Annotated in this window: 56 protein-coding genes, 6 tRNA genes and 1 pseudogene (1 of these 63 running past the window's edge); 32 read left to right on the top strand and 31 right to left on the bottom strand. The window is 68.3% G+C overall.

Going from position 1 to position 56,947, the window contains the following annotated elements:
* Positions 1-169 precede the first annotated feature (169 nt).
* The 3 genes from AB0M48_RS29910 to AB0M48_RS29900 all read left to right on the top strand — a co-directional run bounded on the left by AB0M48_RS29910 (position 170) and on the right by AB0M48_RS29900 (position 2,617).
* Positions 170-469, top strand: coding sequence for a hypothetical protein (locus AB0M48_RS29910; protein ID WP_363848388.1), 300 nt, complete (start codon positions 170-172; stop codon positions 467-469).
* Positions 470-873: 404 nt separating this feature from the next.
* Positions 874-1,662 carry a GAF and ANTAR domain-containing protein gene (locus tag AB0M48_RS29905; RefSeq protein ID WP_363848385.1) on the top strand — a complete coding sequence of 263 codons (789 nt, stop codon included), beginning with the start codon at positions 874-876 and terminating at the stop codon, positions 1,660-1,662.
* Between the two features lie 115 nt (positions 1,663-1,777).
* Positions 1,778-2,617: a hypothetical protein gene (locus tag AB0M48_RS29900; RefSeq protein WP_363848382.1), complete on the top strand. Its 840-nt coding sequence runs from the start codon at positions 1,778-1,780 to the stop codon at positions 2,615-2,617.
* 286 nt (positions 2,618-2,903) lie between these two features.
* Here AB0M48_RS29900 and AB0M48_RS29895 read toward each other — a convergent pair whose 3' ends face one another.
* Positions 2,904-3,149: a hypothetical protein gene (locus tag AB0M48_RS29895; protein ID WP_363848379.1), complete on the bottom strand. Its 246-nt coding sequence runs from the start codon at positions 3,147-3,149 to the stop codon at positions 2,904-2,906.
* 173 nt (positions 3,150-3,322) lie between these two features.
* On the opposite strand from AB0M48_RS29895, the gene AB0M48_RS29890 reads away from it, so the two are divergent.
* The gene (locus AB0M48_RS29890) at positions 3,323-4,678 is read left to right on the top strand and encodes a DUF4365 domain-containing protein (RefSeq protein ID WP_363848376.1); all 1,356 of its coding nucleotides are present in this window, start codon (positions 3,323-3,325) and stop codon (positions 4,676-4,678) included.
* Positions 4,675-6,105 carry a hypothetical protein gene (locus AB0M48_RS29885; protein ID WP_363848373.1) on the top strand — a complete coding sequence of 477 codons (1,431 nt, stop codon included), beginning with the start codon at positions 4,675-4,677 and terminating at the stop codon, positions 6,103-6,105. Before AB0M48_RS29890 ends, AB0M48_RS29885 begins: the two co-directional genes overlap by 4 nt.
* Positions 6,106-6,148: 43 nt before the next feature.
* Here the strand turns inward: AB0M48_RS29885 and AB0M48_RS29880 are convergent, their stop codons facing one another.
* The 4 genes from AB0M48_RS29880 to AB0M48_RS29865 all read right to left on the bottom strand — a co-directional run bounded on the left by AB0M48_RS29880 (position 6,149) and on the right by AB0M48_RS29865 (position 10,130).
* A complete protein-coding gene (locus tag AB0M48_RS29880; RefSeq protein WP_363848371.1) occupies positions 6,149-6,505 on the bottom strand; it encodes a hypothetical protein in 357 nt (118 codons plus the stop codon).
* Positions 6,506-6,764: 259 nt separating this feature from the next.
* Entirely contained in the window at positions 6,765-8,342 is a 1,578-nt protein-coding gene (locus AB0M48_RS29875) for a hypothetical protein (protein WP_363848368.1), read from the bottom strand.
* 211 nt (positions 8,343-8,553) lie between these two features.
* A complete protein-coding gene (locus AB0M48_RS29870; protein ID WP_109638795.1) occupies positions 8,554-8,871 on the bottom strand; it encodes a pilin in 318 nt (105 codons plus the stop codon).
* A gap of 200 nt (positions 8,872-9,071) precedes the next feature.
* Entirely contained in the window at positions 9,072-10,130 is a 1,059-nt protein-coding gene (locus tag AB0M48_RS29865) for a hypothetical protein (protein WP_363848366.1), read from the bottom strand.
* Between the two features lie 534 nt (positions 10,131-10,664).
* Between AB0M48_RS29865 and AB0M48_RS29860 the strand changes: the two genes are divergently transcribed.
* The 4 genes from AB0M48_RS29860 (at position 10,665) to AB0M48_RS29845 (ending at position 14,968) form a co-directional block, all read left to right on the top strand.
* Entirely contained in the window at positions 10,665-11,801 is a 1,137-nt protein-coding gene (locus AB0M48_RS29860; protein WP_363848363.1) for a hypothetical protein, read from the top strand.
* Positions 11,798-13,033, top strand: coding sequence for a DNA methyltransferase (locus AB0M48_RS29855; protein WP_363848361.1), 1,236 nt, complete (start codon positions 11,798-11,800; stop codon positions 13,031-13,033). Before AB0M48_RS29860 ends, AB0M48_RS29855 begins: the two co-directional genes overlap by 4 nt.
* A complete protein-coding gene (locus tag AB0M48_RS29850; RefSeq protein ID WP_363848358.1) occupies positions 13,030-14,412 on the top strand; it encodes a DNA cytosine methyltransferase in 1,383 nt (460 codons plus the stop codon). The genes AB0M48_RS29855 and AB0M48_RS29850 overlap by 4 nt, the downstream gene beginning before the upstream one ends.
* A 424-nt stretch (positions 14,413-14,836) precedes the next feature.
* Positions 14,837-14,968, top strand: a complete 132-nt coding sequence (locus tag AB0M48_RS29845; RefSeq protein ID WP_363848355.1) for a hypothetical protein — start codon at positions 14,837-14,839, stop codon at positions 14,966-14,968.
* Positions 14,969-15,176: 208 nt separating this feature from the next.
* On the opposite strand, the gene AB0M48_RS29840 is transcribed toward AB0M48_RS29845, so the two are convergent.
* Both AB0M48_RS29840 and AB0M48_RS29835 read right to left on the bottom strand, forming a co-directional pair.
* Positions 15,177-15,872 (bottom strand): methyltransferase domain-containing protein, encoded by a 696-nt coding sequence (locus tag AB0M48_RS29840; protein WP_363848353.1) that lies wholly within the window; start codon positions 15,870-15,872, stop codon positions 15,177-15,179.
* A 183-nt stretch (positions 15,873-16,055) separates the two neighbouring features.
* Positions 16,056-17,003: a cation diffusion facilitator family transporter gene (locus AB0M48_RS29835; protein WP_363848351.1), complete on the bottom strand. Its 948-nt coding sequence runs from the start codon at positions 17,001-17,003 to the stop codon at positions 16,056-16,058.
* A gap of 103 nt (positions 17,004-17,106) precedes the next feature.
* Between AB0M48_RS29835 and AB0M48_RS29830 the strand changes: the two genes are divergently transcribed.
* Complete coding sequence (locus tag AB0M48_RS29830) at positions 17,107-18,375, top strand: hemolysin family protein (protein ID WP_363848349.1); 1,269 nt, start codon at positions 17,107-17,109, stop codon at positions 18,373-18,375.
* A 3-nt stretch (positions 18,376-18,378) separates the two neighbouring features.
* Here the strand turns inward: AB0M48_RS29830 and AB0M48_RS29825 are convergent, their stop codons facing one another.
* Positions 18,379-18,777, bottom strand: a complete 399-nt coding sequence (locus AB0M48_RS29825) for a MerR family transcriptional regulator (protein WP_363848346.1) — start codon at positions 18,775-18,777, stop codon at positions 18,379-18,381.
* Between the two features lie 132 nt (positions 18,778-18,909).
* Here AB0M48_RS29825 and AB0M48_RS29820 point away from each other — a divergent pair, with 132 nt between their 5' ends.
* The 5 genes from AB0M48_RS29820 (at position 18,910) to AB0M48_RS29800 (ending at position 22,937) form a co-directional block, all read left to right on the top strand.
* Complete coding sequence (locus tag AB0M48_RS29820; RefSeq protein WP_363848343.1) at positions 18,910-20,208, top strand: hemolysin family protein; 1,299 nt, start codon at positions 18,910-18,912, stop codon at positions 20,206-20,208.
* Positions 20,205-21,257, top strand: a complete 1,053-nt coding sequence (locus AB0M48_RS29815) for a hemolysin family protein (RefSeq protein ID WP_363848341.1) — start codon at positions 20,205-20,207, stop codon at positions 21,255-21,257. The genes AB0M48_RS29820 and AB0M48_RS29815 overlap by 4 nt, the downstream gene beginning before the upstream one ends.
* A 29-nt stretch (positions 21,258-21,286) precedes the next feature.
* On the top strand, positions 21,287-22,342 hold the full coding sequence (locus AB0M48_RS29810; protein WP_363848339.1) for a sporulation protein: 1,056 nt from the start codon (positions 21,287-21,289) through the stop codon (positions 22,340-22,342).
* Positions 22,339-22,623: a hypothetical protein gene (locus tag AB0M48_RS29805; RefSeq protein ID WP_363848336.1), complete on the top strand. Its 285-nt coding sequence runs from the start codon at positions 22,339-22,341 to the stop codon at positions 22,621-22,623. The genes AB0M48_RS29810 and AB0M48_RS29805 overlap by 4 nt, the downstream gene beginning before the upstream one ends.
* Positions 22,624-22,778: 155 nt before the next feature.
* Entirely contained in the window at positions 22,779-22,937 is a 159-nt protein-coding gene (locus AB0M48_RS29800) for a hypothetical protein (protein ID WP_363848333.1), read from the top strand.
* Positions 22,938-22,959: 22 nt separating this feature from the next.
* On the opposite strand, the gene AB0M48_RS29795 is transcribed toward AB0M48_RS29800, so the two are convergent.
* Positions 22,960-23,781, bottom strand: a complete 822-nt coding sequence (locus AB0M48_RS29795; RefSeq protein WP_363848331.1) for an SAM-dependent methyltransferase — start codon at positions 23,779-23,781, stop codon at positions 22,960-22,962.
* 490 nt (positions 23,782-24,271) lie between these two features.
* On the opposite strand from AB0M48_RS29795, the gene AB0M48_RS29790 reads away from it, so the two are divergent.
* The 5 genes from AB0M48_RS29790 to AB0M48_RS29770 all read left to right on the top strand — a co-directional run bounded on the left by AB0M48_RS29790 (position 24,272) and on the right by AB0M48_RS29770 (position 27,857).
* On the top strand, positions 24,272-24,646 hold the full coding sequence (locus AB0M48_RS29790; RefSeq protein WP_363848328.1) for a hypothetical protein: 375 nt from the start codon (positions 24,272-24,274) through the stop codon (positions 24,644-24,646).
* 487 nt (positions 24,647-25,133) lie between these two features.
* Complete coding sequence (locus AB0M48_RS29785) at positions 25,134-25,430, top strand: hypothetical protein (RefSeq protein WP_363848326.1); 297 nt, start codon at positions 25,134-25,136, stop codon at positions 25,428-25,430.
* A 391-nt stretch (positions 25,431-25,821) separates the two neighbouring features.
* The gene (locus tag AB0M48_RS29780; protein WP_363848323.1) at positions 25,822-26,040 is read left to right on the top strand and encodes a hypothetical protein; all 219 of its coding nucleotides are present in this window, start codon (positions 25,822-25,824) and stop codon (positions 26,038-26,040) included.
* Positions 26,041-26,230: 190 nt separating this feature from the next.
* Positions 26,231-27,325: a GTP-binding protein gene (locus tag AB0M48_RS29775; protein WP_363848320.1), complete on the top strand. Its 1,095-nt coding sequence runs from the start codon at positions 26,231-26,233 to the stop codon at positions 27,323-27,325.
* Positions 27,326-27,353: 28 nt separating this feature from the next.
* A complete protein-coding gene (locus AB0M48_RS29770) occupies positions 27,354-27,857 on the top strand; it encodes a transcriptional repressor (RefSeq protein ID WP_363848317.1) in 504 nt (167 codons plus the stop codon).
* 416 nt (positions 27,858-28,273) lie between these two features.
* Here the strand turns inward: AB0M48_RS29770 and AB0M48_RS29765 are convergent, their stop codons facing one another.
* The 15 genes and pseudogenes from AB0M48_RS29765 to AB0M48_RS29695 form a co-directional block, all read right to left on the bottom strand.
* On the bottom strand, positions 28,274-29,263 hold the full coding sequence (locus AB0M48_RS29765; RefSeq protein ID WP_363848314.1) for a DUF916 domain-containing protein: 990 nt from the start codon (positions 29,261-29,263) through the stop codon (positions 28,274-28,276).
* Positions 29,264-29,322: 59 nt separating this feature from the next.
* Positions 29,323-30,738 (bottom strand): choice-of-anchor M domain-containing protein, encoded by a 1,416-nt coding sequence (locus AB0M48_RS29760; protein ID WP_363848311.1) that lies wholly within the window; start codon positions 30,736-30,738, stop codon positions 29,323-29,325.
* 81 nt (positions 30,739-30,819) lie between these two features.
* Positions 30,820-33,012 carry a TIGR03773 family transporter-associated surface protein gene (locus AB0M48_RS29755; protein WP_363848308.1) on the bottom strand — a complete coding sequence of 731 codons (2,193 nt, stop codon included), beginning with the start codon at positions 33,010-33,012 and terminating at the stop codon, positions 30,820-30,822.
* Between the two features lie 84 nt (positions 33,013-33,096).
* Positions 33,097-33,969, bottom strand: coding sequence for an anchored repeat-type ABC transporter permease subunit (locus AB0M48_RS29750; RefSeq protein ID WP_363848305.1), 873 nt, complete (start codon positions 33,967-33,969; stop codon positions 33,097-33,099).
* On the bottom strand, positions 33,970-34,713 hold the full coding sequence (locus AB0M48_RS29745; RefSeq protein ID WP_363848302.1) for an anchored repeat-type ABC transporter ATP-binding subunit: 744 nt from the start codon (positions 34,711-34,713) through the stop codon (positions 33,970-33,972).
* A complete protein-coding gene (locus AB0M48_RS29740) occupies positions 34,710-35,618 on the bottom strand; it encodes a choice-of-anchor M domain-containing protein (protein WP_363848299.1) in 909 nt (302 codons plus the stop codon). The genes AB0M48_RS29745 and AB0M48_RS29740 overlap by 4 nt, the downstream gene beginning before the upstream one ends.
* Positions 35,619-35,632: 14 nt before the next feature.
* Complete coding sequence (locus AB0M48_RS29735; RefSeq protein WP_363848297.1) at positions 35,633-37,165, bottom strand: anchored repeat ABC transporter, substrate-binding protein; 1,533 nt, start codon at positions 37,163-37,165, stop codon at positions 35,633-35,635.
* Between the two features lie 181 nt (positions 37,166-37,346).
* A pseudogene (locus tag AB0M48_RS29730) lies at positions 37,347-37,709 on the bottom strand (choice-of-anchor M domain-containing protein); the annotation flags it as partial.
* 200 nt (positions 37,710-37,909) lie between these two features.
* Complete coding sequence (locus AB0M48_RS29725) at positions 37,910-38,671, bottom strand: class I SAM-dependent methyltransferase (RefSeq protein ID WP_363848295.1); 762 nt, start codon at positions 38,669-38,671, stop codon at positions 37,910-37,912.
* A 200-nt stretch (positions 38,672-38,871) separates the two neighbouring features.
* Positions 38,872-39,906 carry a pyridoxal-phosphate dependent enzyme gene (locus tag AB0M48_RS29720; protein ID WP_363848293.1) on the bottom strand — a complete coding sequence of 345 codons (1,035 nt, stop codon included), beginning with the start codon at positions 39,904-39,906 and terminating at the stop codon, positions 38,872-38,874.
* A gap of 13 nt (positions 39,907-39,919) precedes the next feature.
* Positions 39,920-40,720, bottom strand: coding sequence for a DUF364 domain-containing protein (locus AB0M48_RS29715; protein WP_363848290.1), 801 nt, complete (start codon positions 40,718-40,720; stop codon positions 39,920-39,922).
* Positions 40,717-41,433, bottom strand: coding sequence for a methyltransferase (locus AB0M48_RS29710; RefSeq protein WP_363848288.1), 717 nt, complete (start codon positions 41,431-41,433; stop codon positions 40,717-40,719). The genes AB0M48_RS29715 and AB0M48_RS29710 overlap by 4 nt, the downstream gene beginning before the upstream one ends.
* A gap of 13 nt (positions 41,434-41,446) precedes the next feature.
* Entirely contained in the window at positions 41,447-42,214 is a 768-nt protein-coding gene (locus tag AB0M48_RS29705; protein WP_363848285.1) for an ABC transporter ATP-binding protein, read from the bottom strand.
* Positions 42,211-43,296, bottom strand: a complete 1,086-nt coding sequence (locus AB0M48_RS29700) for an iron chelate uptake ABC transporter family permease subunit (RefSeq protein ID WP_363848283.1) — start codon at positions 43,294-43,296, stop codon at positions 42,211-42,213. Before AB0M48_RS29700 ends, AB0M48_RS29705 begins: the two co-directional genes overlap by 4 nt.
* Complete coding sequence (locus AB0M48_RS29695; RefSeq protein ID WP_363848280.1) at positions 43,289-44,284, bottom strand: ABC transporter substrate-binding protein; 996 nt, start codon at positions 44,282-44,284, stop codon at positions 43,289-43,291. The genes AB0M48_RS29700 and AB0M48_RS29695 overlap by 8 nt, the downstream gene beginning before the upstream one ends.
* 76 nt (positions 44,285-44,360) lie before the next feature.
* On the opposite strand from AB0M48_RS29695, the gene AB0M48_RS29690 reads away from it, so the two are divergent.
* On the top strand, positions 44,361-45,578 hold the full coding sequence (locus tag AB0M48_RS29690; RefSeq protein ID WP_363848277.1) for an MFS transporter: 1,218 nt from the start codon (positions 44,361-44,363) through the stop codon (positions 45,576-45,578).
* Positions 45,575-46,315 carry a TauD/TfdA family dioxygenase gene (locus AB0M48_RS29685; protein ID WP_363848275.1) on the top strand — a complete coding sequence of 247 codons (741 nt, stop codon included), beginning with the start codon at positions 45,575-45,577 and terminating at the stop codon, positions 46,313-46,315. Before AB0M48_RS29690 ends, AB0M48_RS29685 begins: the two co-directional genes overlap by 4 nt.
* A gap of 445 nt (positions 46,316-46,760) precedes the next feature.
* Here the strand turns inward: AB0M48_RS29685 and AB0M48_RS29680 are convergent, their stop codons facing one another.
* On the bottom strand, positions 46,761-47,660 hold the full coding sequence (locus AB0M48_RS29680) for a methyltransferase domain-containing protein (RefSeq protein WP_363848272.1): 900 nt from the start codon (positions 47,658-47,660) through the stop codon (positions 46,761-46,763).
* Positions 47,661-47,985: 325 nt separating this feature from the next.
* Here AB0M48_RS29680 and AB0M48_RS29675 point away from each other — a divergent pair, with 325 nt between their 5' ends.
* Positions 47,986-48,309, top strand: coding sequence for a hypothetical protein (locus tag AB0M48_RS29675; protein WP_363848559.1), 324 nt, complete (start codon positions 47,986-47,988; stop codon positions 48,307-48,309).
* Positions 48,310-48,343: 34 nt separating this feature from the next.
* On the opposite strand, the gene AB0M48_RS29670 is transcribed toward AB0M48_RS29675, so the two are convergent.
* On the bottom strand, positions 48,344-49,693 hold the full coding sequence (locus AB0M48_RS29670) for an amidohydrolase family protein (protein ID WP_363848269.1): 1,350 nt from the start codon (positions 49,691-49,693) through the stop codon (positions 48,344-48,346).
* Between the two features lie 976 nt (positions 49,694-50,669).
* Here AB0M48_RS29670 and AB0M48_RS29665 point away from each other — a divergent pair.
* Positions 50,670-50,945, top strand: a complete 276-nt coding sequence (locus AB0M48_RS29665; RefSeq protein ID WP_363848266.1) for a helix-turn-helix domain-containing protein — start codon at positions 50,670-50,672, stop codon at positions 50,943-50,945.
* Positions 50,946-51,026: 81 nt separating this feature from the next.
* Entirely contained in the window at positions 51,027-52,178 is a 1,152-nt protein-coding gene (locus AB0M48_RS29660; RefSeq protein ID WP_363848263.1) for a tyrosine-type recombinase/integrase, read from the top strand.
* A gap of 117 nt (positions 52,179-52,295) precedes the next feature.
* Here the strand turns inward: AB0M48_RS29660 and AB0M48_RS29655 are convergent.
* The 4 genes from AB0M48_RS29655 to AB0M48_RS29640 form a co-directional block, all read right to left on the bottom strand.
* Positions 52,296-52,367, bottom strand: a tRNA-Val gene (locus AB0M48_RS29655).
* Between the two features lie 56 nt (positions 52,368-52,423).
* The gene (locus AB0M48_RS29650) at positions 52,424-52,846 is read right to left on the bottom strand and encodes a TIGR02611 family protein (RefSeq protein ID WP_363848261.1); all 423 of its coding nucleotides are present in this window, start codon (positions 52,844-52,846) and stop codon (positions 52,424-52,426) included.
* 22 nt (positions 52,847-52,868) lie between these two features.
* A complete protein-coding gene (locus tag AB0M48_RS29645) occupies positions 52,869-53,651 on the bottom strand; it encodes an anti-sigma factor (RefSeq protein ID WP_363848258.1) in 783 nt (260 codons plus the stop codon).
* Positions 53,648-54,268 carry a sigma-70 family RNA polymerase sigma factor gene (locus AB0M48_RS29640; RefSeq protein ID WP_363848255.1) on the bottom strand — a complete coding sequence of 207 codons (621 nt, stop codon included), beginning with the start codon at positions 54,266-54,268 and terminating at the stop codon, positions 53,648-53,650. Before AB0M48_RS29640 ends, AB0M48_RS29645 begins: the two co-directional genes overlap by 4 nt.
* A gap of 255 nt (positions 54,269-54,523) precedes the next feature.
* Here AB0M48_RS29640 and AB0M48_RS29635 point away from each other — a divergent pair, with 255 nt between their 5' ends.
* The 7 genes from AB0M48_RS29635 to AB0M48_RS29605 all read left to right on the top strand — a co-directional run bounded on the left by AB0M48_RS29635 (position 54,524) and on the right by AB0M48_RS29605 (position 56,187).
* Positions 54,524-54,949 (top strand): SsgA family sporulation/cell division regulator, encoded by a 426-nt coding sequence (locus AB0M48_RS29635; protein WP_030477975.1) that lies wholly within the window; start codon positions 54,524-54,526, stop codon positions 54,947-54,949.
* A gap of 107 nt (positions 54,950-55,056) precedes the next feature.
* Positions 55,057-55,129, top strand: a tRNA-Gly gene (locus tag AB0M48_RS29630).
* 40 nt (positions 55,130-55,169) lie between these two features.
* Positions 55,170-55,241, top strand: a tRNA-Cys gene (locus AB0M48_RS29625).
* 1 nt (position 55,242) lies between these two features.
* Positions 55,243-55,314 (top strand) — tRNA-Val (locus AB0M48_RS29620).
* Positions 55,315-55,472: 158 nt separating this feature from the next.
* Positions 55,473-55,545: transfer RNA gene (locus AB0M48_RS29615), tRNA-Gly, on the top strand.
* Between the two features lies 1 nt (position 55,546).
* Positions 55,547-55,618: transfer RNA gene (locus AB0M48_RS29610), tRNA-Val, on the top strand.
* 392 nt (positions 55,619-56,010) lie between these two features.
* A complete protein-coding gene (locus AB0M48_RS29605) occupies positions 56,011-56,187 on the top strand; it encodes a hypothetical protein (RefSeq protein ID WP_363848253.1) in 177 nt (58 codons plus the stop codon).
* 54 nt (positions 56,188-56,241) lie between these two features.
* Here AB0M48_RS29605 and AB0M48_RS29600 read toward each other — a convergent pair whose 3' ends face one another.
* On the bottom strand, positions 56,242-56,947 hold the 3' end of the coding sequence (locus AB0M48_RS29600) for a tetratricopeptide repeat protein (protein ID WP_363848251.1). The gene runs 2,225 nt beyond the window's last position; only the last 706 of its 2,931 coding nucleotides appear in the window; the start codon falls outside the window, past its right edge — the gene reads right to left on this strand; it ends in the stop codon at positions 56,242-56,244.

Below are 56,947 nucleotides of genomic sequence, written 5' to 3'. Positions count from 1 at the left end.
GCACTCTCACTGCCGGCGGTAGCAACACGTGGGACTGCGCGATACTCGGGGCAGGTCCGGCTCGCACCCCCAGGCGCGCCGGACCTCCTTATGTGCCGGGCACGGCATGGTCCAGCGGCCCCTTCGTCCGTCCAGGTGACGCGATTCGGAAAACGCGGGCCGCTGATGGATGCTCGTCGATGTGCAGCCCGAACACGACTGTGACCTGTGTGCCGACACAGGCTCGATCACCTGGCAGCAACCGGTGCCCGGTGAGAACGGCGCGCTCGTGCTGACCGAGATGAGCCATCCGTGCGTCAACGGCTGCTCAGGTTGGTATCGGCTTCCCGCCGCCGAAAGCGGCAACGTCATCGACCCGGCCAGCGAAAGGCCAGCAGCGGGAAACGTCGCCGACGCCAATCAGACCCACCGCACCGAATGGTTCCGCCCCGCCCCGCCTCCCGACGAGAACCCCGCGACGCCGCACTGACTTCGGCAGCCAAGCCCCGGACGGTGACGGGCTGGCCGCCGGAGACGTCGCCGACGCCCACCAGCACCACCGCGCCTATTGGTCTCGTCTCGGCCCGCTTCGAAAGCCGCTCAGGCTGCGGACGACCTGTTCTGCGTCGAACTGATCACGCAGGATTTAGATCAGCGCCGCACGGGTATCGCATGGGCGCCGGACACGTGCGCGTGAACTCGGTAGGCCGCTTTCGGGCGGACCGGCCGGCTCCGGCGCGGGGAAAGTTGAAACTGAGCAGCTCCCCGCGCTGGTGCCGGTTCGCTTGCCAGGCTAGACGGTCGCGGTCATGTCTTGATCATTGCGTACCATGCCCTGACGACGTCAAGCAGCGGCGCCGTGGACAGTTCCTCTGAACCACGAGGTGTCGCGGCATGGCCGATGAAACGCACGCGTCCGAGGCGTCTCCGGCTGAGACGGGCGACGGCGACCGTCCCGACGCCCTGAGCAGACTCGACGAGACCGCCGAGGCGCTGACAGTGCTGCGGGACTCCTTCACCGACGACGAGCCCCTGGACACCGCGTTGCAGAGGCTGGCGGACACCGCGGGCAGAGCGATCCCGGACGCCGACGCGATCACGGTGACACTGATGGATCTGGCACAGCCGCGCACTGCGGCCTGTACGAACCCCGAGCTGATCGAGGTCGACGAGAAGCAGTACAGCGCTGACCGGGGGCCCTGCCTCGAATCCGCGCGCACCTTGCGGGCAGTGCGGGCGGTCGTCGGTGAGCACCTCGACGACTGGCCGGAGTTCGAAGCAGTGGCCTCGGAGCACGCGATCCGTGCCTACCTGTCCGTGCCGGTGCTGCTGCCTTCCCCGAAGACCGCCGAGCAGGAGCACCTCGGCTCGCTCAACATTTACAGCTACACGGCCGCGGCGTTCGACCCGTTCGACGAAGGGCTCATGCAGCTGTTCACGACAACAGCGTCGGCCACGATCGCCAGCGCCCAGCGCTGGCAGCGCTCACGAGATCACATCAGCAGCCTCGAACGGGCTCTCGTCTCCCGAGCCGTTATCGACCAAGCCAAGGGCGTCCTGATGGCCGTGCACTCCTGCACCGCCGGCGAAGCCTTCACGATGCTCGTACAGCGCTCACAGCACGAGAACATCAAACTCCGCGACATCGCCCAGAACCTCCTCGACTCGGTGACCGGTTCCTGAGCACACATCCCTCAGCGGCACGTCTCGACCGCGCGAGACCAGCGCGATCGCCAGTGGACTAGGGGACTCATTGGTGCACATGGCAGCGTTCTAGGACGTAGGGAATGCTGGTGTGGTGGAGATCGAAGTTGCGCCGGAGCACGTGCATCGCACCTTGTCGTACCTGAAGTTGCTCGCCGAGCAGGAACAGGCACCGGACAAGTCGAGTCTGGACCGGTTTGCGGTTAAGCGTCCGCCCCGGCTTGCCTGGCGCCGATCGCTGTTCGATACGTTCACGCTGGCGCATAACGCGTTCAGCACACCTCAGCCGCCGGACTCCGTCGTCGCCTACCTTGCCGCGGTGGGCTGGGTAACCCTCACTGATGGACCGGATGAGAAAGTGGCTCTCACGGCGTTGGGAGAGGCCGTGCTGCGTGGGCTCGATGCTCGACGTGTCGAAGAGCCCGATGAATCCGACGTCGCTGACGTCGCCCTGGACCCTGACGAACCTCTGACTTGGGTACATCTCACTCGTACGTTTAGTGCGGCCGGGGCGGGCATGCTCGTTGACGCCTACTTCAAGGCCGAGTTCGTCCCGTGGTTGCTGGACTCCACCGCCCTGACCCGTGTCCTGGTGTCAGGAAGACACCACAAGGCCAGGCACGATCTGGCGGCACTGGCCGTCGTGCTGGGCACCTTGCCGGGAGCCGCTGCCAAGCTGGAGGTCCGCTCCACCACCAGCCCCGAGCTGCATGACCGTTGTCTGATCCACGAGAACGGAACCGTGCAGCTCCTGGGGGCCTCCCTGACCGGCGTGGGCAGGAACCTCACCGCGGTGATCAGCCCGCAGGCGACAATCCAAAAGACATACAAGGAGCTGTACGAACGGCTGTGGGCCGAGGCTGTGCCTCTCACCCCTGTCAGTCCCCGGCCCGATACGTCGTCGGAACCGGTGCTGCCCGCGCGCGAGGCTTGAGGTCGAGGCATTGTTCGCAGGCCAGTGGCGGCGGCATTTCCCGCTGTCCGTCAGTGATCTCGGTATGTGCCGCCGCACAGGGCCGGACTTTGGGCGGGGCATCAACCTGCGCGAGATCGTCTGCACAGGGCCGAACCTCGGGCGGGAGCACCAAAGGATGGGAACAGGGCTGACCAGCGGTTTCGTACCGGCATCCTAGTAGTTGAGTCACGTTTCGAGTTGTCTTCGCACCTGTGACGGCCACCTGGGGCGGGACAACTGGCCCCGCCCCAGGTCGGATCGACTGTCAGAAGCCGCGAGACACTTCCATGCCGCTCGTGTCCAGCGGTCGCTGTGCCTGGTCACCAACGATTTCCTCACGCTGCTGGACGCCCGCAACCGGCAGATCGTCGTGCTGCTCAGCAGCGGCGTGACCAGCAAGACCGAGAATCGCCGACATCCTCGGGTACGCCAACCACAGCGTCGTCTCGAAACGACTCACGCAGATCCGCAGCATCGCCGAGCCGTACTTCGACGAGACCTGATCTGCCACGTCAAGACGCCTAATCGGACGTCTCGCAGCGGCTGGTTGCCGCGTTTTGTCGGACCCTCGGCGTAGCGTGCGTGGTCATCACGAAGGGAGTCGCAGATGGTCGGTCACACTGTCGCAGGACGCTCTGCCCGGAGGCATTGGACGTGCAGTCAGCGCTCGGTGGTGGGGCCCGCATGAAGAAGATCGGAGTGGGGGCGCACATCGGCGACAGCGGCGTTGCGCTCATCCACCAGATGGTCAACAAGATGGGCTTTGTCTGGCACGAGCGCACCGGAACCCTCGATGCCGGCATCGACGGGGAGATCGAGCTGCGCGACCCGTCGACCGGGGAAGTCGCCAACAGGGTGATCTTCGTGCAGAGCAAGGCCAGCGGCCGGCCCTTTCCCGGCGAGAACGAGCGAGGCTTCCACTACCTGTGCAAGCAGGCGGACGTGGACTACTGGATGAGCGCCGACAACCCCGTGCTACTGGTCTGTTCCCACCCTCAGACCGGCGAGGCATGGTGGATGCACATCCAGAGTTGGTTCGCCGACCCCGGCCACCGCGCCTCCGGCCGAATCGACTTCGACAAAAGCACCCAGCGCTTCGATCAGGACGCCGCGCACCGGCTGCTCAACCTTGCCGACCCGCACGGCCGGGCCCACGTCGCAGTGGCCGAGCACCGCGAAGAGGTCCTGACCACCAGCCTCCTGCAGGTCGCCGTCCCCGTCCTTCTCTACGGAGCGCCTACCAGGTGTACGGACCCTCGGGAAGCGATCACCCGGCAACGCGAGAGCGATGCCTCCGATGTGCGGCGCGACTTCATCCTGCGCGGTGGGCGGGTCTACAGCTGGCTACCTCTCGAGAAGACCGCGTTGCGCCACGTCGCGAACGGTCCTACGGATGCGGTGGAGACTGCGGAGTGGAACTCCGATCCGCTGCGACAGCGCTGGCTGGTGCAGTTGCTCAACTACGCACTACAGCGCGACGTGAGCGTCGACTGCGCCTGGCACGGCGGACGCAAGATCGTCTACTTCCGCGCGACCCCCGACCTGAAGCCGCGCCACATCCGTGGGGCAAGTGGGCGACAACGGCTGGTGTTCCACCCGAAATTCAAGAAGAACAAACCTGACCAGGTCGGCTACTACAAGCACGTCGCGCTGGAATGGCAATTCCTGCCGCTCGATGACCAGTGGTACTGCGCCCTGACCCCGACCTACCACTACACCCGCGACGGGTACCGCGACTCGCTGTTCATGTCCGAGCACCTCGCCGGGATCAAGCGGCTCGACAAAAACCCCGCCGTCCACGGCCAGACCCGCATGTGGGCCACCTACCTGCACGGCGAGGACGGAGTGCTCGACCCCCGCGAGACAATCCTGACCTACGGCGAGCTGGTGACCTTCACCGCCGACCGGGCCATCGACGACGCCGACTGGCTGGCCGACCCCCGCAAGAACGACACCGACACCGCAGACGCCGCCGACGGTGTGCACGAAGCCGACGAGCCGACCAGCGATGAGCTCGCCCTGTTTGAGGTGGAACCGTGAAGCTGACCGTTCTGGAAGAACCCCCGCTGGAGTTCAGCGGCGGCGCCCGCCACATCGACCCGCGCCACGGCATCACCGACTATGGGCCCGCCGACGCCACCAACACCGCCGTGCGCACCATCCGCGTCGGCATCGTCGGCACGCCCGCCTCCATCCAGGGTCTGCGGCGCTGGCTAGACGGCTGCCGCCAGCCCATCGCCGCCAAGGACAGCCGGCTCGGGCGCCTGTTCGTGCCGTTTCCCGGCTTCGACACCAGCGCCGGATTCCGCTCCACCTTGGTATGGGACTCACGCCTCGAGCGGCCGATCCGTGAGCGCGATCTTCAGCGGTTGACCGACCTGTCACCGCAGGCAGCGGTGAAGGCCGCCGTGGAGATGTACGCCGCCGAACTTGACGTCCTCGACGAAGAGCCCGGCTGCGATGTCGTGCTCATCGCTCGCCCCGAACAGCTCGCCGAACGCCCCGCACCCGAGATCGACCCGGACGCTCCCTGGAAAAAGGCTCGGCCCGCCGAAACGGTCGACGACTTCCGCGCCGTGCTCAAAGCCGTGGCCATGCGCTACAGCCGCCCCATCCAGATCATCCGTCGCAGCACCTGGGATCCGACCTTCGCCCCGCCCGGCGGGGACAAACCCCGTCTTCAAGACCTGGCCACACGGGCTTGGAATCTGCACACCGCCCTCTACTACAAGGCCGGCGGGGTGCCCTGGCGCCTACCGCGCGAGTCCACCGACCTCGACAGCTGCTACGTCGGAGTCACCTTCTACCGCAGCGGCGACAACACCACCCTGGAGACCAGCGTCGCCCAGGTGTTCAACCAGCGTGGCGACGGCGTCATCGTCCGAGGAGCCCCCGCCAAGGTCTCCCACCACGACAAACAACCCCACCTCACCGAGAACGACGCCCACGCCCTTCTCACCGACGCCCTCAGCCGCTACCGCAAGGAACACCGCCACCTCCCCGCACGCGTCGTACTGCACAAGACTTCCTCCTACACGCCGGAGGAGACTGCCGGATTCCGCGCCGCCGTCGACGACGCCGACATCCACACCGTCGAGCTGCTCTGGTTCCCCGCCCACGATCCCGTTCGGCTGTTCCGCCCCGCTGCACACCCGCCCCTGCGAGGCACCCTGTTCAGCCTCGACGCCCGCCAGCACGTCCTCTACACCCGCGGCAGCGTTCCCTTCTATGGCACATACCCCGGCATGTACATCCCCACGCCGCTGCCGTTTCGCATGATCGAAACCGAGTCCAGCCCCGAACACCTAGCCGAAGAATTGCTCGCACTAACCAAGATGAACTGGAACCAGACCCAACTCGACGGACGGCAACCCATCACCCTGCGCACCGCTGATCGCGTCGGGCAGATACTTAGACACCTGAGCCCCCATGACCGACCGCAGGGGCGGTACGCCTTTTACATGTGAGCCTTCACCTGGCCTACGAGAAGGTCCGAGCAACTACTTGTCGTTACGTTGATAGAAATGGCGGCCACGTCGTCTGCCGTGACAAGCCCCCGGTCACGCGAGATGTGAGCAGCTCGCTCTGCCAACCGTCTTGTTGAGGCAGGAGCGCCTCGATTCGCCTGCGAGCCTCACCACGTGCTGCGGCGTTGTTGTCGCCGCAGCACGCGTCGTACTGGCGAAGGCGGTCGGCCAGCATGTCGTAGAGCCGCACGGCCGTGTCGTGGCCGATCAACACGATCTTGTCGTGCGCCGCCTCGGCGGCGTCGTCCCTGGTGGTGGCCGCAGTCAGCAGACAGCCGAACAAGTGGGTCTTCGCCGTCCGCCTGGTCTCGACCTCGATCTGGCCGAGCGATTGGTTCACGTCGTCGCGGATCAGCGGCCTAGATTCGGCCTTCGGAACAGTCCTTATCTCCCGGACGCGGCGCGGTGCTTGGTCTTGAGTAAGCGTTCTCCGCCTCGATGAGGCGAGCGCGAGTGTCGCGATCGCTGCCTCGCTATGGCCGCCGGGGACTCATTCGACCGGCCAGTCGAGTCCGGAGGCAAGACTCTTTGGTCTGGGGCCTTACATGCTTGGGGGGAGCATGTAAGGCCACCTTCGCACGACGTTGGCTGGACGCTCGCTACTGGAATGTTTGCGCGGCGGTTCTGATTACGTTCCAGTTGGATGCGGCGTCAATGACTGACTCGCTGGCGAGAATATACCCCCACCGGTCGTGGACATTCATGTCGGCGTTGACGGTGGAAATCCATGCTCGGGCTGCGTCGCGCTTGGCAAGTGTGACGGTGTTCGTCATCTCGGAGTCGGCTTTGCCTTCGACGAGCCAGTAGCTGTCCTGGTCGTCGATGACAATGAAGTCCGGTTCGTACTGTCGTTGCACTGCTCCGATCATGTAGGTGATCCTGATCGGTACCGTCTCGTTGATCCGCACCCATGTCTTGATGTTCGAGCTGGTGTCGAACAAGGCCGCCAATCGGAATTCAGTCGAGTAGGCGTCGAAGCTATTGATCTCGTAGACGGACTTGGTCCAGCCGTAGTAGGGATGGCGCCTGGTGAAGTCCGCGCTGCTAGTGATGAGGTGCCTGTCCGCCGGTGGCCGGAACTCGACACGCTCGGCTGGCTCGGGCCAGCGAACTTGGACCACTTCCCTGATCTCCCTTGCGGGACGGGAGGTCTGCTGGGCCGCGATCCATTCAGTGAGGCGTGCGGTGGCGAGGCGTCCGTGTTCTGGGCGCCACGAAGTTTGCTCTGTGATGCCTGCTCCCGCAAGAAACGATCTCGCGATGGCGTGGGCGGCGTTGCCTTCGCTGACAGTGGACATGACAGCGTTGGCGCGCATGATGCGCATGACAAGGTCGGACTCGATGGTGTCGACGGGCATCACGGCCTGCGTCGCGATGACTTCCTCGTCTTGGTCGGCGATGACGACCTCGACTTGACCGCGGGCATCGCGTTGGGCATTGAGCGCCTTGCGGGTCAGTGTCGGTGCGTTGTCGTTGCGGAACTGTCGTCCGAGTATCTCAACGTCGGTGTGATTGACCTGGGTCAGCGAGAAAACGTCGCGCTCCCAGCGGCTGACCACCCGCGGCAGGAAGAGGGGCATGCTCACCCCGCCCGGCGAGCGGGGAGTCAAAGTACGGCTGAGCGTGACTCCGGCGATGAGCACGAGCAGGCCGTAGGAGATGAGCAAGATCTGCCAGGAGTTGTTCCACAGCTCGCCCACGCGCGGCAGCGAGTCCGGCATCGGCGTGGTCAGCAGCGTCTTGGACAGCAGGTCCAGCAGCGGGTTGAGCGCCTCGGTGACGATGCCCCGGAAGAAGGCGTTGATGGCCTCGGTGATGCAGGCACCGATGTCGGTGATCCCGCAGTCGTCCGCGGTCTGCTCGCCCTGACCGGGTCGACCATTGCCGGGGTTGGTCGGCGGCGTGGTCGTCGTACCGGGCTGCGGAATGCAGCCCTCACCAGAGCACGGCGTCGGCGAGGTCGTGCTCTGCGTCGGCAGAGTGCAGATCGGCAGCGGCGGCGAGCCCGAACCACAGGGGTCCGGGTCGACCGTCGGGATCGGAAGCGGCGGCTGGTTGGTCGGCGGCGCGGGCTGCGCCGCGGCAGCCGGAGCCACCGGCGTACCCGAGTCCGGACCGAACGCCGCCGAGGCGAAGGTGCCGCCCAACAGGACGACCAGGCTCACCGCCAACGCCACCAGCGCTCGGCTCCGCGTGCAGCGAAGGACTCGCCCGATCCGGCGGGTCCGCCGAGGGTTCGCGACCGGAGGCGCGAGCATCTTCCGGCGGTCCGCCGACACCGACCCGCTTCGCGCGGGGGGCGTTGTGTCGTGCAGTGAGCCGACGGTGGGGCCGACCGATGTGCGGCGTGGGGCAGACCTGACCGGCCTGTTCGGCGGGCGCATCGCCTCAGGCCCCCACGATGCCCTTGAGCACGGTGACGACCAGGGGAGCGAGAGCCGCCAAGGCGTAGCCGATGCCGGCCGCCTTGAAGCACTCCTTGGCCTTCTCCTGCTCGCCGGGGTCACCGCCGCCGAACACGCGACGGACGCCGCCGATGGTGAGGAACACCGTCGCCAGCCCGGCGAGGATGCCCATCAGCCAGTTGCGGATGTTGGTCAGGACCTCGTCGACGCTGCCCGCGATCGCGAGGACCACCGTGTCGGCGTGCGCCGTCGCGCCGGAGGCCAACAGCGCCACCACGACCAGTTCGGCGACCAGCAGCACGCGACGCCGGATGCTGCGGCGACGGCCGCTACGCCCATCAGAGATCGGAGATGTGTCGCCGTCGTTGGCTGGCCGCGTCGGGCCCGCGCACGTCGGTGTATGGGCACGTGAGGTCCCCTCGCGAGGACCGACAACAGGTCCGCAGTGAGGTCGGTTGTCACCGGGCCGGCAGTGATTGTGAGGACGAACAGGGGTACGAGTCAGGCGCATCGCGACACTCCCGGAGTCGTGCCCGACGGCCGCTGTGCCGAGTGCTGTGTGGACTCGTGCGGCGGCGTGGGCGAAGAGGTGGTGTGCGCGGGGGTGGCTGGTTTCCTCCCGCACCCCTGAACTCCGGAAAATCGGCCCTGCGGGGACACGCGGTCGCCGACTTTCTTCGCCGTACGCGGCCTCAGATCAGTGACAGTGCGTGGCAGCGAGACGGTGGTGGTCGAGTGCTGGGCGGCGGCGGTGATGGTCACCGCGTCGGCCACCTGGGCCGCCACGTCACCCTCATGCGGACCGGCGTGCGAGGCGTGGGTGGTGTCGTCGAGCAGGTAGGCGACCAGGCGGTGCTCGGCGCGCTGGCGGGCCTTCTTTGCCGCTTGGTAAGAGAGGTTGCGCTCGACCGCGGCGTCGGCCAGCGGCACACCTTCCAGCCGGGTGGAGCCGATGAGTTCGGCCTCGGTGGAGGTGATCGCGCCCTCGGCGACCGCGCGGGCGAGGACGAAGTCCGGGTGGCCCCACTGGGCTGGCGGCATCGTCGAGCGGAACCCGTGTCCCGAGGGCACCGGCGCGTCCAGCGCCTCGCGCACGCACGCATGGCCGGCGCGGTAGGCGGCCCACCGCAGACGCAACATGACGCGCGGACGGCGCAGGTCGATCTCGCCGAGTTCGGCGACGAAACCGGCGAGCACCGCGGCGTGGATGTCGCTCGGGTCACCGGCGAACTTCGCCGACAAGGTGGCGGCAATGGAGGTCAGCGCGGGCAGCGCGACACCGACCGCGCCGACGGTCCAGGTGCCACCCTCGGTGCGAGCGAGCAGCACCAGGTGTGCCCACGCCGCGTCCCGCAGCGCCTGTGGGCAGCGGCGGCGCAGGAGTCGGTCACGCAGCTCGTTCAACGGCACCCGCCGCGCCGGAAGACCGGGGAACAATCGGCCGTCCACCGACACCGGATGCGGCCCGGCGACCAGCCACTCGAACGCCGACCGCGCAGCGTCCAGCGGCATGGAGTCGCGCTCGAAGCCCGAGTGCGGAATAGCCTCACGTGAACTCATGGAATGGCTCCCGAAAGCAAGTCGGAATCAACGACTCGCCCAGGACGCCACGGCGGGTAGTACCAACCAATAACCAAACTGGTACCGAACTAGTACCGCAGAGGTACCGGCGATCATCAAACCCGCGCGACAGGTGTCACAAGATCGACTAAGCCCATCCTTGGGGATCACCGAACAGGTCTTTTCAAGATCAAATCGGCTCGTCCGGTACCACCCTTCTAGCTGGGAACACGTGTTCCCGGTACTGGCTCGGTACCAGTTTGGTCATAGCCGTGAGTGAGCCGTCACGCGCTGCGACTCACCGGGAGCGCGCGATCTCCGACGGGATCGGAAAAGCGCTTGGCTCTTTCTCTTGGACCCGCCGCCTCCCTCTGTGCGGGCACGCGCGCGCGGCCTTTCTCGCTATTCGCGGTCGTGAAATCCGGTTGAGAAAAGTGACGGGGGCGTGTCCCCAAAGGGGCCGTATTTCGGAGTTCAGGGGTGTCATCAGCGCCTCGCACCGACAGGCGCACCCAGCCTGGCGAAGGGACACCCGTGACCCAGCCCGATAACTCCGCCCGCCGCTCGCCCCGACGGCGCGCCGACTCCACCCACCCGGCTCCCGCCCGCCCCGGCGGGCACCGGGGCGGCGACCGCCGACCCTGGCCGACCGCTCCGACCACCACGCGCGTCAGCCCCGGCAAGCCCGCGAAGTCCACAACCGGCACCGGCCGCTCGCGGTCACGCGGGTCGACCACGACCCCGACTCCGGCAACCGTCTGGACCGCCGGCGCAACCCCGATCGACCTCGACGCTGCGTGGCCCGCGGCCCTCGTCGAGCGGATCGTCACCTCGTTCAGGAAGCCCACTGAACAGGTCGTGCTACTCGACTGGCCGACCCCCGGCAACGCCCGCCCGACGCTCGGCGTCGTGGGTCCCGACGGCGTCATCGACCACGCCCCCGACACCGAGTCGGACCCCGAACTTGCCGACACCATCGCCGCCGTCGAACGCCTCGACCGCACCGCGCGTATCGAGCGAGTCCCGGTCGACCCGACGTCCACCGGCCCGGCTTCCCGCCCGTTCTGGGCCGACCTCGTCGGCGGGGCGGGCCCGGCGCCCGCAACGATCCCCACGGCACCAGAAGCCGCCGTCGAGGTGCCCTTCCCGGACACGGCGACCGAACCCGTGGACAGCGCCGATCTGATCGTCACCAGCCTGCCGCCGCACCGCTCGGGCGACCACGGTCACGGCAACACCGCCGACCTCATCGCGCTCTACGCGGCACGACGACTACGGGTCGGCGGCATCCTCGTCATACTCACGCACTGTGACTGGACATCGGGCGAGCTGACCGACCCGACGAGCGCGGTGGTGACCGCCGGACAGAACGCCGACCTGCTCTACCTGCAACACATCGTCGCCCTGCACACGCCCGTCCGCGACGGCCGTTTCCACCTCGCCGACACCCACCCCGACGCGCACTCCAACGGTGTCCACCGTGACCGCGACACCGACGACGCCGAGGCGCGTACGCGTCACCGCGCCTCGGTACGCGGGCTGCCCGCGCCGCACCGGCGCATCCACTCCGACGTCCTCGTCTTCGCCCAGCCGCACGACCACCAGCCGGCACCCGCGGCGTCGCCGAGTGCGCCCACGGACGCGGTCTCACAGCCCGGAGACCTCCGATGAACACGGCGCCCAACCCAGGGCCGAACGACGACTTCGCCCACGCCGGACCGCACCGCCAGGAAGGCACGCCCGTGACGCACGACGCCACCCACCGGCCCACCGCCGGGTCCTTCGCTGCATCGTCCGCACCGACCGCCGCAGCGGTCGACGACGAGCGGACCCAGCGCATCCCGCGCGCGCTCATCGCCGCGCTCGACACTTCGCCTACCGCTGTGGACAACTCTGTGGACAGCGGTGGGCGGAAGAACGGGTTCGAGCTGCCCGCGGTGTCGGTGTGGACGACCGCGCAGTCCTCGCCGGCCGCACAGCGCAAGAACAAGTACACGCCCGAGTCGACCGCGCACCCGGCCAAGATGCTGCCCGAGGTCGTCCGCCACGCCGTCACCCACTACACGAAGCCCGGAGAACTGGTGCTCGACCCGATGTGCGGCATCGGCACCACCCTCGTCGAAGCCGTCCGGCTTGGCCGCCGCGCCGTCGGAGTGGAGTACGAACCCCACTGGGTCGAGGTTGTGAACGCAAATCTCGACCTTGCGCGAGAGCAGGGCGTCGGCGGTGACGACGGGATCGACGCACGGGTGTTCCACGGCGACGCCCGCCAGCTCGTGACGTTGCTGCCGACCGAGTACGTAGGGCAGGTGGCGCTGGTGGTGACCTCCCCGCCCTACGGTCCCTCGACCCATGGGCAGGTGTCGGTCGTGCCCGGAGCGGGGGTGCAGAAGTACCACCACCTCTACGGCAACACCCTTGACCGCGGCAACCTCGCCAACATCGGCCACCACCGGCTGCTGGCCGGATTCACGCGCATCCTCGCCGCGCTGCGCACGTTCCTGAAGCCGGGCGGGCACATCGCCATCACCATCCGCCCGTGGCGCGAGCACGCCGAGCTGATCGACCTGCCCTCGCAGATCCTCGCCTGCGGGCGCGCGGCCGGCCTGATCCCGGTCGAACGCAATGTCGCGCTGCTCGCCCGCGCCGCCGAGAGCGACCTCGTGGCTCGCGGCAGCTTCTTTCAGCGCGACTTCATCCGCAAGCAGCGCGAGGCCGGGCTCCCGCTGCACCTGATCGCCCACGAGGACGTTCTCGTCTTCCGCACCGCCCTGCACAAGTCGGCCGCCAGCAGCGCAGCCGGTACTTCGGCGGGGGACGTGGTCGACCTCGGGCAGTACCGCTCGGCGCGATCCGCAGGCGCCGCGCGTGACGGTGCGGGTGAGCGAGGCCGGGCGGCATGACACGCCGTTCGCCGCGCTCGCTCCGTGAGCGAGCGGCGCGTCCGCTCACGCTCGTCCCGGCCCCGGCGGTGACGCCCGGGCCGGGACGGCGGACTCGGCCTGTCGCCGAGTCCGGCCCGGTCGTGGGCTCGTTGTGCACCGGCTACGGCGGCCTGGACCTCGGGGTGCTGGCCGCCCTGGGCGGTGGCCGGATCGCCTGGGTCGCCGACCCCGACCCGCACATCGCGCAGATCATCGACGCCCGCACACCGGGCATCCCGAACCTCGGCGACCTGCGGCACATCGACTGGGCCTCCATCGAGCCGGTCGACGTGCTCGTCGCGGGGTTCCCCTGCCAAGACATTTCCGCCGCCGGGAAGCGCGCGGGCATCGAGAAGGGAGTCCGCAGTGGGCTGTGGGCCGACATCGTGGCGGGCCTTCGCGTACTACGACCCGCGCTCATCGTGGTGGAGAACGTCGCCGCGCTTCGCTGGGCAGGCGGAGGACTCCACCGTGTACTCGGCGACCTGGCCGAAGCAGGGTATGACGCGCTCTGGCGTAGCGTCCGCGCCGCCGACGTCGGAGCCGCGCACCGCCGCGAGCGGGTGTTCCTGCTCGCCTGGCTGCGCGAGCCCGGCCCCGGTCGACGAGGCGGAGATGCTGCCGACGCCGACCGCGCACGACGGCTCCTCCAATGGCATCAGCGCCGCCAGCAGACAGGGCGGTCCGTCACTGCTGGACCGGCTTCGGTTGTTGCCGACTCCGCGAGCCTCGGACACCGGCACGGCGGGCCGCAGCGCCGGAGCGGGGTTCCGGCCACCGCTGTCGCAGCAGGTGCTCCCGCTGGTAGACCCCGAGGCGTTCCTGCCGACGCCGCGAGCGACGGACGGGACAAAGGGCTGTCCGGCGCAGCGGGGGTCCAAGGGCGACCTGATGCTGCCCTCGGCGGTCATCCGCCTGCTCACCCCGCTGGCGCACCACCGAGCCGAGGACAGCGAGACCGACGACATCTCGTAGCGGTTGCCGACCCCGACACCGAGACGAGTTCGGCATCCGGCGTCGAGTCGGCGCCGGTGACCTGGGGTGTCTACGAGGCGGCGATCCGCCGCTGGGAAGCGGTGCTCGGCCGCCCGACTCCGCACCCGACCCAGCCCGGCAACCACGGCCGCCCGGTCCTCGCTCCCGCCTTCGTCGAGCACCTGATGGGCCTGGCCGAAGGCTGGGTCACCGACCTCCCCCTGCCCCGCACCGCGCAGCTCCGCGCGCTGGGCAACGGCGTGGTTCCCCAGCAAGCCGCCCACGCGGTGGCCCTGCTGCTCGACGACCTCGCCGAACTCCTCGACATCACCACCGACACCGACCACCGGTCACCGACCGGACAGGAGGTGACCGCGGCATGACCACGACCACCCCCGCGGTGCCCGACCCTGGGCCCGCGTTGCGACTGCTGTCCCTGGGCGCCGGAGTGCAGAGCACGACCGTGCTGCTGCTGGCGTGCGAGGGCGAGATACCGCGCTTCCACGTCGCCCTTTTCGCCGACACCGGCTGGGAGCCGCACGCCGTCTACGCGAACCTCGACCGCCTGGCGGCGCACGCCAAAAGACACGGCATCCCGTACCTGCGCCGCTCCAACTTCTCCCGCCGAGCCATGCGCCCCGCCGCCGACGGCAACCTCAAGCGCACCGCACCGCCCGCGCGCATCGAACCGGTCCAACCCGGACTGACCTTCCACGGCTTCCGGCACAGTCACAAGACATGGATGATCGCCGACGGTGTCCCCGAGATCGCTCAAGCCGCGCGCTTGGGACACACCCTCGAAGACAAATGCAGAAGGTCTACTCCCACATCGCCGCCGAAGTCGAACACTGGCTCATCACCGGCCTGCAAGATCGCTGGGACAAAGCTGTCGCCGACTCGCTCACACCGGAACCACACACCCGCTGGCGCCGCCCTTGATCACCGGCACCGATGGGCGCTTCCTTTGGCGCAGAAGCCAACGGCGTCCTGGCCACTATCGAAGCTGCATCACGTTGGTGTGGCGCGCCCGCCCAAAGCCGGCCACGTCCAACCCGGCCACATCCAGCTCGGCTGCAGCTATCACGGCTACGACGAGCGGCGCGGTCGTGGCGTGGACGGACGCCTGTGTCCGCGTGCACGTCCCGTCTCAACGAAGCCGGCGGACCCGCAGCACGGCATCGTTCGAGGTTCCGGCCTCGCCCGCAGGTCCGGTCACCTCCCGGGCGCGCACCTCGTCGGTTTCCACCGCCCACTTCCCAGGTCCTGCCCGCAGCACGTCGAGGATCGTGGAATTGGGGACGAGTTGGTCGGCCAGGAAGTCCGGCGCTGGTCCGGCCGACCACGAAGGGAAGCCAGCGTGACTGATGACCAATAACGTCCCGCCAGGCGCGACGGCAGCGGCGGCCGAGACGAAGACCCCCTCCCGCTCACGCGGACCGGCCACCGGCGAATGCAGGAACTGAGCTGACACCAGGTCGAAGACACCGGCAGGGAATGAGCGCGTGAGGTCGCGCTCCTGCCAGTCGATCTGGTCAGCCACACCGGCTCTGGCAGCGGCGGCAGCGGCCTGGGCCAGCACCGTCGCGGACACGTCGACTGCGGTGACCCGCCACCCGCGCTCTGCGAGCCAGATGGCATCGCTTCCGGCCCCGCAACCGAGGTCCAGAGCTGTTCCAGGCGGAAGATCGCTCACCTCACCGACGAGGAGGGGGTTCGGCCGAGCCACCCAGTCGACAGGCGGTTGCCAACCCGCGTAGAACCCGTCCCAGTAGGTCTGCGCGGTATCGGTCGGCACGGGCGCGGGCATCGTCCCGCGTGGCGTCCTCGGCGCGGCGTCAGTCATGCGACCACCCTCGCCAAGCAGGTGCGTTGGACACAACGCTTCTTGCCGGAACGGCAAGAGCATCTACACGTTCACCGGTCCTCAACGCACAGCTGCCTGTAGCGCAAGCGGACCAGCCCGATCATCCTGAGCGCCGTTCGCAATCCAGGTCGAGTTCCTGGAGGTTCGAGGGCGGTGGGCAGGTCAAAGGGTTGGTCGAGATTCCCGCTGCGCGTCCCTCCCCGCGCGGAACACGTCCGGTTCGAGATAGATGACCCGCGCGATCGGGACTTCAGCTCGTACCCGTTGTTCAGCGGCGTCGATGGCCGTCACGATGTGGGCACCGGTGGCTGATTCGCTGACGGCGACCTTGGCGGCGACCAGCAGCTCATCGGGGCCCAGATGCAGGGTTCGCAGGTGGATGACCGACTCCACGCCCTGGCCTGGCAGCGCCTTGGCGATCGCGGCCTGGTGCTCGGGGGTGGCGCTTTCACCGATGAGCAGCGACTTCATCTCTACCGCGAGAACGACGGCGATGACGATCAGGAGCAGGCCGATCATCGCGGTGCCAGCGGCGTCCCACCGTCCCTCGCCGGTGATCAGAGTCATGGTCACGCCGATCAGCGCGAACACCAGGCCGCACAGCGCGCCCAGGTCTTCCAGCAGGATGACTGGCAGCTCGGGTGCCTTGGCGGTGCGGATGAACCGCGCCCAGGACCGGCTGCCGCGCACGCGGTTGGACTCGAGTACCGCGGTGCGCAGTGCGTAGCCCTCCAGGACCATGGCCACCAGCAGGACCACGATCGGGACCCACTGCCACGAGTCGATCGGGCGCGGGTCGGCCCACTTGTGCCACGCCTCGTAGAGCGCGAACAGGCCGCCGAGGCTGAACAGCACGATGGACACGATGAAGCCGTAGACGTAGCGCTCGCGTCCGTAACCGAAGGGGTGTTCCGGCGTGGCCGCCCGCTTGGCGCGCTTACCACCGAGCAGCAGCAGTGCCTGGTTGCTGGTGTCGGCCACCGAGTGGACCGACTCGGCGAGCATCGATGAGGACGCGGTCAGCAGGAACGCGACGAATTTGGTCACGGCGATGCCCAGGTTGGCGAACATGGCCGTGACGACGGCTTTGGTGCTTCCTTCGGTTGCCACGAGCGCACCTTAGGACGGGATCACCCGCGTCGTGCGGTGACCTGCGGAATCAGCCGCTAGCGTGTGCGGTTCGAACTGCACAGCGGGGAGTGACACGGTCCGAATGGACGGCTACGGGTTCAACATCGCCCTTGTCGGGGTGTTGGTGCTGGTCAACGCATTGTTCGCAGGCAGTGAGATGGCGTTGATCTCGCTGCGCGAGGGACAGCTGCGCACCTTGGAGCGCGCCAACGGCAGAGGTGCGCGGACGCTGGTGAGGCTCGCTCGCGACCCGAACCGGTTCCTCGCCACCATCCAGATCGGCATCACCCTGGCCGGCTTCCTGGCCTCGGCGACTGCGGCCGTGTCACTGTCCGAGCCGCTCGTGCCGCTGCTCGGGTTCCTCGGCGGCGCTGCCTCGGGCGTGGCGGTGGCGCTGGTGACGATCGTGCTGACCTTCTTTACTCTCGTGTTCGGTGAGCTCGCGCCCAAGCGGCTGGCCATGCAGTACGCGCTGCGCTGGGCGTTGCTCGTGGCACGACCGCTGGACGTGCTGTCGACGATCTCGCGGCCCGCGGTGTGGGTGTTGAGCGCCTCGACGAACCTGGTCGTGCGCGTCTTCGGAGGCAATCCCAACGCCGAGTCCGAGCAGCTTTCATCGGAGGAGTTGCGAGAGCTGGTGAAGAGCCAGCGAGGACTCAACCCGGAACAACGCGAGATCATCTTCGGTGCGCTGGAGATCCACGAACGCCGCCTGCGTGAAGTGCTGGTGCCCCGGCGGTCGGTCTTCATCCTGTCCGACGACCTCGACACCGCGAGCGCGCGCACGGCCCTCGCCGCGACGGGTCACTCCCGCGCGCCGGTCGTGCGCGATGGGCACCTGGACGACGTGGTCGGTCTGGTCAACCTCCGCGATTTGCTCGACGACGACGTGAAGCTGGCGGAGGTCGTGCGCGAGCCGCTCGTGTTCCCGGACTCGGTGAGGGTGTCGGAAGCGTTGCGGCGGTTCAAGGCCGAGCGCGAGCAGTTCGGTCTGGTCATGGACGAGCACGGCGCTGTCGCCGGCATCGTCACGCTTGAGGACCTGCTCGAGGAGATCGTCGGTGAGATCTACGACGAGGCCGATCGCGACGTCATGGCGGTGACACGAGCCGAGGACGGCTCGCTCGTGCTGCCCGGCACGTTCCCGATCCACGACCTCGTCGACGTCGGTATCGAGCTGCCGGAAGCGCCCGAGGGCAACTATTCCACGATCGCAGGCCTGGTGCTCATGTTGCTCGGCAGGATCCCCGAGGAGCCGGGTGACACGGTGACCGTGTCGGGGTGGAACGTCGAGGTCCTGTCCGTTGCGCACCACGCCATCACCTCGGTGCGGATGCGCAGGCTGCCGTAGCCGTTACGGCAGCATCGTGTCCGGCGGGATTTGCAGCGCGATGGTGATCAACGAGTGCACCCGCGTCGCGATGACCGCCAGCAGGCCCTGCATCTCGGGTGCGGCGCCGTCCGCGGCCGTCTGCAACGTCTGGAGGTCGACGTCGATGCGGTCCAGGATCGCTGTGACGTCGGATGCTCGGGTGCTCAACGCCGTGGAGATCTCCTCCAGGGGAACACCGTGGACTTCCAGACGTTGAACCAGGTGGATCCGATCCACGTCGGCTTGGGAGTAGAGACGATAGTTCGACGCGGTGCGCTGGGCGGGGCTGATCAGGCCCAACGTCGTGTAGTAGTCGACGGTGCGGATGCTGACGCCCGCTCGCGCGGCCAGTTCGCCGATCTTGAGCAACGCTTCGCTCACGTTCACCTCCTTCCAGCAACCATACAGTGCCGCGTGCTACTGTTGGTTCATGTCTGAAGAAGCCGACATCGACGGCTGTAGTAGTACGCCGGGGCGAACCCGGCTGAACGTTCTCAACGCCGCGAGTGCGGCATGTTGATCCTCTCCGGCCTGCTGGCGATCGTGGCGCTCACCGCCGCCACCGGCTATTTCGTGGCCCAGGAGTTCGCGTACATGGCGGTCGACCGCGGTCGGCTGCAGCAGATGGCCGAGGCCGGCGACAAAGCCGCCGAGCGTGCCTATCGCGTGACGCAGAAGCTCTCGTTCATGCTGTCCGGTGCACAGTTCGGCATCACGGTGACGGCGCTGCTCGTCGGTTACGTGGCCGAGCCGCTGCTCGGCACCGGCCTGGCGAACCTGCTCGGGCTGCCCGAGTCGTTCGGTGTTCCCCTGGCCATGGCCGTGGCACTGATCTTCGCCACCGTCGTGCAGATGGTCCTGGGTGAGCTGCTGCCGAAGAACCTCGCGATCGCGAAGCCCGAAGCGCTTGCCAAGTGGCTGAGCTCGTCCACGCTGGTCTACCTCAAGATCGCCGGTCCGATGGTTCGGTTGTTCGACACGGTGGCCAACAAGCTGTTGCGCTCCATCGGGATCGAACCGGTGGAGGAACTGCCGCAGGGCGCTACCCCGGAGGACCTCAAGCAGATCGTCGGCGACGCGGGGGAGCAGGGTCACCTCGACCCGGAGCTCGCCCAGCTGCTCGACCGCGGTCTCGACTTCCGCGAGCTGGCGGCCGAGCAGGCGATGACGCCGCGGGTGAACGTGCACTGGGTGCGGTTCGACGAGCCCGCCTCGCGCGTGGTGGAGCTGCTCGACACCGGCCACTCCCGTTTTCCCGTGGTGGGCGACGACCTGGACGACATCCGGGGCGTCGTGGGCCTGGCCGAGGTCTTGGCCCTCACCCCCGAACAGCGGCCCGCCACGCCGATCGGTGAGATCGCCGCGCCCGCGCTCGTGGTGCCTGCGACGTTGCCGCTGCCGGCCGTGCTGGAGCGGCTGCGAAGCGAACGCCGTCAGCTCGCCTGCGTGCTCGACGAGTTCGGCGGCTTCGCCGGGATCGTCTCGCTGGAGGACCTCGCCGAGGAACTCGTCGGTGAGATCCACGACGAGGACGACCTGATCGAGGACACGATCGAACGTCTCGACGACGCCAGGTGGCAGGTGCCCGGACGCATGCGGCTGGACGAGGTCGAGGACACGACCGGTGTCGCGCTGCCGCTGGACGACGCCTACGACACCGTCTCCGGCCTTCTGCTGCACCAGCTGGGTCGCACCGCCGAGGTGGGCGACGAGATCGAGCTGGACGGCGTGACCGTGCTCGTCACCGCTGTGGCACGCAACGTGCCCGAAAGCGTGGTCCTGACGTCACGAGTCCGGGAGGAGGCCCGATGAGTACCGGAATGTCTCTCGCTATCTCCTTCGTCCTGCTGGCGCTCAACGCCTTCTTCGTCGCCGCCGAGTTCGCGTTGATCGCGTCCAAGCGGCACCGGCTGGAGCAGGAGGCCCAGACGTCGCGCGCGGCACGCGCCGCCGTCGCCGGCGTGCGCGAGCTCTCGCTGATGCTCGCGGGTGCCCAGCTGGGCATCACGCTGTGCACCCTCGGACTCGGCGCGCTGGCCAAGCCGGCCGTCGCCGATCTGCTCGACCCGCTGCTCACGGCGGTGGGCCTGCCGGACGGTGTCGCGTACGGCGTCGCGTTCGCGATCAGCCTGGTGCTGGTGGTGTTCCTGCACATGGTCGTGGGCGAGATGGCGCCGAAGTCCTGGGCGATCTCGCACCCCGAGAAGTCGGCGCTGATGCTGGCGCTGCCGTTCCGGGCGTTCGCGCACTCCGTCCGCTGGATCCTCAGTGGACTCAACAACACCACGAACAGCCTGCTGCGCCTGATGAAGGTCGAGCCGCAGGACGAGCTGGCGCAGGCGCACCGGCCTGAGGACCTTCGGCTGCTGGTGCGGCAGTCCGCCGAGCACGGCCTCATCGGTGAGCACCAGCAACGACTGCTGACCCGCATGCTGCAGGTGCAGAAGACGACGCTGCGCGAGGTCATGGTGCCGATGGAGGAGACCTCCACCGTCACCGAGCAGACCACGGCCCGCGCGATCGAGCGCCGCAGCCTCCAGTGTGGACGGTCACGCTTCCCCGTGACAGATGTGCGCGGTCACTACGTCGGCCTGGTGCACATCCGCGAGGCCATGCGTGCCACTGCCCGTGGCGAGGACCCGGACGCCCGCTCGTTGATGGGCCCCGTGCTCACGCTGCAAGCCGGAATGCCGGTGGCCGCGGCCGTCACCGCGATGAAGGCGGACCGCGCGCAACTCGCGCTCGTATCCGACGACGACCGAGTGGTCGGTATCGCGGCGCTCGAAGACCTGCTCGAAGAGCTCATCGGCGACTTCGACGACGAGACCGACGCACCGCGCGTTGCGGTGCGCCAGAACTAACTCACACCCCAGTCCCCTCAGGAGGAGACTTGTTCAAGCGGATGCTCAGCGCGTTCGGCGTCGGTGGCCCGTCCGTCGACACCGTGCTGGACTCGCCACACGCCGCGCCCGGCCAGGTGGTCACCGGGCAGGTGCGCATCCAGGGTGGCAGCGCGGACGCCGAGATCGGCCAGGTCGTGCTGTCGCTCGTCACCCGCGTCGAGGTCGAGCACGGTGACCACGAGTTCGGCGGTGTGTCGGAGTTCTTCCGCATGGTCGTGCAGCAGGGCGTGCGCGTCCCTGCCGGTCAGCTGATCTCGATTCCGTTCCAGCTGCCGATGCCGTGGGAGACGCCGATCACCGCGGTCGGTGGTGGCCCGCTGCCCGGCATGACCGTCGGCGTGCGCACCGAGCTCGTGATCGCGGGCGCCCCCGACAAGGGCGACCTCGACCCCGTGCTGGTGCACCCGCTACCGTCGCAGGACGCGGTGCTCAACGCGTTCGGGCAGCTCGGTTTCTCGTTCCGCAGCGCGGACGTCGAGGCCGGCCGCCTGCACGGCGTGCCCCAGGAGCTCGGTTTCTACCAGGAGATCGAGTTCTTCCCGCCCGGCCAATTCGCCGGTCAGGTCTCACAGGTCGAGCTGACGTTCGTGGCGAACCCGCACGAGCTGTACGTGATCCTGGAAGCCGACAAGCGCGGCGGCATGTTCTCCTCCGGTGGTGACGCGTTCGGTCACTTCCACGCATCGCACCAGGAGGCGCAGGGCACCGACTGGGCGTCGGCGATCAACGGCTGGCTCGCCCAGGTCGCCCAGCGCGGCCACGCGAACCCGGCGTTCGGCGGCGGGCACGCGGGTCACAACCCGGCGTTCGGCGGCCAGCCTGGTTACGGCCATCAGCCTGGCTATGGGCACCAGCCCGGCTACGGTGGCCACCACGGTTACGACCAGCACGGTCACCACGGCGGTCACCACCGCAGCGGTCCCGGCATCGGCGGCGTGGTCGCCGCGGGTGCGGCCGGGGTCGTGGGTGGCATGGTCCTCGGTGAGGTCATGGAAGACGTCTTCGAGGGCGACGACGGCGGTGACATGGCGTTCGAGGAGTGATCGTTGTGCCGGGCGGGGTATCGGCGGCGGCCCTGCTCGGCACCTTCGGCGCCGACGAACTCGGCGTCGGCGACACCCGTGGCATCGACTGGATCGAGCTGATCATCCAGATCGCGCTCGCCGTCAGAGACGTCAGTCTCGTGACGGGAATGTACGGCCGCAAGAAGCTGGAGCGGCCATCAGGACCGGCGCGGCAGGCGATCACCGCTCCCAAAGTGTCTTCGCCTGCCGCGCCGCCCTCTTCGCACCTCACGCATGACATCACTCGGGACAGGGAGTAGGCCGCACAGTTGGAATAAATGCTCAGCCCCGAGCTGTGGGTCGCGTTCGGCACCCTCCTGTTGCTGGAGGTCGTGCCCGCTAGCCCTGATCACTCGGCTGCTGCTGCTCGCCTTGCTGTCGTGGGTCATCGGCATGACTGCACCGCTGTTCACCCGTGCTGGGGCAGGAGATCTCCGGCCGGGACGTGATCCTGCTGCTCGGCGGGCTGGTCCTGCTCGGTAAAGCCACCTACGAGATCCACGAGCAACTCGAGGGTTCGGAGCACGGCACCACTCGCAAAGAGGTGTCGTTCGCGTCGGTGATCGTCAAGTGAGCAGCAGGCGCTCACTCACTTCCTATTGCACCTGGGCGACGCCGCCGTACCCGAGTGGCCGCGCCGCGTTTGTCTGCTCCGGAGGGCTCTCGGGCCGCCAGTCCGGCAGGCACACCAGGCCTGGCTCTACCAGCCGCATCCCCTCGTCGAACCAGCCGAGGATCTCCTGATGGGTGCGGACGTACACGTGCTCGTCGGCGGCGGCGTAGGCGCCCACGAGCCGCGCCACCTCGGCCTGCAGTTCGGCACCGGCCTGTTCACTGGCGATGTGCGAGATCGCGACGACGCTGCCGGGCGCCAGCCGCCGCCGGTAGGTCGCGACCAGCTCGCCGGGCTGGTCGTCGTCGGAGATGAACAGCAGCACTCCGACCATCAGCAGCGCGACCGGCTCGGAGAAATCGAGCAGCCGCCGGGTCTCGGGGTGATCGAGGATGCTCTCCGGCTCCCGGATGTCGGCCTGGATGATAGTTGCGAACGGGTTGCCCGCTAGCAGCTGCCGGGCGTGGGCGTAGGCCACCGGCTCGTAGTCGACGTACACCACGCGGCACTCCAGGTCGACTTGCTGGGTGATCTCGTGAACGTTGCCGACGGTCGGGATGCCCGATCCGAGGTCGAGGAACTGGCGGATGCCCTGGTCGAGACAGAACCTGACCACCCGGCCCAGGAACGACCGGTTGAGCTTGGTGACGGCCGGCACCGAGGGCGCGATCTGCAGCACCTGGTCGGCAAACGCGCGGTCGACGGCGAAGTTGTGGGCGCCGCCCAGAAAATAGTCGTAGGCGCGGGCGGCCGACGGCACGCTGAGGTCCACGTCGGTGCGTGGCTCGAAGGACGAGGAGGACACGGCGCTGCGCCTTCCGGAGAACGTGGCTGGTTCCAGGATCACCGAGACTAGCTGCAATGCACACCTGTGTAACCCTGCAGACTGACGACTGCGGAAGCTCGACAACAGTCTCCTCGCGGTGTCGCCCGTCAACGCTGATCACCCGAAATGGTCCGGCGCGCATCCACCCCTTGATGTGCTGGATCAGTCCTTGTTCCCGGTTCAAGTAGGGCACCTGTGGTCGGCACATGACCCGGAGGTGGTGGAGCACGTGCATCACGACCTGAGCCAGTCACGACCATCTGTACGACGCGGTGCTCGCGGGCGGCGCGTGGCGGCACGCGCACGAGCACCGCATCGACGACCACCACGAGTGCTGGCCGCGTTAGCAAAGTTGTGCGCAGCTGGGGCAGGTTCCGGTAATCGTCACGCGCACGAGCACGTCGGTGAATGCCAGTGCTTCGTCGGGTGTCCAGTCCGGCGGCCTCGATGAGAGCCGAGATCTCGACTGTTGTGCGGCGTTCCGAGCAGACGAGATGGTGGTGCGGTCGCCACGACGTGGCGCTGCTCACGGCCAGGACAATCCACATGGGACGGAGACGAGGAGAGCACGGCTGACGACCGGCAGGCCGAGGTTCGCGGCGCGTTCGACGCGGCGGCAGCGGACTCCACGGCCCTGGGACGCCACCTGTGCGAACCGATCGGCACGGCCGCCGTCAAGATCGCCGATCCGCAGCTCGGCGACGCGTCCTCGACGCCTGCTGTGGGTACCGGTACTTCGGTGGTTCCCGCGGCGCGACTCGTCGGTCAGGCTGGGCTCGTCGACGCCGGCGACCTGTCCCGGCCCATGATCGACGAGTTGCGGCGGTCTTCTTCTCGAGCATGACAGCTGGAACCAACCGCCTGATCAGCCACGCATGCGCTGGCGGTCGAGTGGTGTTCACGATCTGAAGGACGACGCGATGGTCGCAACCGGTCAGCACCTCGGTCGCGCCATCGCCGAGGCGACGAACACCCGGCTGGACGCCGTGCGCATGCTCTATCTGGCGTCGCCACCCCGTTTGCGAACGATGAGGTGGGGTGCAGTATCGGCTGAAGTGGTGACGCCAGCGAGTTCGTTCGGCTTCTGGACAAGGACGTACGCCTCTGACGAAGGCCACTGCCCTCCGCTGCTGACACTCCGGAGGTTCCAGGCCGGACGGCACGAGTCGCCGAAGGTGAGGCCTGTGCACGTCGGTCGTATGTGCTGCGCTACTCGGGTGAACGACTGAGATGCGGTATTCATGCGCATAACCTAATATGATGTTGCGTTCGGTAAGGGCGCTAGGGCATCCGGGTGGCGTGATGCCCGGGACATCGACAGGAGATCGCTCATGACGACGGCACATCTCGAACACACCGACCACGGCCACGTGCACGGCGAGGGATGCGGCCATGTGGCCGTTCCGCATGGTGACCACGTGGACTACGCGCACGACGGTCACCTTCACCGGGTGCACGACGGGCACTTCGACGAGTGCGAGCCGGCCGACCACCTTGCCCACTCCGACCACGGCCATGCGCACGGTGAGGGATGTGGCCATGTGGCCGTTCCGCATGGTGACCACGTGGATTACGTGCACGATGGACACCGCCACGCCGTTCACGGCGAGCACTACGACGACCACTGACCCACGCTGCTCATCCGACAGGTCTGAATTCGGTGAGCGGGCCTGCCGGGGCTTCAGGCAGACCTTCAGGTTCGCCGCGCGCAACTCGGCGTGCGGCGCCTGGTCAAAGGCTGGCGACCAGGTAGTACAGCGCGCTCACGGTGGCCGCAACGACGATGACGACAGCCGTGGTCTGGACCCACCGCTTGTTCATGCCCGCCTCCGTGCTCGGTAGTGGCGCTGGCTGCGGGGTGGTGGCCGTCGCGTCGACGGTCGGGCAAGAGCCTGCACTGGTGACCACTCCCTGCCAAGTAGAACGCGCGGCTCCCGGCTCGTCTGGCCGACTTCCACCCCGCTGAGGCTTCGCGTCATTCGCCGCCGAGCCCAACGCGGCGTCCGCATCGTCCTGATCGTGCTGGACGAACCGACCGTCGCGCTGGGCACTGAAACCGCGCTGGGCACTGAAACCGCGCTGGGCACTGAAACCGAAGTGGTCGTTCAACAGGCCGCCGACAACCCGGTCACCGGCAAGGCGGACGTGGTCAACGCGCACACGCTGTCCACCGTGGTCGGTGCGGACCAGATCCTTGTTCGAAGAAAGCTGGATGGTGCGACGCGCACATCGAGCTGATCGAGCGGGACTGCCGACACGCGCACATGTGACGGACTCCGAGAAGTAAGGGCCTGTCCCAGGCTGATCGTCCGCTACTGAACATCAAGCGGTGCGTGAACTCGCAGCCGGTGGTCGCAGGTCGTTCTGCTCGACTGCCGAGCGCGACACACTGATTTAAAACGACAATCGTTTCCGTTAAGCTTGGTCCATGGGAGTCGAGCTCGTACTGGTGGCCGGTCTGACGCCGCATGACGTGGCCGAGGAGATCTGGCGCGCGCTGCCCGGTGCGGTGCTGGTCCGCCACGATCTGCGTGATCTCGCCGGGGGAGTGGTGCGTCGCTGGGTCGACGGTGAGCTGACCGTGCTGGAACTGGCGCACGGCTGCGTGTCCTGCACGTTGCGCCTGGACCTGCTCCCGCTGCTGGAACGCTTGAGTGGCCGGGTGGTCATCGATCTGGATCCGGCGTTGGAGCCCGAAGCGGTCTGCTTCGCCCTGAGGGAGATCGACGTCAGGATCGAGGCGGTGGTCACCGTGGTCGACCGGGCGAACTGGCTGACCGATGCCACCGGCGGGGACACGTTGGAGGAACGCGGCTTGGCTGCCGCCACCGATGACGATCGCACGGTGGCGCAGGTCGTGGTGGGGCAGGCCGAGTTCGCCGACGCGCTCGTGCTGACCGGACCCGGCGACGACGCGGTGCTGGATGCCGTGCTCGACCGGCTCAACCCACGCGCACCCCGGACGATCCGATCCGGGCTGGACGTGACCGCTCTGCTGGCCGCCATCCCGGCCGACGCCCGCAGGGGCCGCTTCGACGACGGCTTCGGCACGCTGCTGCACGGGCAGCCACCGCTGGAACCGGCACGAGGTGTGTCGATCGTCCACTTCACCGAACGCCGCCCGTTCCACCCCGCGCGGCTGCACGAGGCGATCGACACCTTGCTCGACGGTGTGGTGCGCACGCGAGGCCGGGTGTGGCTGGCCAGCCAGCCGGACGCCGCGCTGTGGCTGGAGTCCGCCGGCGGCGGACTGAGCGTGGGCAACCTGGGGCCGTGGCTGGCGGCGGTGGAGGACTGGTCGGACGTCCCGCCGGACCGGCGCGCGATGGCTTCGGCGACCTGGCATCCGCAGTACGGCGACCGTTCCCAGGAGCTGGTGGTGATCACCGCGACCGCGTCGCCGGAGGAGATCACCGCCGCACTGCACGGCGCACTGGTGACCGACGAGGAACTGGCGCTCGCCGACGAGCTGGAGTTCGTCGACCCGTTCGCCGAGTGGCACGACGAGATGGAGGGGTTGTGAACCAGGCCTTGCTGACAGGAGGTGCGGAATGTGCGCCCGGCTCAGACCGCGAACCGACCACGAGCGCAGCATCCTGCACGTGCTCGAATCCGAGCGGAGATTCCTGACCGTCGCACAAGTCCGGGACCGCATGACGGCGGCAGGCCGCTCCACCCGTCTGGCCACTGTGTATCAGTGCGTCAACCGGCTGGTCGATGCCGGAGTCCTCGAGCGGTTGACCATCCGATCGGGCGCAGCTGTCTACGGGCTCCGCCCGGCCTGCCGAAGCCGTCATCGCCTCATGTGTGCCGGGTGCGCGCTGGTCGTGAACGCGGACGACGGCGAAGTGGCCGAATGGGTCGCGAAAACAGCGGCTCTGCACGGCTTCACGGTCACCGACGATTCGGTGCTCCTGTCCGGGACCTGTGCGGCCTGCACGGAACCTGGTCCAGAACAGTCGAACGTCGTCGAGTTGCCGGCATCGGCCGGCAGTGGCATCGATCGACACGCTCTGGACCTCACGGATCGTGTCAGTGAGGAAAGGACGGGATGAGCACACGTCGAGAGAACTCCAAGCCGGATCCGGCCGCCGGCTTCACGGCCGTCATCTGCGGCGCCTGCTCGGACGGGGAGCAGGATCTCGAGTTCCTGCGTGAGGCGGTCCGCCGTAGCGCGCACGGGATGCTGATGCGAATCAACTGTCCTCTTGGGACCATGTACTGCCACGGCAGGAAAGCGTCGGCGAGCGCAGGGCCGGTCATTCTGGTGCAACCGTGCACCATCAGCCGTAGTCCCGTAGGGTCCGCTGTCATCGTCGGTCCGGTGCGGACCGCTGACGATCTCGCCGCTGTGGCGAGCTGGCTGGGAACCACTCCCGTCGACGGGAGCGAGCTTCCGCCGCGACTGCGAATGATCCAGCACTCACGGCAACAGTCCGTTTGGAACTGACGTGAGGTCCTTCACCGCCTCTTACTGCGGGTTCGGGCCGGTCTCGGCTGCCCGGGTCAGCTGGCGAATCCTGCGCCGGACGCGCCACAGGGCGACGAGGATCGCGGTGAGCAGCAGCAGGGCGCCGAGCGCGCTCCAGGGAATCGCCCAGACCGTGGTCTTGGCGGTAGCGGTCGTGACCGCGCCCGCGAGGTCCTGTCCTGCCGAAGCGAGAGGTTCGGCTTCCCCGTGAACGGTGAGCGGGCCCAGCGGCCACACGCCCGTGAGAGTGCGGGTGAACGTGATGGCGCCGCCGGGGAGGAGTTCGGTCGCGGTGTCTCCGGTCCATCGGGTGCCGCCCAGTCCGAACAGGCCTTCCACGCGCACCGATGGGCGGACCGCGAGGCGGACGTTGCCGTCGTTGACCACGGTCCAGGTCACGTCGACCTCGCCGGGTGCGGCGGGGTTGGCCGTGCCGCGGTAGCCGGCCGTGGGCTGGTCGACGCGCAGGTTCGGGGTGACCGGGCCGGCGACCCGGACGTAGAGCCTGGCGCCGACGCGCCGTTCGACCTGGACCTGGGCGTTGGTGGTGAGGGCGGCGACCAGGCCGCCGACGTGGTCGCCGGGTTCGGCGTCCGGGGGCACGGTCATGCGGAACGGCACGACGGTGGTGGAGCGCGGTTTGAGAACGATCTTCGGCTGGGTGACGGAGATCCAGGCGCCCAGGGACGGCGAGGGTTCGTCACGGGCGAGCAGGTCGAAGCCGCCGGTCGCGGTGTTGACGGCGTCAGCGGCGTAGAGGTCGACGGTCAGCTCACCCTCGCCCAGGTTGCGCACGGCGATGTGGTCGTCGTAGCGCATGCCCGGCTCGACAACGTAGTCGAACTGCGTGCGGCCGTTCGGCCCGGCGGCGTTGGCAGGGGCGACTGACCAGGTCAGCCTGCCGTCCTCCTGCGCGGGTTGCGCCGCTGCGGGCGTTGCGGAAACCAACGCGAGTGCGACGATCAGGGCGGCGGCCAACGGACTTCTCACGTGGTGCTCCGTAGGAACGGACGGGTGCGGGGTGGCCCCGCACCCGTCCTGGTCCGTTATCAGATGGCGGTCAGGATGAGCATCGCCTGGTAGGCGCCCGGCGCGGTCTCGACCGGGGCCTCCAGGGTCAGGCCGGCACCGAGCTGGGCGGTGCCGCGACCCGCGCCCGCCGAGGCGGTGGCGAGCTGCGACCACGTGGCCAGGCCGTTGCCGGTGGCGAAGCCGGAAGCCACCTGCGGGCCCGCGGTCACCGTCTGGCCCGTCGACGCGGAGAGCACGTTCGGCGTCCAGCCGAGGTACTTGCCACCGAGCTGGCCACCGTCGACCGTGGTGAACGCGCGCACGCGGCCGGACGCGGTCCAGCCGGGGTTGTCGGCGCGGGTGTCGGTCACCGTGATCGGCTTGAGCGCGCCCGCGGCGGTGAACCGGTCAGCCGCCGGGTTGAGGGTCAGCGCGCCCAGGTCGACCTCGCGGTTCTCCGGGGCGACGCTGATGGCCAGCACGCCCTCCTGCGCGGACAGCGTGGTCGTGATGGCCGGGCCGTTGACCGGGTCGTTGCCGTGGTCGTCCACGACGATGACGGCCGGCTCGGACTCGGCGATGACCGCGTGGTCGTGGTTGTAGAGCACGGCCTTGACCTGACGGCCGTTGTCCGCGGTGCGCACCACGAAGCCGTACTTCCCGGTGAGCGCACCGGAAACCACGGACCACTCGGTCGCGCCCGCCGCCTTGGTGAACCAGTGGTAGTGGTTCTCGTCGGTGACGGGGTTCTGCACCGCGGTCAGCGCCGCGACGCCACCGGCGTGGTAGTGGGCCGACAGGCCGGTGATCGACAACTGGGTCGCCGGCGTTTCCGGACCGGAGGACAGCTCCTCGCCGACGAAGACGGTGTAGGTCACCGGCGGGATCGTCACCGGGGTGCCGCCGGGCGGCGTCGCGGTGGCGCTGACGGTCAGCGCGTACTCGCCCTGCTCGGTGAAGCCCCAGTTGCCGTGCTCGTGGTCGGCGGCGCTGGTGAACGACTTCGGCCCGCCCTCCGCGGAGGCCAGGAAGACGTTCGGCCCCTCCTCGCCGTTCTGCCACAGCGCGAACGCGCCGGGGCCCCGCAGCGAATCGAGGGTGTAGGTCACCGACGTGCCGTCGGCCACCGCCGAGCTGTAGCCGAAGCCCGCGAACACCTGACCGGGCTGCGAGTTCTGCGGCAGCACGTAGTAGGTCTCGCCCTGGGCCTTCCACCCCGGCAGGGTGGCGATCGAGGCGCTGACGGTGCGGGACGCCACCGAAGGCTTGGCGTGCACGGTCAGGTCACCAGGGGCGACGTTGCCGCTCCCGGTGTGCGCCGTGAGCACGTGGGCGGAGTTCTGGACGTCCACGTAGAACAGGTCGACGTGTCCGTCGGAGACGACCACCTTTTCCTGGGCCGCGGCGGTCCCGGCCAGCGGGCCCGCGATCAGCCCCAGAGCGGCGAGCGCCACGACGGCGGCTCGCGTTCTGGTTCTTGCCTTTGTTGCGGTCACTGCGTTCCTTGCCTTTCTTCGGGGACTGGAGAGGTGTGATCAGCGCCTGCGACGAACGCCGGCGAGGGTGGCCAGGTTGGTGAGCAGGAAGCCGAGAGGGATCAGCAGGACCGCGGCGACGACAAGGCCGGCGACGGCCGAGCCGTCGAGCCCGGTGGAGGCCAGGCCGGACGGCAGCGCGCACTCCTTGCCGTCGGCCGTGCGGCCCACCTGCTCGACGACCGGCGTGCCCGTGCGCGCGGCTTTCGGGTCACCGGGCCCGACGTGGAAGGTGAGCGTGCTCTTGGCACTGGCCTGGCGGCCGTCGATCGAGCCACCGATCGAGAACGTCACCGAGTAGCTGCCGGGTTTGGTGAACGCCCACACCGCGTGCACGTGCACACCCGACTGTCCTACTGGGACGGTGGTGGCGCGGGGGAACCCGGCGACCGTGCCGAAGTAGCGGTCACCGACGCCACCGAACGGGTCCTGTCCGTAGACGGCCAGCTCACCGGGGCCGTCGACCTTGTCCAGCGTCAGCGTGATGTCGCTCTTCACGGCGGCGAGCACGGAGGGGTGCTGGGTGTTCCAGCCCAGCCACGGCACACCGGAACGCTGCGTCAGCGGGATCGTCCACACCGGACCCGATCCCAGGAAGTCCAGGCCCGAGCCCGGCGGTGGCGTCGCCCGTGCGGCGTCACCGAGGTGGAAGACGTAGCTCGCCGGATCGCGGTAGGCCGGGGTGCCCTGGCGGTCGTCCTTGACCCGTGCGGAGAACGCGCCGCCCTCGACGACGGGGCCGAAGTCGAAGTGGCCATCGGTGACCACCTCGACCTCACCGGGTGGCACCGTGCGGGTGACCGTGGTGGGCACGCAGGCCTGCGTCGTTGCGGTCGCCGGCGGCGCGGCCTTCGGCGGCGCGCCAGTGGTGGTGCCCGGGGGAGTGGTGGTCGGGGCGGGTGGGGTCGTCGTGCCCGCGCGGACGTCCAAGACCACGGGGCGCGCCGAGACCGTCGTCGCCCCGCTTCCATCGCGCACGTCGAAGCCGAGCTCGGCACCGTGCAGGTCGAGGCTCGCGGTCAGCGTCAGGACCTCGCCTGTTCCGCGTTCGGTGGTGGCGCCGGCCTTCCGCGTCCACCAGGTGACGGTGTGGCCGGGGCGTTGCGGGGTGACGAGCGCGGTGGCTGTGATCGCCTCGCCCTGCGGGTAGGTGCCGCGGACTCCGGTCACCACCGCACCCGAGGGTGCTCCGGGATTCGCCACGGGCGTGGACTGCGACCGTGCGAGGAGGTCGCCTGCCGCGGGGACGAACCGGGCGGTGAAGGCCAGGGCCTCGGCGTCCGCCGACAGAGCAAGGCTCGCGGAGCCATCGCGCAGCGGCTCGTGGGCGACGACCTCGTCCCGCGTCGCGGTGTGCCGCACGAACTCCACCCAGCCCTGGGGGACGCCGCCGTCGATGCTCTGCGGCCCGCCGGTGACCGTGCTGCTGAGCTCCAGTCCCGCCGGTGTTCCGGTGGCCGACAGCGTCGTAGTCGTGGCCACCGCGTTGTGCGGCCCGACGACGACCGCGTACCGCGCCGGAGGCGAGACCAGACGCGTGCCCGAGGCCGCGGTGGCGGATGCCTCGAACTCCAGCTCGTAGACACCGGGTGCGGTGAATGCCCAGTTGGCGTGCGCATGGGTGGGAACCGCGACACGCGCTGTGCGCACGGCAGGATCGTGCGAACTGAAGACGCGTTCGGGGCCGTCGGTCCCGGAGACGTAGACCTCGAGGCGACCTGGCCCGCGCGCCGTCCGCAGCGTGAGGTCGACAACGTTGTCCACGAGCGCGCCCCGCGGCACCGACTCGGTGTTCCAGCCCGCCCACAGCATGTCCGGCTGGAAGGTCTGCGGGATCACGTGGATCGGCGTGCCGCCCGGTACGCCGAGAAAGCTGTAGGCGGGTGAGGAGGGCGCCGGTCGCTTGGCGGCGTCGGTGACGTTGAGGGTCGTGGCCGACGGGTCGAACGGTCCGGAGTCGCTCTTGCCCTTGACGGTCAGCGCGCCGTTCTCGAGCAGCACGGTCGCAAGATCGACGTGACCGCCCGCGATGAGCTGCCGCCTCGGGGGTTCGGGGGCCGGACCGGGCGCGGCGGCTGCAGCGGGAGCTGCGATCACGGCGACCATTGCCGCCACCACGGCGGCGACCGCGTCCCGTCGCTTCGGGTTTCGATCACCTGCGCGGATTCGCATGCCGCTGCCTCCGGGGGTCATGACCTGAACGTAAGTCAAATGATTGTCATTTTCAATAAAACGCCGAGGCGTCTGCCGTCGGGAAGGTCACACGTCGTTAGCGGGCTAGCTCGCGGTGCTCTCGGCCCGGTGTTTCGGGGTGCGGGCGAGCAGACCGTGCTTGGGCGCCAGAACCCAGGCGGTGAGGAACACCGCGGTGAGCACGAGGACGATCGTTCCGCCAGTCGGGAAGTCCCACGACCACGACACGTACAGACCGACCAGCGCGCACAAGCCGCCGATCACGGGCGCGAGCACCATCATCACGGCGAGCCGGTCGGTCAGCAGGCGCGCGGTCGCCGCCGGTGTCACCAGGAGCGCGAGCACCAGGATGTTGCCGATCGTCTGCACCGAGATCACCACCGCGAGGGTGACCAGCACGTAGAGCACGATGTCGAGCCAGAACACCCGCAGGCCCGTGGCCCGCGCCATCTCCCTGTCGATGGTGACCGCGACGAACTCCTTGTGCAGCAGGAACACCGCGCCCAGCACGAGGATGCCGGTTACCGCGACCGTGTACAGGTCCTCGTCCGGGATGCCGGTGATGGAGCCGAACAGGAACTGCTGCAGCGACCCGGCGTAGCCCGGTGCCTTGGAGATCACCACGATGCCCAGGGCGAACGCGGCGACGAAGAAGATCCCGATGACCGAGTCCTCGCGAAGCCGCCGGTTCTGCGAGAACACTGCGACCAGCACCGCGGTCGCCACGCCGGCGATGGTGCCGCCGAGGATCAGGTTGCCCGACACCGCGAACGCGATGGCCAGTCCGGGGAACACGGCGTGTGCGACCGCGTCGCCGATGAACGCCATTCCCCGCAGGACGACGTAGCAGCCCACGACGCCGCAGACGATCGAGGACATCACCGCGACCAGCAGTGCCTTGGGCAGGAACGCGAGGTCGGGGTTGACCAGGTCGCGGAGGAAGTCGATCGGGGACATTCAGACCGCCTTGAGGATCTTGAGCAACGGGCTGCCCTCGCTGACGCCGAAGGTGTCCATCCACGGCTGCTCGTCACGCAGCTGATCCGGTGACCCCGCGGCGACGACCGTGCGGTTGAGCAGGATGAGCCGGTCGCAGGTGTAGAGCGCGCCCGGCAGGTCGTGGGTGGTGGTCAGCACGGCGTGGGAGTCCCGGGCCAGCGACAGCAACAGGTCCGAAAGCAGTTCCTGCGTCGGCATGTCCAGACCCGTGAAGGGCTCGTCGAGCAACAGCGCCGATGGCTGCAGCGCCAACGCCCTCGCCAGCAGCACGCGCTGACGCTGCCCACCGGACAGTTCACCGACCGGGCGGGTCCGCAGGTCGGCCATGCGCACCCGGTCGAGCGCCTCGACCACCGCACGCCAGTCCGCCGCACGAGGCCTGCGGAGCAAGCCGAGCTTTCCGGTGCGGCCGGTCATCACCACGCCCTCCACCGAGAGCGGGAAGTCCCAGGCGAACTCGTGCCGCTGAGGCACGTAGCCCAAACCGGTGCCCGCGCGGCGCACCGGCTCCCCGTCCACCTCCACCTCACCGGCCTTGGGCTTCAGGAGGCCCATCAGGCTGCGCAGCAGTGTGGTCTTGCCCGCCCCGTTGGGCCCGACCAACCCGACGAGTTCGCCTCGGTCGACGGTGAGGTCGACGTCGGTGAGCACCCGGCGCCCGCCCAGGTCCACGGCCAGCCCGCTCACCCGCAACGCGTTCACCCGGACGTCCCCTGCCGCTTCGCCGCGCGGCCGCGCACGATCACAACGACGACGAGCACCCCCAGCACGACGACGGCCGCGACCAGCGCGATGACACCCCAGGGCGGTCCTGAGCCACCGTCGTTCCCGACAGTGTCCTTTTCGGACGCTGCGGCAGAAGGTGTTGTGCTCGAAGACTTCTGTGGCGCGGCCGCGAGAGCCGCCTTGGCATCGGTCGCATCACCGACGGCGAAGCGCAGCGTCGCGGTGTTGCGGACCTCCTTGCCATCCACCAGTTTGGCGTGCGCCTCCACCTGGACGAGGTAGACGCCAGGGGTGGTGAAGACCCAGTTCGCGTGCGTGTGCGTGTTGGTGTCGACCCAGATGTCCTGGCGTTCGGCCTTGGTGGAGTCCCACAACACGTCAGCGGCGCCGAAGTTGCCGGCCTGCAGGTAGACGAACAGCTCGCCGGGACCGTCGGCGCCGGTGAGGGTCAGGGTGATTCCGCGGTCGACGACCTCCATCACCTCGGGGTCCTGGGTGTTCCAGCCGACCCAGGTCACCTCGGGGTTCTGCACCTGCGGCAGCACGTGCACCCGCGTGCCCGGTTTGCCGATGAAGGCGTACGCGGGGTTGTCCGGCACCGTGAGCAACGCCTTGTCCGAGACCTGGAACGCCGTGCGGTCCAGGTTCCGCCAGACGGACTGTTCGCCGGTGTCGTCGTGCACCATCAGCTTCCACGCGCCGTCGACGTAGCGGGGGCCGATGTCCACGTGGCCGCGCGCCAGCACAGCCTCGTCCACGGCGATCCGCTGGTCGGGTGCGATGGTCTGGTCCGGCCCGTCGCTGGGTGGCTGCGCCAAGGCCGCGGCGGGCGCCAGCAGCGCCGCCACGACCAGCAGGGCGCTCGGCAGGGACCGTCTCATGTACTCCTCTTTCATCAGCGCAGGCAGTCGCGCAGCGAGTCGGCGTTGAACCGCATCATCCGGACGTAGGTCGTGACCTCGCCGTCGAAGGTGTCGCCGTAGATCGGGCAGACCCGGATCCCCTGCTCACCGGCGACCTGGGTGAGCGTCGACGAGCGGGCGGCCAGGTTGGGTTCGAGGAACACCGCGGGCACCGCGAGGTTGCGGATCGTCTCGGTGAGCTTGCGGCGGTCGGCCAGGGAGGGCTCGGCGGCGGGATTGGGCGTGACGAACCCGGCAACGCTCATGCCGTACGCCTGGGCGAGGTAGCCGAACGCGTCGTGCGTCGTGATCAGATGGCGGCGCGCCGCCGGGATCTCGTCGATCTGCGCGCGCACGTACCGGTCGAGTGCATCGAGCTCAGCGAGGTAGGCCTCTGTGTTGCGGCGGTACTCCCGCGTGCCCTCGGGGTCCTTCTCGATCAGCGTGTCGCGGATGACCTGGGTGTAGGCCATGGCGTTGCGCACGTTCTGCCACAGGTGCGGATCGATCTCGCCGTGCACGTGCTTGCCGAGCACGGCCTGGGCGAGCTGGTAGACCCGCTCACCGGGCCGGCCGAGGAACCCGAACCCGGCGGGGATCTCGCTGAGCGCCTTGCTCGGCACCACGACGACGGCATCGGACGCGGGCACGACCTGCTGCGCCTTCTCCCCGCCTCCCTGCGGATCGAAGAGCGCGTAGACCTGCTCGCGGTCCAGGTCGACGGTGAGGTCGGCATGGCCGCGGTCCACCAGCACAGACCGGTTCGGAGGCTGCACGCCGACCGCGAAGGTGAACTTCGACTCGCCGAGCGGCACCGGTCGTGACCGCTGGTCCACCCGCAGGCGCGCCGACAGGGTCACCTCGTAGACGCCGGGTTCGGTGAACGCCCAGGACATGTGGGTGTGGGCGTCGGCGGGCAGGACCGCGGTGTCGTCGCCGTATCCGTCGCCGGGGTTGAAGCCGTCGCTGGAGTCGAAGTAGATGTCGGCGTCACCGAACGATCCGGTGAGGTAGCCGTAGACGTTTCCAGGACCACTGGCGGCGGTCATGCTCACCAGGACCTCCGACGCGCGGTTCGCGCCGTGAGCCTTGCCGTCGCCCCTGGCCCGCAGCCCGAGCCACACGGTGTCCAGCGTGACGTCCTCGACCAGCGGGATGATCTCGGCGGCGTACTTGACGGCGTCCTCGGCCAGCGAGACGTTCGCCGCCTCCGGGCGGAGGTTGGCATCCAGAGCTTTGATGACGGAGTGCTCCTCCAGCATCACGTAGTTGCTGAACGCCACGTCCGCGTACACGACGTTCCGCACGTCACGCAGACTCGGTTCGTAGGAGTGCGGGTCCGCTCCATCAGGCACCAGCGAGGTGACGTTGACCCTCGACCCGCCCACGTTGCGCACGAGATCCCGCAACAGGCCGGTCGTGGCGACCACCTGCAACCGGCCGTCGCGATCGCTCAGCGAGGCAGGAGCGGTACAGCCCGAAGCCCCCACCATGACGATCAACCCGACCATCAGGTGTCGGCGCAAGCCAGGGAGCACGTCGTCACGCCAATCTGTACCCGAGGTAGTTAGTAACGATAACCATAATCACCAGTGCTCATCGGAAGCCAGCCCTCGGCGGTCGTCGTGGTCTACGCCACTCGGGTGTGGCATTCGGGCGTCGTTGCGCGGGATGTGGAGGCCGGGTCGCCCCGGGCCTCCACGTGGATCACGGCTGGACGGTGAAGGTGTAGGTCTTCTGGCCCGTGGTGACCGTGCCCCCGCCGGCCTTCGTGGCGGTCACCTCGAAGACAGCGGTGTAGGTGCCGGCCGCTTCGAACGCCCAGTTGGCGTGGGCGTGGGTGTTCACGGCGAGCGTGCGGGAGTCGGGCAGGCCGTTGCCGCTGTCGAACCACACGGTCGGCGTGCCGAAGGACCCCGTCGTGTAGACGCTGAAGTCCGCCGGCCCGGTGACGGACACGAGTTTCACGCTGAGGGTGTTGTTCTGGAGCACACCGCTCGGCACGCCCTCGGTGTTGAGGCCTGCCCACAGCACGCCGCCGACCTGGCTCTGCGGCAGGATCCACACCGGTGAGCCGGGGGGCGAGGAACGCGTAGGAGGGGCTCGACGGCACCGTGGTGCGACTCGCCGGCACGGCGTTCAGCGTCACCGGCACCGGCACTGAGTGCGGGCGAGGTATCCGAACTGCAGACCCGAAACGATCCTCCTGACGGGGAAGCCGGACGCGCCGCGACCAGATCATGGCCACGGCCGCGTCTTGGCCTGAGGCTTCAGCGAACGGCGACCATCACGTAGTCGTCGCCGTACTGCCAGACAGTTCCGACATCGCTGAACCCAGCCTGCCGCAACGCTTCCTCGTGCCACCGCGGACTGAGGTCGTTGCCGTGGCCACTCGCCTTCGTGGTCAGCTCCTCCTCGGTGAACATCTCGCGCAACCCGGCGTCGGACCGAGCCTGGGCCCACCATGTGGCCCAGTCCTCGTTCGCGAGGACGCCCGCGCGCTCGGCGCGGCGGTCGCGCACGAACTCCGCCAGCTCCTGCAGAGCCGGCTTCTCGAAGTACAAGTGGTCACCGTTGATCAGCACACCGCCGGGCCGCAGGGCGGTGGCCAGGTCGTCGTAGACGCGGCGGAGGCGGTCGGGCTCGAGCCAGTGCAAGGCGGTGGTCGACACCGCAGCGTCCCACCCGCGGCCGGCACCCACGCGTTCGGTCCAGCCGGGCTCGCCGAGATCGGTGAGGACGTAGTCGATCGGCGCCTGCTCGGGGCGGGTGTGGCGGGCAAGACCGAGCAGGAACGGATGCACGTCCACACCGACGATCCTGGCGTGAGGGACGCGCGCGTGCAGCCGCGTCGACAAGGAACCGGGTCCACAGCCCAGGTCCACGACCACGGGTGCCTCGACGGGCGCGCACACGCGTTCTACCACGTCGCCGATCACCTGGAACCGTTCCTCACGTTCGGCGATGTAGTGCTCTTGCTGGCGATCCCACCGGTCCACCCACGACGCCGCGACCGCTTCGTGGTCAGCCATGCTCGACCTCCTCTGGTTCGTGTTCCGCCTGACATGCCGGATTCGGGCACGACGACGTGGTCGCCTTCGGGCGCCTCCGCAGGTCAGATTTGATCCTCATCATCGCCGGGGTGACGGATCTGTTCGACGGCTTCCACCCTGCCGATCCGCGGTCGTCAGCCGTACGCGCAGGGTTCGGGGTTGCGCGACGATCGCTCGAGTCAGGACGCCACTCGCATCGCATCGGTGGGTGCGGCAGCGGGTGGAGCGGATGCGCGGTTCCAGTCCATGCGGGACCACGGCAATTGCATGTCCTGCAGCTCCGTGATCTGGCGTGGCCGCAGTTCGGTCATCGCTGGTGCCTGCGCGTGCCGCGAGTAGGCCGCGTCGATGTAGCGGTGGCCGGTGTCGGGGGCCAGCAGGACGACGTGCCGTTGTGGGTCCAGTCCCTGTTCCCAGCGCGTGGCGAGGTACGCCGCTCCTGCCGACAGGCCGGCGAAGACGGCGTGCTCGCGCAGGAGAGCGATGCTGCCGGCGAGCGCCGCGTCGAAGCCGGTCCAGTGCAGGGTGTCGTAGAGGGTGTGGTCCACGTTGCCGAACGGGATGGAGCTGCCGATCCCGGCGATGATGATCTCCGGGTCGTGCACGTGCTCGCTGCCGAAGGTGACGCTGTCGAACGGCTGCACACCGACCAGGCGGACGTCTGGGCCGGTCTCACGGAGATAGCTCGCCAGCGCGCCGGTCGACGCTCCGGTGCCGACGCCACCGACGACGGTCAGCCGATCTGCGCCCACGTGGTGGCGAACGAGCTCGGCGATCGAGCGGTAGCCGAGGTAGTGGATGTCGTCGTGGTACTGGCGCATCCAGTGATGACGAGAGTTGTCCCGCAGAATCTCCTGCACGCGGGCGACTCTGCGGTTCTGGTCGAGCTTCAGGCTCGCGGTCGCCGGCATGGGTTCGACGGTCGCACCCAGGATCTCGAGCTGAGCGCGCAGCGTCGCGTCGACCGTGGTCGAGGCGACGATGTGGCATTTCAGCCCGTAGCGGTGACACGCGAGCGCGAGGGCGTGAGCGTAGAGGCCGCTGGAGCTGTCGACGAGGGTGTCGCCAGGCGCGATGGTGCCGCGCTCGAGCAGGTGCTTCACCGCGGCCAGCGCCGAGGCGACCTTCATGGTTTCGAAGCGCAGGCAGGTGGTGTTGCTGTCCAGCCTGACGACAGCGGGTCTGCTGAGTGTGTCGGTGATGTGCTCATCCACGTCTTTCCCCAGTTCAGGGTCGTGTGCGGTAGCGGTACAGCACTGTTTGTTCGGCGCTGAACTGGGAGAACGGGAACGGCTCCGCGGACAGCGCGGTGACGCCTGAACCGAGGAAGTGGCGGGCGATCGCGCTCGCGGTCTGGGCGTAGATCACCAGCGGGATGGCGCGTTCGCGGCACACGCGCAGGATTTCGTCGAACGTGCCGTTGCCGATGGTCATCCCGGTGGCCACGACGGCGTCGGCAACGCCGAGCACGTCGCGCATGTCCTGTGCCACCGGGTCACCCCACTGCGTGGTGCGCAGCGTCAGGTCGCAGGGCAGGCATTCGGCGCCGCGTTCGCGGATCGCAGCGACGAGGGGGTTGACCACGCCGATCAACGCCACCTTGACGCCCGGCGCGACGTCGAGCAGTCCGGCCACGGCGGCGTCGCGGGCCTGGGCGCGTACTTCCGGCGTGCCGGCGGGCAGGACGACCTGCTCCGCCTGCTCCGTCCGGTGTGGACGGACGTGACCGAGGTAGGCGTCGAGCACCGCCACCCGCACCGCGGCGGGTGCGCCGGTGAGCACGTCGGCGACAGCGGCACCGGAGTGCTCCAGGCACACCGCGGGATCGACCTCGCCCTCGGCGAAAGCGCATGCGCCGATCGCGGTGCCCACCCGCGCGAGCACGTACTGGTTGCGATAGGTGGTGTTCCCGCCCGCCAGCCGGGTTCCGTGGTGGACCCAGAACACGCTGGTCGCCGCGACCGTCTGCGGATCCGGTCCGTGCCGCCCGGCCAGGACCTCGGTCGCGAGATCGTCCACAGTGGTCACGACTTCTCCTTGGTGAGCCGGAACAAGAACGTGATGACGCCGTCGTACCAGTCGTGCCGGTGGTGGACCTGCGTGGTGAAACCGCGTTCGGCCGCATGGCCGATGATGACGCGCAGGTCGGCGGTGTTCGACAGGATCAGGAACACCTCGCCGTCCTCGGTGAGCAGGTCTCGGTCGGCGAGCTGGTCGAAAAACGTGATCACCAGCGGCGCACCGGCACAGACGTTGCGAACGATGTCGGGATCGTCGCTGACCTTTTGGCTGACCGCAGGCGGGTTGAAGGTCACCACGTCCAGCCGTGCATCCTGGGGGACGGCGTCGAACAGGTCGGACACCAGTGGAACGAAGCGGCTGTCCGAGCTGTCCCCGACATGAGTGCGGTAGTGCTCAGTGGTGGCCTGCACGCTCGCCGGGTGCACGTCGAGCGCGTACACGGTGTGTGCGCCGCGCAACCCGGCGGCGACGGCCTCGACACCCACGCCGACACCCATCGCCGCGTAGACGCGGTCGCGCGTCTCGATGTCACCGTCAAGCAGGCGCTGATGCAGCATTCGACTCGTCTCACCGGGGTGGAACACACCGGGCGGCAGGCCGAACGCCATCCCGTTCCAGGAGTAGTCGCGGTAGGTGTGCAGATCAGCCTTGGGCTGGTTGATCGCGATGACGTGGTCAGCGGGTAACACCGGTGGCAGGTCCGCCGGAGTGACGGTCACGGTTCTCCTCAGGTCAGTGCGCGGGACTGCGGTAGCCCACGGCCAGATGGCCCAGGCTGTCGCGGCCGATCTCGGCGTCGACTTCGAACACGTCGCGCAACAGCGGCGCGGTGAGCACATCGGAAGCGGGACCATCGGCGACGACGGCCCCGCGGTGCATCAACACGAGCCGGTCGCAGTAGCGGGCAGCCAGCGCGAGGTCGTGCAGCGCCACCACGACGGTCTGCGGGGTGGCGCTGATCAGCTCCATCAGTTCGAGCTGGTGACGCACGTCGAGGTGGTTGGTGGGTTCGTCCAGCAGCAGCCCCCAGGTGCGCTGGGCGAGGGCGCGGGCGAGGTGGGCGCGTTGCCGCTCGCCTCCGGACAGCTGCTTCCACGGCCGGTCCGCCAGCAGGGCGAGGTCGAGCCGGTCGAGCGCTGCGGCGACGATCGCGCGGTCCGTGTCGTCCGGGCCGCGCCACCGCGACCGGTACGCGGTGCGGCCGAGCATGGCGACCTCGGCCACGCACAGATCGCTGTCGGTGTCGGCGGTCTGCTCGACGAAGGCCATTTTGCGCGCCCGATCGCGTGGGGGCCACGACGCGATATCGGTGCCGTCGTACCGCACCGCACCCGCGGTCGGCGTGCGCAACCCCGCCAGGCATCGCAACAACGAGGACTTGCCGGATCCGTTCGGGCCGATCAGCCCGACCGTTTCGCCGGGCTCGACCACCAGGTCCACGTCCCGGACGATGGTCTTGCCCGGCACGCCCCAGCTCAGGTGCTCGGCTTGGATCCTCACAGCTCTCCCCGCTTGCGCAGCACCATCAGGAACAGCGGAACGCCCAGCAGCGCGGTGAACACGCCGACCGGGACCTCCAGAGGCGAGAACACCACTCGGGCCAGCGCGTCGGTCCACACCAGGAACGCCGCACCCACCACGGCCGACAGCGGGAGCAACTGCCGGTGCAGCGGGCCGATCAGGAACCTGACCCCATGCGGCACGATCAAGCCGACGAACCCGATCGCCCCCACTGCGGCCACTGCCACGGCGGTCATCAGCGAGGTGGTGACCAGCAGCACGGTGCGCGTCGTGCGGACATTCACGCCGAGCGAGGCGGCGGTATCGGTGCCGAACGCGAACCCGTCCAGCGCGGCCGAGCACAACCACACCACGAGCAGACCCACCGCGAGGACGACCGCGCACATCAGCACCGACTGCCAGCGCGCCGATGCGAGAGATCCGAGCAGCCAGGTGGTCAGCGCACGGATGCTGTCCGCGTCGCCGGAGGACAACAGGATCAGCGAGGTGAGCGCGGAGAACAGCTGGCCGACGACCACACCGGTCAGCACGATCCGAATCGAGTCCAGACCGGAGCGGCGCAACAGCAGCATCAGCAGCCCGAACGACACCAGCGCGCCGACCAGCGCACCGCCGGTCACACCGAGCTGTGAGCTGGCGAACCCGAGCACCACGACCACCACGGCGCCGGTGGAGGCACCGGAGGAGATGCCCAGCAGGTAGGGGTCGGCCAGCGCGTTGCGCGTGAGGCTTTGCAGCGCGGCGCCGCACACCGCCAGCGCGGCGCCCACGAGTGCAGCCAGCAGCACCCTCGGCACTCGCAGGTCCCAGATCAGCGAGTCCTGCAGGCGCGACAACGGCTCGACCGGCAACCCCAGCCGGGTGCCCGCCGCCCGGCCGATCTCCGCCCATCCCACGCCCGCACCGATGCGCACGGCCAGAGCCAGCGACACCAGCAGGAAAACCAAGCACAGCACCGCCACGAGCGCCTTCCGGCGGCGGGCGGGCTCGTGCGGCACGACCGGTGCCGACGGGACGACGGGATCGGTCGCGGGGTTGAGCAGCACCGTGGAGTCAGCCACGACCGGCGATCTTGTCGAGGCCGGCGCTGAACGCGCGCAGCGCGTCCGTGGTGCGCACCGACGGGTCCATCTCGATACCGGGCAGCTCGATGATCTTGTTGTCGCGCACCGCGGCCAGCTGCGACATCACCGGGTGCTCGCGCATCATCGCGATCTTCTCGCTCGCCTTGTCACCGGGGTTGCCGCGCTCGGACAGGTCACCGATCACGATCACGTCGGGGTTGCGGCGCGCGACCTCCTCCCAGGAGACCTCAGGCCATTCCTGCGCGACGTCGTCGAAGACGTTGGTCGTGCCGGCCAGTTTGCTCATCTGGCTGGCCAATGCGTCCTTGCCCGCGACGTAGGGGACGCCCTTGAACACCGAGTAGACCCACGCGACCTTGAGGCCCTGCTGCCTCTTCGCTCCCGCCGCCTCGACCTCGGCGACCACGGCCCGCTGCTCGTTGGCCAGCTGGGTCGCCCGGTCGGTGACGCCCAGGATCTTCCCGAGGTTCTCGTAGTCGCGGAACAGCCTCTCGAAGGGCGGCGTCGTGCCGTCGGGACAGTTCACCGCGCTGACGTACGTCGGAACGCCCAGGTTCGACAGTTCGTCACGCGTACCCGCGCGGTCAGCCGTGAACAGCTCTTTGAACGAGGCCACCACCACATCGGGGTTGGCGGCGCGCAGTGGCTCCGACGTGAGCACCTTCGGCGACAGGACCGGCACCTTCGCGTACGCCTCGGCGTACTTGGGGGAGACCTTGGTCTTCAGGTTCGCCGTGCCCGCCATCTTGTCCTGCACGCCCAGGGCCAGCAGTGTTTCGGTGGAGGACTGGTCGAGCGTCACCGCGCGCTGCGGGGTGGCGGTGAACGTCAACTGCTTGCCGCAACTGTCCACCGCGACGGCCTGCGCCGAGGAAGACGGCGCGGAGCCGCTTCCCGGTGCGGCGCAGCCAGTGGCCAGGACCGCGGCGGCGAGCGCTGTCCCGAGTCGGGCGAGGTGTGACATTGGTGCCTCCAGCGAGATGACGACTCGGATACTGTAACGACAACCATTTGCAGATCAAGAGTCCATTGGGAGTGTGATGCACGTGCTCCACGACGCCGTAAAACCGGCGTCGGTGCTCCGCAGCGCGCCGTTCGTCCGGTTGTGGACCGCGACAACGGCATCGGGAATGGCGACGTGGGCGCTCCCGTTCGTCCTCGGCCTCGCGGTGCTCGACAGGTCCTTGACCGCTATCGAACTCGGTGTGCTGCTGGCCGCGCGCACCGCGGGTTTCCTGGCCGCTGTTCCGGTCAGCGGTGTGCTGGCCGACCGGTACGCCAGGCGGCAGGTGGTGCTGTGGTCCGGTCTGGGCGCGGCCGTGGCGGCACCGGTGATCGCCTTCGGCATCGACAGGTCACTGCTGCTGATGACGGCCGCGGTGGTGGTGATGGGTGCCGGGCAGGGCGCATGCCGCCCCGCGTTCCAGGCGCTGACCGCGGAGGTGGTGACCGACGGACAACGACAGCAGGCCAACGCGGCCATGACCCTCGCCGTCCGGGTCACCACGCTGGTCGCGCCGAGCCTGGTCGCGTTGCTGGCGCTGGTGGTGAACACGCCGGTGCTGCTGCTCGGAATCGGCGCTCTGTGGCTGGCCGCCGCCCTGATCCCGCCCGGCGGGACCCATCGCCCCGAGGTGCCGGTCGCCAAGCCGCGGTTCTGGACGGAGTTCGCCGACGGCGTGCGCGAAGCACGCAGGCATCCGTGGTTCCTGGCCGGGCTGGGTGCGTTGACGCTGGTGATCGCCACCGGCTACTCGGCAACAGGCGTGGTGCTGCCACTGGTCAGCCGCGACCGCTACGGCACGGAAGCCGTTCTCGCCGCTGCGATGACCGCCTACACCGTCGGGGCACTTGCGGGCGCCCTGCTGATCGCGCGCTGGCGTCCACGCGCCCAGGGGTGGATCGCTCTGGCGGGGCTCGCCCTGTACGGGTTCGCTCCGCTCAGCCTGCTCCTGCCTGTGCACCCCGCCCTCGTCGTCGCCGCCTACGTGTTCGCCGGGGTGGGCATCGAGCTGTTCAACGTACCGTGGTTCACAGCGACCCAGCGGGAGGTCGAGCCGGACAAGCTCGCAAGAGTGTCCTCTTTGGACTTCCTGCTGTCCTACGGCCTCGCGCCCGTCGGCCTCGCGCTGATCGCACCAGCGATCCAGGAGTTCGGCGCGACCGCGGTCCTGGCGGTGTGCGCGGTGGTGTGCTTCGCCGCACCCGCGGTAGCAGCGTTGGTTCCCTCGTCCCGTGAATTCCGGGTGCAACGATGAACGACTTCGTGATCGTGCCCGAGCGGATCAACGCCATCGATCCGCAGGCCCGGCACGCCCTCGACGAGACCGGCGCGGTGATCATCACGGACTTGCCCGGCCGTCCCGCCTCGCTCACCGTCGCGGCCGCAATGCTGTTCGGCACCGCACTGCGGGAGCTCTACCCCCACCGCACCCGCCGTTCTGTCGACGGCACAACGGTACCGTTGCACGCCGACAGCTTCGACATCGTCGTCGACATCTCGGGAAATCCGACACGGCGGCGGCACCCCGACGAGGATTACGTCCTCGTGCTGCTCGCCGAGCAGGCACCGGCCGGGGGAGAGTCCTTCGTGCTGGACGCACACACCTTCACGGACTCGCTGGCACCTGATCTGCGGGCATTCCTCGCCGAGACCGACGTCGACCTCTACGGCCGCTGGGCAGGCACACGTGGCCTCCCCGCAACGCCCAGGGCGGGCAGGCACATCGAGTACACCCGCACCGGCCGGCGCATCACCCGCCGCACGGACGGCGCGATCCCGCTGCACCGCGACCCCGACAGCGAGCACATCACCACCATGCTCGCCGGCCTTGACGTCGCGGTGGAGCGTGCCCAGGCGGCACTGCCCAGGTTCCGCCTCGACGAAGGGGAAATCCTCGTGCTCGACAACTACCGTTGCTGGCATGGCCGCGAAGCGCACACCGGGCAACGCACAGTTCACATCCAGACGTTGCGGACTGATAACGCCAAGTAGCCAGAACAGTTGTCGACACTGCCGGTCGACGATCCGACCGGCGAAGGACTTCAGCTGTGCAGGAGCACCGCTGCCTTGGCCGGGATCCGAGAGGCGCGCGGCCGCAGCCGCGGACTTGGCCACCAGGTGACCGAGGCGACTACGGCGGCAGATGCGCTGAGCGCGTTGGAAGGCGAGTCGTTCGGCCTCGTCCTGCTCGACGTGAATCTGCCGGACATGAGCGGATCCGACGTCACCGAGCCGCATCAAGGAGAACCCCTGCACGAACTCGATCCCCGTCGTAGTGGTCTCGCGACGCACATCGGACCCGACGACAAGATCATCGGTTTGTGGAGGCGGTCCTTCCACCTCATCCGCCGGTGCTCAGTTCTGAGGCCGAGGTCATTCCACTGAGGACACCTGCTTCGGACGAATCATGACCAACGCTCCGACACGGGAAGTGGGGTCACGACGCGTCCAGCTGAAAGTGCCAGATGACCTGCGCTGGCGCACCTGCGTTGGCGGCTCGTGTTGCTTCGGGCACCATGTCGGCCAGGCACCACGGCCACAGCTCCCACGGTCCTACCGTGCCGAGCGTGTCCGTCCGGTCTGCGGGCACCGGACGTGCGCGGGCCGGCAGGGGAGGTTCCTCGCAGCGACGCACCTGCAGTCCCACCGGCAGCGCGGCACGCAGGTAGTCCCCGATGAGGTGGCGGTGGGTGCTCAGCCGGCCAGGTCGGCCGTCAGCGCTGCGCACCGGGGGAATCGCGCCCTGCGCCACACGTTCGGGGTGCATGTCGGCGATCACCAGGTGCCCACCCGGACATAGCACCCTGGCGAACTCCGCCATCACCGGCTCGAGAGCCGGGACGTGGGTCAGCGCCAAGGCGCACACGACCAGGTCGACCTCGGCGTCGGCCACCGGGAGTTCGGTGAGATCACCGAGCAGGAACTCGCCCTGCGGCACCTTGGCGCGTGCCCGCGCGAGCATGTCGGGGGAGCTGTCGACGCCAATGACCCGGTGACCACGCCCGGCGAGGATTTCGGCGTAGCGGCCAGTTCCGCAGGCGGCGTCCAGGGCGACACCCACGGGCAGTGAGTCGACGATCTGCTTGACCAGGGGCTCGTCGATGTCGAACGACGAGTTGGGCTGGTCGTACGTCGCCGACCACAGTCGATAGCCCGTGACCGTGTCGACGCGGTCGACTTCCACCGCTGCGTTCACCAACGCCTCGTCGGCGAGCACCTTGCGGATCTCCGCGATCCGGGCCTCCACGAAGTCGCGGTCGAACTCTCCGGTGAACGCACGCAACAAGGCAAGGCCCTCAAGCCCGAGCAGGTACGCCCGCGGGTCCTCGTAGATCACTCGACGGAGGCTAACGCGGTGCTTTCGGCTGAGCCACCGACTTTTCGTGGCCCGGCACCCGAACGTGGCTCATCGAGTGGACTGCCAGTGGGCGTCCCAGAACCGCCTCCAGGTCCTCCCTCGTCACACCACCCTGCCGTGAGTTGAACCGGAACCCGCGGGATCTGCCCTTCACCCTGACTTACCTGTTCCGGGATGAGGGCTCCGCGCGGTTGGCCGGTGCGACGGGGCTCATCGCGGGGCACCCGGTCGCCTCCGCGACGTTGTCCGCCGGCGACCCGGACGCGATGTGGCCCGTCGAGGCATTGGCTCGGGGGAGTCCGCGTTGGTCGACCTCGACGGTCCCATGTTCGCCGGGCTGCCCGGCGGGGACTTCGAGAAACCGCCCGTGCAGGCGCTGGTGGTGTCGCTGAAGCAGCAGGACGGCGCGTCGTACGGACTCGTGGCGGCGGGGTTGAACCGCTACCGCCCGCTGGACGAGGGCTACCGCGCGGTTCTTCAGCTCGGTGAGCACATGCAGCCAATATTTGGCGCCCTCATCGCCATCGCCGGCCCACAACCCGAGGGTGTGACGGGCATGCCTGGCAGGTTCTTCTCGCTCCATACCGCTCAGCCATGGCCTCCTCCGGTTCAGGAGCCCAGACTGTGAACAACCTCAGTCAGTTATAGAACTAGTAGTGGCGTCAGGACCTCGAAGTCCGCGTGGCGACGTCGGTGTGCTCGGCCCGCGGTGTCACGGTGTGCTGCTCTGACCAGGTCCCGCTCGCACGGACCGGTGAACGGCGGACCACGCCGGACTGCATGACGAACTCCACCTGGCCGACGACGTCGATGTCGGTGAACGGATCGCCGGCCACCGCTACCAAGTCTGCCACCGCGCCGGGCCTGATCACTCCCAAATCGGGCTGTCGCAGCAGTTCCGCGGCCACGCTGGTGGCGGCGCGCAAGGCCCGCAGCGGACTGATGCCGTTGGACACCATCGAGCCGAACTCCCGCCAGGTTTCCGCGTGCGGGATCACGCTGGCGTCGGTGCCGAACGCGATCGTCACGTCGCTGTCGGCCAGGTGCTCGGCACCGGCGCGCAGCCGGTCGGCGTGGCGGCGGACCTTCTCGCGGATGAAGGCCGGTTTGTCCTGCCAGTATTCGTCGTCGTCGAGTTTGTCGACGAAGCCCAGCATCGCGTACTGGGTGGGCACGAGGTACGCGCCGTGCTCGGCGACCATCGCAAGCGTGTCCCGCGACGCCAGGCTGGCGTGCTCGACGGAACGCACGCCTGCCCGCACCGCCCGGCGGACCGCCTCGTCGTTGAGGGCGTGCACCGCACACGGCAGCCCCAGGTCGGTCGCCGCAGCCACCAACGCGCGCATCTCCTCCAGGGTGTAGGTGACATGGGCCGGCTCGTCGTTGACCGACCCGAACCCGCCGCTGGCCGCGAACTTGATCCAGTCCGCGCCGTGGCGCGCCTGTTCGCGCACCTTGCGCACCACCTCGGCGGTTCCGTCGCCCAGCGTGCCGACCTCGATTCCGTACCGGGCGGTCAGCCCGGGTTGTTTGTCGCCGTGGCCGCCTCGGGCGGAGATCAGGTTGGGCGCCACGATCAGGCGAGGGCCTTCGATGACGTCGTCGGCCTGCGCCTGGCGCAGGTCGATCGTGATCGGCTGGTCGGCACAGCCCAGGTCGCGCACCGTGGTGAACCCGTTGTGCAACAACTGCCGCAGAGCGGGCAGCGCAGCCAACGTCTGATGGCCGACAGAGCTGGTCGCCAGTCCGCTGTCCAGCACGTGCACGTGGCAGTCGATGAACCCCGGCAGCAACGTCCGCGCGCCCAGATCAATGGTCCGCACCCCGTCGGCACGAACCTCTCGCCCCATGTCCGCGATCCGGCCGTCTCGAACCAGCACCTTCAGCTGTTGCGACGGGCGCTCGGCCACGCCGTCCCACACGTGATCAGCCAGCAGCAGCACTTCGCCGTCGCGATCACCGCGGCGCGACTCCGTCGATGGGGGCACAGTCCGGGTTGCCCACCACGCCACCGCACCTCCCAACGACCACCCGAAAGCGTGGAACGGTGCGCGCTCTGCTCGTTGGCCTTGCTGCCCACCATGTCCGGCTCCGCAGGTGGCACTCATGCGCGCCCGTCGCCCGGCGCGCGTGAGGAGTTGCGGCCGGCGAGCAGCGTGACCGATGCCGGTATCCGTCGAGCTCTTGTTCGCAATAGAGGAGGGAGATCAGTCCCGGTTCGTAAGCCTTCAGCAGCACGCTGACGGCCTCGGCTGGGTCGCGTTGCCGCACCAGGTGTAATCGCACAGCCAGATCCCGTCGGCGCTGACATGCTCGTGTGAGCTGGAGGCTGGTCAGGGGCGGCCTGCTCGCCGCCGAGGCGCAAACCGCGCGCCGTCGCGATCCCTCGGCCTGGCAGGGCGTTGTGGGTCACGATGGACTACGACCGGCCCAGTGGATCGAGAAGTACGTATCCCGTGGATAACGGCGCGGTACGTTGCTCGACTCCTTCCCGGGATGGACCCAGAACTTCACCCATGTGCTTGGCTCCGCCAGCCACCGTGCCGGCCCTGGCCACAGAGCTGGTGGCCGACGCGGTCTCCGGCGACACCCGTAGCTGCGCATCCGGTAGATCCTCTGAACGGAGGATGCGGCCTCCGGCCGGCGCTACACCACCACAGGAGCTTCGACGCCGACCAGCCTCTGTGAATCAACGGCCGGAAGAGCCTTGATCACTCCGGACGGGTGAATCCGAAGCTGTCAACGCTTGAGGTGTCCCCAACGGACTCGTAAATCGGAGTTAAGAGGCGTCAAGTCGTCTCTTCGGGAGGACACCCCGTGACTCACATCGACCGTGAAACCCGTCTGCATTCAGCAGATTTCGCCTCTAGCGGGCGACGCTCGTCTTCCGTGTCGCCTATCCCGTTGCAGCACGCCAGGGACGCCCAACCGGACCCGGCCCCCGGCGTTCGGCCGCCTGCGCACGACCTACCGGTCAGTGCGGGCCAAATGCTGTTCACCCCTACCCAGGCAGCTGCGTTGTTGCAGGTGCGGGAGACGTGGCTACGGCGGCGTGCTGCCCGGCGGTTGGTCCCGTGCACCTTCCTTGGCAAGCACCTGCGCTTCTCCCGAGACAACCTCGAGCAGATCGCTGCGGACGCGGTCCGCCCAGCGAGCACCGCCTCCGAATCGTCAGTCCGATCAAGTGGACCACGTGGTCGCCGGAGCGTCTACGGGCATCGTCGGGGTCGGCCCGGAAAGTTCTCCGGCCAAGAACACATTTAGGTTGCCCTCCTCGCTGAAACGAGCGTTCATACGGGTTGCGCTGATTGATGCGCATGTTCAGATCTCAGTGAAGGGTGAACGATGGCCTGGGTAGAAAAGCATGGAGACACGTTCCGCGTCCGCTACCGCCTTGAGGACGGAACGGTCTTCTCGGAGAACGGGTTCGCGACTATCACATTGGCGGAGAATCGGGCCGCCGATGTGGAGTCCGACCAGCGGCGGCAGCGGTTCACCGATCCGCGCTTGTCGAGGACCACGATCGACGAATGGATCCGAGTGTGGTCGGAGGCGCACAGCGTTGCGGCTATGACGTGGTCGACCTATGACTCGCACATCCGCAACCACATCTTGCCTCGGTGGTCCGGCACGGCTGTCGGTGACATCGAGAGGATCAAGGTGAAGGGATGGGTGAACAAGACACTGCGGCAGAACCTGGCCGACAAGAGCGTCAAGGACATCCTGGTGCTGTTCTCGATGATCCTTGGCGAGGCCGTCGAGGAGGGACTGCTCACCTTGAACCCGTGCCGGAAGCTGCGGATCGCCTTCGACGAGGCGCCGGAGCGGCCGCATGCCAGTACGGAAGAAGTCGATGCGCTCGCGGGACGAATGGATCCGGACGACGGGCTGCTGACGCTCACGGCCGCGTACACCGGCCTGCGGTGGGGCGAGCTGGCTGGACTGCAGTGGATCAGGACTTATCTCTCGAGCGATCCCAGGATCGAGGTCGACCCGAAGTTCGGCGCGTTGCACGAGGTGCGAGGACGAAAGCTCGAACTCGGCCCGCCCAAGACCCCTGCCAGTGTTCGGTCTGTACACCTGCCGCCGTTCCTGGTCGACGAGTTGCTCGCGCACCGGGAGCGAAACCTGGATGCGCAATTCGTGTTCCCCGGAGCGAGGGGAGCGCTGCGGCGCCGGTCTAACTTCCGTCAGCGAGTGTGGTTGCCGGCTCTCGCTGGTGACGAGAAGCTGGGTTGGGCGCCGCTCAACCAGGAGATGCACTTCCATGATCTACGCCACACGCACAAGACCTGGCTCATCGAGGACGACGTGCCCCGCGTGCTGCGACTCAACCGACTGGGACATAAGCGCAAGGACGTTGACGACGGCTACTCGCACGTGACGGATCTGATGATCAGCCGAATGCTGGCCGCGCTACAGAGCCGATGGGAAACGGACGGCGGATGGACCTGGAACCAGTCAATGATGCCTAAAGTCGTGCCGCAGGCACTGTGACCACTTAGGTATCGCAAGTGTGGTCAGGAGGCCGTGCTCCCAAATTGCTCCCACGGCAACGCAAACGGCCCGCCGATGAGATCATCGACAGGCCGTCTGACCAGGTAAAACACACTGTGGGCGATACTGGGATCGAACCAGTGACCTCTTCGGTGTGAACGAAGCGCTCTCCCGCTGAGCTAAACGCCCGTGTTCTGTTGTGTTGCTGTCCCGCTCTCGCGGTGTGGCCATAGCCTACAACATCATCAACGAGAACCAAAAATCGGGCTCTGCAACCAGCTCCACTCGAGGCCGAACCAGCCGCCTACCAGCGCGAACACGTTGAGGAAGTAGCAGGTTACGAGGACGATGGCGCAGACGCCCGCCATCACCAGGCCGCGGACCCAGGACGGCTGGCGCTTGAGCCATGCGACCCAGCGGTCGTAGTAGCGCTTGGCGAACTGCAGGACTTTGCCTGCCCACTCGAACTCCGTGGCGAGGATGGCCAGGCCCGCGAAGACCACGAGCCAGCCCGGGCCCGGATACGGGATCATGATGACGCCCGCGATCAGGACCAGGCCGCCGATCACGCCCACGCCGATTCGGTAGGCCAGGTTCAGTGCCGGGTTCCGGTGGAACCAGTGGCGCCAGCCCTTGTGCTCTTCGGGCTTCACGTCGGGCTTCGTCATGTGTCGATCATCCTGTTGGGATTCAGGCGGGTGCAACCTGGCCGCCCGCTAGCACCTCCGAGGGTTCCGGCGGGGCTTGGCGGCCTGGTTCGAGCGACACCGCGAAGGTCGTGTGCTTGTGCGCGTCGGAGGACCAGGTCAGCAGTTGCGGGTCGGTCGAACCGGCTCGTACGTCGAACATCGCCAACGGTACCGGCGCTTTGGTGCTCGCGCCCCAGACTACGTAAACGTGACCCGAGTCGTTCGGTTTCAGGTTCGTCGGCACCACGGCGCCCGAGGCCGGGTTCGAGAGGACGACGGCCACCTCGTCGCCTGAGCCCGTGCGCAGGACCGCCCTGTTCGTGGCCGGGTCGGCGGCCAGGGAGAGGGCCTTGTTCAGGTCGTCGGTGCGGGCCTGGGCGGCCGCTACCTGGTTCGAGAGCTGGTTCACGCGCACGCCCAGGTAGCCGGCGCCTGCCAGTACGGCCAGCGCTGCCGCGGCGGCCAGCAGGACGCGGCCGGTGCGGCGGCGGTGTTGCGGGCGCAGCGGGATCGGTGCGGCGTGGCGCGGGGTGTGCTGTTCGGGCGCTTCCTGGGGGATGTGCTCGATCTGTTCCATCAGCTTCGCGCGCAGGCGGGGCGGTGGCTGTTCCTGGGGGACCGCGCCGCCTATGCCCGCCAGCACCTCCTGCGTCGCCTGCACGGTGTGCTGGCACGTGGTGCAGGTCGGCACGTGGTCGCGGGCCAGTGCTTCTTCGTCTGGCTCCAACGAGTGCATCGCCCAGCCGACGGCGAGCTCCTCGTGAGCGCACAGGTCGCCGTTCACCGGTGAACTCCTGTCGTCTCGCCGGTCTCGCCGGCCCACAAGTTCCCCAACGTGCCTCTCAGGCGTCTGATCGCTGCGAACGTGCGCGATTTCACAGTTCCCAGTGGGACGCCTGTCAGCTTTGCCACTTCGCACTGCGTGTAGCCGCCGAGATAGGCGAGCGCTATTACTTGGCGCTGTTCTTCCGGCAGCGTGTGCAGGGCTGCTCTGACCTCGGCGCTCACCACGCTGACCAACGCTGCGTGGTCGGAGCCTTCGGCAGGAGGGGACATGTCGTCGGTGAGGGGAACAGACCGACGACGCTGAGTGTTCTCCTTACGTACGGCGTCCACCGCGCGGTGGTGCACCAAAGTCATCAACCAGGTGCCGAAACCTCCGCGGGCGGGGTCGAACCTGGCGGGATGCCGCCAGAGTGCGAGGAAGGCCTCCTGGACGACGTCCTCGGCCAGTTCCGGGTCCACGCAGATGCGCCTGGCCAGCGAATACGCTGGTGTGCCGTACCTGTCGTACAGCTCACCGAACGCCGACCGATCGCCCTGTGCGAGTCTTTGCACGAGCTCGAAATCGGTCGGCCGGCCGTCGCTCGACGCAACGGTTGGGCCGGGCGAGTCAGCCACCAGAGATGTCCTCACGTCCAACATTCGCGCAACAGCCGGTACCGGGTTCAGGTTAGACCCAGCAAGATGGGAGTCGCTGAACACCGGCTGAGAGCGAGGAGGCCACGGAGCGCGTGCACGCGGTCGCGTTGCGAAGTCGAGCTGACCCGATGGGGTGATCTGGACCCGATTCGCGAGCGTTCCTCGCCACATGCACGTCACAACTGAGGTGCTCGGTCGTTTCATTGACCGGGAAGGGAGAAGAGGGTAACGACGATGCGCAACGATCACGTGACGCTCCGCTCGACAGCGGTCTTCGACCTGCTGGCACCGAGGACCCCCGCGGTCCCGGTTCAAGTGGAGCTTCGATACGACACGAAGGACCCGTACGCGGTTGTGGCCGCGTTCCGCACCGGCCGCGCCGGTTGGGTCGAGTGGGTGTACGCCCGCGACCTGCTCGCAGACGGGCTCATCGCCGACGCCGGCGACGGTGACGTCCGGATCCGCCCCGCCGCAGACGACCCCGAGGTCGTCGTGATCGAGCTGAGCTCGCCTTCCGGGCACGCCATGTTCGAGGCGTCCGCCCAGGAACTCGCCGACTTCCTCGATCGGACCTACGACGTCGTCGTGCCGGGCAACGAGCACCTCTGGGTCAACGTCGATGAGGCGCTCACGCACCTCATCTCGAACGATCTGAGCTGAATAATCCGAGGTAGGGGGCCCGCGATGCCGAAGCGGGCACCCCCGGTGAAACTCGCTTGAACCCCTCGTATAAGCTTCGTTTCAACATCATGAAGTCAGTGATGTACGCGGATGTAGCGCAGTTGGTAGCGCATCACCTTGCCAAGGTGAGGGTCGCGAGTTCGAGTCTCGTCATCCGCTCTGTGGTTCCACGGTGTACTTGCCGTGGGGTCATACTCCTGGCGGAGTGGCCGAGTGGCTTAGGCAAGGGCCTGCAAAGCCCTGTACACGGGTTCGATTCCCGTCTCCGCCTCGGACGATTAGCTCAGCGGGAGAGCACTACCTTGACACGGTAGGGGTCACAGGTTCAATCCCTGTATCGTCCACTTCGGATCGACAAGCGGGGCCAGGTGCACAGCGCACCTGGCCCCGCTGTCGTTTCACGGTCGTGCCGGCGGACACGTCACCCCGAAGATCAGCCGATTTGGAACTTCGGGGGACCGTCGGATAAAGTTCACTCGCGCCACGGGAAACCGGGGCGCACGCGGATGTAGCGCAGTTGGTAGCGCATCACCTTGCCAAGGTGAGGGTCGCGAGTTCGAGTCTCGTCATCCGCTCGGACGATTAGCTCAGCGGGAGAGCACTACCTTGACACGGTAGGGGTCACAGGTTCAATCCCTGTATCGTCCACTTGAAGTACGAAGCCCCCGATCACATTGTGGTCGGGGGCTTCTTGCTATTCGGTGGTCGTCCGGTCGTGGCCGTTCTTCGGCCCATTCGGTGCGGCACGGCAAGATCATGATCGAGCTGCTGGGCACGCCAGGCGCGGTGGGCCAGGAACTGCCGCGACGGAGAGGGCACGGGCCGCCGCGGCTGCGCGGAGTGATCGAGAAAACCAGGAACTGATCAAGGGCGGTGTCCTCCCGGGGACACCGCCCTTTTCGCGTTGCCGGTGTTGACCGCTTTGGTGGGCAACAGGAAACGCCTGGTTCCAGGCTATTCGAAGACGAATGCTCGAAGGGAGCTCGCAGACAGCGGGCGAAATTCGGAAATCAATTCCGATCACCTTCGGAGGATTCGCCATGTCCAAAATCGTGTCCACTGTCGCCGCCGGTGTTGCCACGCTCCTGACCGCGATCGCCGTCGCGGCCTCCCTTTCCGGTGGTGTCGCGGCCAACGCCGACGGCACCCCGCCGCCGCCCCCCACCACGACCACCACGGAAACGCAGAACGGCGGGGGCAACGTCTGGCACGGCTGAACATTCGCGGAATCGCCCCGGCCATTTTCGGCGAGGCCGGGGCGATCGCCTCGATCAGGTTCGAATGACCGCGCCGGAATCGCGATCGGGTGGACCGATCCGCCGCTGACCGCACTCGCAGGTCATCGCCGCCCGTTCGCCGCGCACCTCTCCGGCCTCGGGTTGGTCGAGCTCGCGGAAGAGCGCTTCGGCGGTGTCCCAGTGCTCGACGGCTTCGACGTGCCGGCGCAACGAGTGCAACGTGCGCGCCACGCCGATCTCGCCGTGCGCCTGGTTCGTCAGGTTGCCCGTGCCGGTGGCCGCGTCCAGCGACTTCCGGTAGAGGAGCAACGCCCCTGGCAGGTCACCGCCGTCCCGCGCGGTCGCGGCCCGGTCGCGGTGCAGCCGCGCGCTCAGGTCCGGGTCGTTCAGCCCCGTCGCCGCCTTGGCCGCGAGATCGTGGTGGTGCGACGCGAGGGGCAGCCGGCCCGCCAGCCGGTGGGCGTCGGCGATGTTGGTCAGCGCGAACGCGGCCGTGCACGCGTCACCGAGTTCGACGGCGATCTCGTGGGCTTCGAGGTGATCGGGGATCGCCTCGTCGAGCATCCCGAGGTGCTGCCGGATCGCGCCGAGGTTGTTGAGCACGTGGGCGAGGCCGTGCCGGAACTTGATCTCCCGCAGGATCTCGGCGGCCTTCTCCTGCTGCACCAGCGCGACGTCGTAGCGGCGGTGCTGTTCGTTGAGGTAGCCGAGCATGCTCAACGCGTGCGCGCGGCCGCGC

The sequence above is a fragment of the Lentzea sp. NPDC051208 genome, from assembly GCF_040682435.1.
GTDB lineage: Bacteria > Actinomycetota > Actinomycetes > Mycobacteriales > Pseudonocardiaceae > Lentzea > Lentzea kristufekii.
Note: the sequence above shows the minus strand (reverse complement) of the source record. Positions and strands in the feature narration are given on the sequence as shown.

Coding starts and splice junctions, on each gene's coding strand:
- AB0M48_RS29855 (WP_363848361.1), top strand. CDS start 11,798: ATGAACACGGCGCCCAACCCAGGGCCGAACGACGACTTCGCCCACGCC.
- AB0M48_RS29635 (WP_030477975.1), top strand. CDS start 54,524: ATGCGCAACGATCACGTGACGCTCCGCTCGACAGCGGTCTTCGACCTG.
- AB0M48_RS29820 (WP_363848343.1), top strand. CDS start 18,910: ATGTTGATCCTCTCCGGCCTGCTGGCGATCGTGGCGCTCACCGCCGCC.
- AB0M48_RS29905 (WP_363848385.1), top strand. CDS start 874: ATGGCCGATGAAACGCACGCGTCCGAGGCGTCTCCGGCTGAGACGGGC.
- AB0M48_RS29830 (WP_363848349.1), top strand. CDS start 17,107: ATGGACGGCTACGGGTTCAACATCGCCCTTGTCGGGGTGTTGGTGCTG.
- AB0M48_RS29690 (WP_363848277.1), top strand. CDS start 44,361: ATGCACGTGCTCCACGACGCCGTAAAACCGGCGTCGGTGCTCCGCAGC.
- AB0M48_RS29785 (WP_363848326.1), top strand. CDS start 25,134: ATGACGACGGCACATCTCGAACACACCGACCACGGCCACGTGCACGGC.
- AB0M48_RS29755 (WP_363848308.1), bottom strand. CDS start 33,012: ATGACCCCCGGAGGCAGCGGCATGCGAATCCGCGCAGGTGATCGAAAC.
- AB0M48_RS29665 (WP_363848266.1), top strand. CDS start 50,670: ATGCTGTTCACCCCTACCCAGGCAGCTGCGTTGTTGCAGGTGCGGGAG.
- AB0M48_RS29605 (WP_363848253.1), top strand. CDS start 56,011: ATGTCCAAAATCGTGTCCACTGTCGCCGCCGGTGTTGCCACGCTCCTG.
- AB0M48_RS29815 (WP_363848341.1), top strand. CDS start 20,205: ATGAGTACCGGAATGTCTCTCGCTATCTCCTTCGTCCTGCTGGCGCTC.
- AB0M48_RS29685 (WP_363848275.1), top strand. CDS start 45,575: ATGAACGACTTCGTGATCGTGCCCGAGCGGATCAACGCCATCGATCCG.
- AB0M48_RS29865 (WP_363848366.1), bottom strand. CDS start 10,130: ATGAGTTCACGTGAGGCTATTCCGCACTCGGGCTTCGAGCGCGACTCC.
- AB0M48_RS29660 (WP_363848263.1), top strand. CDS start 51,027: ATGGCCTGGGTAGAAAAGCATGGAGACACGTTCCGCGTCCGCTACCGC.
- AB0M48_RS29725 (WP_363848295.1), bottom strand. CDS start 38,671: ATGGCTGACCACGAAGCGGTCGCGGCGTCGTGGGTGGACCGGTGGGAT.
- AB0M48_RS29850 (WP_363848358.1), top strand. CDS start 13,030: ATGACACGCCGTTCGCCGCGCTCGCTCCGTGAGCGAGCGGCGCGTCCG.
- AB0M48_RS29845 (WP_363848355.1), top strand. CDS start 14,837: ATGCAGAAGGTCTACTCCCACATCGCCGCCGAAGTCGAACACTGGCTC.
- AB0M48_RS29695 (WP_363848280.1), bottom strand. CDS start 44,284: ATGTCACACCTCGCCCGACTCGGGACAGCGCTCGCCGCCGCGGTCCTG.
- AB0M48_RS29890 (WP_363848376.1), top strand. CDS start 3,323: ATGAAGAAGATCGGAGTGGGGGCGCACATCGGCGACAGCGGCGTTGCG.
- AB0M48_RS29740 (WP_363848299.1), bottom strand. CDS start 35,618: ATGAGACGGTCCCTGCCGAGCGCCCTGCTGGTCGTGGCGGCGCTGCTG.
- AB0M48_RS29840 (WP_363848353.1), bottom strand. CDS start 15,872: ATGACTGACGCCGCGCCGAGGACGCCACGCGGGACGATGCCCGCGCCC.
- AB0M48_RS29775 (WP_363848320.1), top strand. CDS start 26,231: ATGGGAGTCGAGCTCGTACTGGTGGCCGGTCTGACGCCGCATGACGTG.
- AB0M48_RS29910 (WP_363848388.1), top strand. CDS start 170: ATGCTCGTCGATGTGCAGCCCGAACACGACTGTGACCTGTGTGCCGAC.
- AB0M48_RS29750 (WP_363848305.1), bottom strand. CDS start 33,969: ATGTCCCCGATCGACTTCCTCCGCGACCTGGTCAACCCCGACCTCGCG.
- AB0M48_RS29770 (WP_363848317.1), top strand. CDS start 27,354: ATGTGCGCCCGGCTCAGACCGCGAACCGACCACGAGCGCAGCATCCTG.
- AB0M48_RS29650 (WP_363848261.1), bottom strand. CDS start 52,846: ATGACGAAGCCCGACGTGAAGCCCGAAGAGCACAAGGGCTGGCGCCAC.